Consider the following 55,741-nt stretch of genomic DNA (forward strand, 5'->3'; position numbering starts at 1 on the left):
TGTGGAGGCGACGTAAGACCACCCTTCGGGGTGGCGGACGCCGGTGAAGCAGGAAGCCGCAGAGGTGCCGCACGATGCGGCACGGGCTGAATCCCCGGCATTCATGCCGGGGAGCGCGTCAACAAGCTCCGGTCGCCGCAGGGTGGCGGCAGGGGGCGCCCGGGGGTCATCTAAGTCCGCACTGCTCAAGCCACTGATCCGCCGGTGTCCGGGTGCCCGTTACGGCCAGGTCCTCGATGGGAGGTGGTTCAGGAAACCCCAGCCGGACGGCAAGATGCTGCAGCCGGGCGTAGGCGTCTGCCGCTCGCGGGTCTCCCAGCCGGTGACCCCAACCGGCGATCGGGATGAGCCCTTTTAGCTCGTCCACCAGGTGCGGACGCTCTATCGATGGAGAGGTGGGAAGGCAGGCCCGGGCGGCCCTCCGTTCGCTCACTGGACCGACCTCAACGGGACGACCGGCGCGGGGGTCTCACCCGGCTCAGGCAGACGCCACCCGCATGCCGCCATGCCCGCTGGGGTCAGTCCCAACCGGTCGGCCAAGTGCCGGGCCTCCTGCGCCTGCCACGCGGCAGCTTTGCCGGCCAGCACGGCGGACACGTGGGCCACGTACATCGCCACGGCCACCGCGAAGGAGTCATCCCACATCGTCGCTTGTGGGCTTTTCCACAACTCCGCCCACAACTCTCGTTGTGCGGCTGTCCACCTCCGCCCCTTCGGCATGGGCGGTGGAGGCAGGGGGCAGCCTTCGGCGGGCAGGACGACCACTTGCGCCCCTGGTCGCCGGTACCGACTGTGAGGCCGGGACGGGTCAGGGATCGGAGCAGCCATCGTTTACCACCTCCAAATACCGGCCCTGACCTGTGAAAACACCCCCTGTTCGGGGGGTGGATTGACTTCTGCTGCTCAAGCAGACTCCCCGGCGCTATCACCCTCCGGTCGTCCTGGGGCGCCGCTCGGGGGGTGCCCCCCACCCGGGGCTTGCGGGCGGCCCGGCCGTAGCCTTTGGGCCGCCCGCTCCGGCCCGTGATCCGACCAGGGGCAGGAGCGCCCGAGCGTCCCCTAGTCGTCCGGCCCGCTCTGGATGTTCAAGGTGGTGGAGCCGTGAAGGCCATCGCGGCTGCCGGTGATGAAGTCGCGAAGCGGGTCGCCGCGACGCTCGCCGGGGCGGGCGGCGCCGGGGGTGAGCGTGGCCGGGTCGACCGGCTCCGGATCGGTCGGCGGCGGGTCGGGGAACCGGTAGGCGGGCGGTCGCCGGCGGGCGGCCCATGCTCGGATCGGGTCGCCGCTCATGCTGACGCGCCCGTCTCGGCTTCGGCGGCGAACTTCGCCAGGTCGTAGGAGCTGAGGCCGGCCAGCTCCGGCGGGGTGGGCACGCCGGTCTCGATGCGCTCTGCCATGCGGGCCGCGGGAGTGGTGGCGGCCTGCATCTCGGCCAGTTCTTCCACGTCGCCTGCAAGGTCTGAGCGGACGTGGGTGACGTAGTCGCGGACGACCTGTCCCCATCCTGACCCGGCCAGCCCGCTACCGGCTTCGTCCCAAGCGCGCATGAATGTGGCCCGGGCAAGTTCCTGGTCGCCGGTCCGGATCGCGCGGCGCATCAGAAGCTGGGCTTCGTGCGCGGTCTTCACCCCGCTCACCCGGTCCATCGCATCCCGCAGGCTCAGCGCCGCTGTGAGATGGTCCGGCTCGCTGCCTATGCTGAACAGACGACGCTCCAGCGCCGCTTTGCGGGTTTGCCATGTGGCGGTGGCCTCGTCACGAATCCGGTCGATCTCCTGCACCGTCCGGTGACGCGCAACCGCCATCGCCTTGCGCTTGCCCAGGTCGGATAGGTCTGGGTTCTGGCGAATCCGGGTGATCTCGTCTGCGAACCGCTGCTGCAGTCGGCGGATCTTGGCCAGCGAGTCCTTATCCAGCGGCACCCGATCCTCCTCACATCCTGGCGGCCCGCCGCTGCATGAACTCGGCGACCGCCGTCGCGGGGACGAAGTAGCGGCCGGCGCGGCGGGATGCGGTCAGCCGACCGGACCGGATCGCCTCCCGCACCCCGCTAGGGGTGATGCCAATGACGGCCGCTGCCTCGTTCGTCGTCAGATCTGACTGTGCGGCTGGATCGGTGGTGATGGCGACGTCGCTGGCGTCGGCGCCAGTGATCCGCCATGCCAGCGCGAGCCGATGGGCGGCCAGCAACTCTTGGTAGAGCTCTGGGAAGGCCCGGTAGCGCAGACGCAACCGCCGACCGGCCGCTTCGTCCAGCAACGCCAGGGCACGGGCGGACACGGTCGGACGGTCAGCCTGAGGTGTTGCCGGTCCCTGAGTGGGGTCACTCACGTTCCTGCCTGAAGTCGTCTTCCAGCGCCTGCTGGCGGGCGATCTCGGCGCGGACCTCGTCCACCGTCACGTCGGCCAGCTCCGCGATACGCGCAATGGCGGTTTCCTCGCGGGCTTTAGCTTCCTCTGCGCGCCGCTCAGCAGCCCGTAGGCGGGCGAGCGCCCGTTCCATGCGCGACGTCCTACGGGCAGGGTTCAGCTTCAGTTTGCGTCCCACGGGGGGCCTCCTAGAGATCGATCACGGTCGCTCATCACTCCCCCACCACCCTCAGCAGCGGGCGGCCCGGCGGAGGTGAGCCCGTGGCCATCGCGTAGGCGTAGGCGTCGATCTGCTCAGGTGTCGGCTCGACCCCGAGCCCTTCGAGGTGGTGGCGGGCGGCGGCCCGGTAGGGTCTGCCGCCCATCGGCAGACCATCCAAATACCGCTTGTGGTCTCGCTCGTCTGCCTCGCGCGCGTGCGCGACACCTGTAGGTAGGTCACCTACATCAGCCACTACATGGGAGACATCCTGGGATACATGGGATGTACGGGGGTCTGCCCCCCGTAGTGCTCGGGGGTCTGCCCCCCGTTTCCGGTCGGGGGTCTGCCCCCCGTTTCCCTCCTCGCCGTCCCCCTCAGACTTCGGGGGGCAGACCCCCGAAATTTGAAAGCTGACTTTGGGGGTCTGCCCCCCGTTTTCCGCGCGCTCCCACGGGGGTGGCGTCCGCCGGGCGGGCCGCTTCCGCTCCGTGGCCCTCAGGGAGTCGGCCGCCGCCTGCCAGTCCGGTCGGGAGGGGACGAGTAGGCGGTAGGTCGGGCGCTTGCCCCGCCCCTGTTCGCCCTCGACGGCCAGCACCCCGGCCGCGACCAGCGCCCTCAGGTACCGCCGGGCATCTTTCTCGTCACAGCCCATCGCCCTGGCCAGGTCGCTCATGCGGATCGGCCGCCGGTCGCTGGCGAAGCGCAGGTGGCCGGCGCTGTCGGCAGCGCTGCCGAGCGCATACAGCGGGGTGAGCAGCACCCTACGGAGAGCGCGGGGCATCTCCCGCGACCAGCGCCAAAAAGTCGCGTTTCTAAAGGCGTTTGGGATGCTGCCGGTCTCCGGCCCGTGCTGGAGGTCCATCATGCGATTACCTCCGCCGGGTCGCTGTGACCGCCGTAGATCGCGTGGAGCAGGTACTGGTGTCCGCCGCAGGACCGCCGCCGCGGCGGCCCGGCCGGGGTGCCGTAGTGGACATGGGCGCGTCCGCAGCGCGGGCAGACCTCGACCAGCGCGATCCACCGCCTACGGCGACCGCTCGGGCCGTAGGCGACCGCCACGGCGATGTCGGGGGCCCGCGATACCCTGGCACGGGTGGCAGCGCTAGGCGTCTGCTGGATGTGACCCCCCGGGGCGATGGGCCGGGGGGTCGCCGCTCCTTCCGCCGCCATCAGACGTCACCGTCCTGGGCGACGTCGGACGGCGCCGACTCGGCGGCCCGTCTCTCCGCGGCCTTCCTGCGCCGCGCCTCGACCGACTTCATCGCGATCTGTGCAAGGAACTGGCGGCGGGCGTTCTCGGCCAGACGGGCGCGAATCTTCGGATTTAGGACCCCCTCAGGATCAACCTCCCGCTCAAAGCGAGCGATTATTCCGGCGCGGGCGGCGGCGGTGGCGGCGGTGCGATCGACGGTCTTGGCCCACCGGGCATGAGCGGCGAGCCGGGCGCGCAGTCGGCGCTGTCCAGGCGTGAGAGCCACGAGAGCCCCTCCTCATCTGGGGCCCAGCTCACAGCGCGGTCGTGTCGCTGGACGGCAAGCGCTTTCCACAGGTGGAAATCTGGCTTGCGCGCGCGTAAGCTCATAGGCAGGTCGCCCCTTGGCAGGGGAGACCTGCCGGCCAGCGCTGTGAGCTGGGCGGCCGTTTGGTTGTAGCCCCGGCGGATGGTCTTTGGCGAGGTCAATCCGCCGGGGTTTTTCCTAGTCCTTCCTTGTCTAGCAGCTCACTCGCATTAGCACAACGCTAAGTCTCTGTTCGACAGAAACTGCCAATATGTTCGAATCTAGAAGTCGCCAAGGTTGAGGCGGTGGGCTTCTTCGGCGGCCCGTTTCTCTGAGGTCGCGCGGGTGTACCGGTCGATCATGTCCCGCGTCCGCCATCCGGCGATGGCCATGAGCCCGTTCTCACTGCCGCCGGCCGCAAGCCACCGGCCGGCCCCGGTATGCCTTAGGACGTGGGGATACACCCCGTCGAGCCCGGCGGCCCTGGCACGCCGCTTCAACGCCGCATACAGCCCGTCATAGCTGAACCCCCTGCCGCGGTCACCAAGCCACAACGCCGGGGTGTTGGCGAGCGGGTGGGACCGCCGGGCGCGCAGGTAGCGGTCGATGGCCCGGCTGGTCTGCGGCCCGAACGCCACGCGGCGGCCCTTGCCGCCCTTGCCGCGGCGGATGACCGCCGTCCCGGCCTTCACGTCGACGTCGTCGACCTCCATGGCGATGACCTCACCCGCCCGTGCCATGGTTTCCAGCGCGAAGCGGATGATCGCTTCGTCCCGCCGGTCCCTCAGCGTCTTGCCGGAACACGTCTTGATGAGCGCCTGCACCTGGTCAAGAGTCAGTTCGGGAACGACCTTCTGATCAAGCTTGGGGGGCTTGAGCCCAGCCAACCGGTCAGTGTCGGTCTCGCCTTCCTCGACCAGCCACGCGGAGAAACGCCGCAGGGCGCGATAACGGCCGTGTGCGGTGGCCGCTTCGGCGCCAGCGTCGAGTAGATCCGCCAGGAACGCTTGGACGGTGGGCCGGTCGACTTCGGGAGGGGTGCCGGTGCTCTCCGCCCAGCGCAGGAACGCGCGAAGACCGCCGCAGTACGCCTTGATCGTATTGGGGCTCTTGTGTTCGGCCTTGAGGTGGACTTCCCAGGAGTCCAGCAGCGATCGGAGTTCTTGGGGGGTCACAGTCGTTATCTTGACTTCCAAGCATCGTGCTTGGCAAGCTTAGGCCCGCAACCCTGGATTTGCCCAGGTTGCGGGCCTGTTCTGCTGGTCTGGTTAGTCAAGATACTCGCGCAGCATCTGCGCGCGGGAGGGGTGGCGGAGCTTGGCCAGCGTCTTGGACTCGATCTGGCGGATGCGCTCGCGGGTCACCCCGAACTCGCGTCCGACCTCCTCCAGGGTGCGGGGGTGGCCGTCGGTCAGGCCGAAGCGCAACTGGATGATGCGCTGCTCCCGCTCCGACAGCGTGCACAAGATGTCCTCCAGCTGGTCCTGCAGCAGGATGAACGCGGCGGCCTCCAGCGGGACCACGGCGTCGGCGTCCTCGATGAAGTCGCCGAGGTCGGAGTCCTCCTCGCCGATGGGGGACTGCAGGGACACCGGTTCCTGCGCGATGCGCTGGATCTCCACGACCCGCTCGGCCGGCAGCCCCATCTCGGCGCCGATCTCCGCGGGCGTCGGCTCCCTGCCCAGGTCCTGGTGCAGCTGCCGCTGCACCCGCACCAGCTTGTTGATGGTCTCCACCATGTGCACCGGGATCCGGATGGTCCGGGCCTGGTCGGCGATCGCCCGGGTGATCGCCTGGCGGATCCACCAGGTGGCGTAGGTGGAGAACTTGAAGCCTTTGGTGTAGTCGAATTTCTCGACCGCGCGGATGAGGCCGAGATTCCCCTCCTGGATGAGGTCGAGGAACAGCATTCCCCGCCCCACGTAGCGTTTGGCGATCGAGACCACCAGGCGCAGGTTGGCCTCGATGAGGCGTTGTTTCGCGCGCGCCCCCTCACGCGCGATGAGTTCGAGGTCGAGCCGTTCCCTGGGGGAGATGAAGGCCGCCCGGGCCAGCTTCTCCTCGGCGAACAGGCCCGCCTCTATCGTTTTGGCGAGTTCGACTTCCTCTTCCGCCGTCAGCAGCGGCACGCGCCCGATCTCCCGCAGGTAGATGCGGACCAGGTCGCTGGTCGGCACCCGTTTGCCGAGGTCGTCCTCGTCGGCTCGGGAAAGCTCCCCGGTCTCGCCGGGAGACTCCAGGACCTCCACTCCTTGTTCGGCGAGCGCCAGGACGACCCGCTCCAGCGAGTCCGCCGGCAGCTCGGAACGGTCGATCGCGGCGGCGACGTCGTCGACGGTCACGCCGCCGTGCTCTCTCCCACGCACGACAAGGTCCGCCACCTGGTCAACCGATGGCGCTTGGCTTGGCAGCACCGAAGGGCCCACAGTGACAGTGTGCGTCAATCGAGTGCTAGATCACAGCACCCATTTTTCGGGAAAATGTGCTATAGGGACCCGATGGCTCGTTCCCGCATCACGCGTCTCTGCTGCTCAAGCGCCACCAGATCGCCGAACAGGCGGTTGTAGTCGTCCGGATGCTCGACCGGATTCAGCCGTTCGAGTTTGGCCTTCAGCGCGGCGATCTCCCCGGTGAGCTGGCGTTCCCAGATCCGGGCGAGCAGTTCATTGGCGTATCGGTCGTCCGTTTCCCCGGCAAGGCGCAGCGGCTCCACCGCCAGCCGGGTGATCAACGCGGCCACCCGCTCATTGGGGGCCGCCTCGCGCAGCCGCACCGCCCAGTCCGGCCCGCTCGCCGCCGCCACCCCGCCGGCCTGGGCGATCACCGCGCGCACGGCGGCGTGCGGCGGGGCGGTGAAGGCCGACTCGGGCAACTGGTCGAAGGCCGGGCCGACGACCGCCGGGCGCTGCACCGCCAGCTTCAGCAGCTCCCATTCGCGCTGCACGTCCGGGTCGCCGAGGTCGTGCCCGGGCTCTGCGGCCGCCGGGCGCGCCCGCTCCGGCCGGCCGCCGGCGACGCCCGTCCGGGCGGCGCCGCCCGCACGCGCCCGGCCGGCCTGCTCGCGGATGCGGCGCAGCACGAACCGCTCGTCCATGATGCCCAGCCAGCGGTCCAGGCTGGTGGCGTACATCTTGCGCAGCCCGGCGTCCTTGATGCCGGCCACCACCGGGGCGGCGGCGTCCAGCGCGGCCAGCCGGCCCTCGTTGGTGGTCAGGTCGTAGCGTTCGATGGTGGCGCGGATGACGAATTCGAAAAGCTGGGTGCGGGAGGCGATCAGGTCGCGCACCGCCGCGTCCCCGTGCTTGAGCCGCAGGTCGCAGGGGTCCAGCCCGTCCGGCTGCACCGCCACGAAGGTCTGCGCGCCCAGCCGCTGGTCCTGCTCGTAGGCGCGCAGCGCGGCCCGCTGCCCGGCGGCGTCCCCGTCGAAGGTGAAGATGATCTCGGCGCGGGCGTCCGGCTGGTCCATCAGCAGCCGGCGCAGCAGCTTGGCGTGCTCTTCGCCGAAGGCGGTGCCGCAGGTGGCCACGGCGGTGGTCACCCCCGCCAGATGGCAGGCCATCACATCGGTGTAGCCCTCGACGATCACCGCCTGGCGGCGCCGGGCCATCTCCTTTTTGGCCAGGTCCGCCCCGTACAGCACGGTGCTCTTTTTGAACAGCGGGGTCTCAGGGGTGTTGAGGTACTTGGGCCCGTCGTCGTCCTCATACAGCTTGCGGGCGCCGAACCCGATCACATCGCCGGTCATGTCGCGGATCGGCCACACGAGCCGTCCCCGGAACCGGTCGACCGGGCCGCGCCGGCCCTCGCGGGCCAGCCCGCCGGCGATGAGCTCCCGGTCGGTGAAACCGCGGCCCCGCAGATGCCTGACCAGCGTCTCCCAGCCGCGGGGGGCGTACCCCACCCCGAAGTGCTCGGCGTGCGAGGCGTCGAAGCCGCGCTCGGCCAGGAAACGCCGGCCGATCGCCGCCTCCTCACCGGCCAGCTGCTCGGCGTAGAACTGGGCGGCGGCCTTGTGCGCCTCGATCAGGCGGGCGCGCTGCCCGTCCTGGCGGCGGGGGGCGTAGCCGCCCTCCTCGTACCGCAGCTCGACGCCGGCCCGGGCCGCCAGGCGCTCGACCGCCTCGACGAAGGTCAGGTGCTCCATCTTCTGCACGAAGGTGATGACGTCGCCGCCTTCGCCGCAGCCGAAGCACCAGTACAGCCCTCGGGAGGGGGTCACGTTGAACGAGGGGGTCTTCTCATCGTGGAAGGGGCACAGCCCCTTCAGGTCGCCGCCGCCCGCGCTGCGCAGCTGGAGGTACTCCCCCACGACGTCGGCGATCGGCGACCGCTCACGGACGAGCGCGATGTCCTCGTTGCGAATCCGGCCTGCCACGCCGCGAGTCTAATCCCGCTCCACCGCCCCGGCCCCGTCCCGCCCGGGGGCCGGACCGCCCCGGCACAATGCGATCATGAGCCTGCCCGCGGGGTTGCGCATCGACGCGGCGCTCGCGACCGCCTTGGCCCCCGCCGCCTGCACCTCGGACTTCTCCGTGCCGGACCTCTCTGTGTCGGACGTCCCCCACTGGACGCCGAGGCAGGAGGGGCCGCCACCGCGATGGTCGGCGCAGATGCCCACCGGTTCCAACACGACGGTGCTCATGGGCCGGGTCGCGGTGGTCCTGAACGATGAGGCGGTGGTGGGGCTGGACGCCGCCACCGGACGGCAACTGTGGAGCTCGCCCTCCAGCGACCAGTACACGCGGCGCGTCACCGACGAGGTGATCGTGGACTGGCGGAAAGAGGACCTGGTGGACAAGGGCCCGTTCACGGTCATCGACCCGGCGACCGGCCGGACCCTGTGGCGCGGGGGGCCGGCGCTGCTGGACATGGCGACCGGGCGCACCCGGTGGACCGCCCCCGACCCGGGGGTGACGTCCTTGTCGCCGCCCTGGGGGACCAGGGTCACCGGCGGCCTGGTCGCCGTCGGGACCGTCGAGGACAAGATCTCCTACGTGCTGGTGTACCGCGCCGCGGACGGCGAGCGCGTGGGCCGGCCGGCTGCAGGGCCTCGGTGAGGACTGGGTGGCGATCGACCACGCCCGCGACGCGCCGGTGGGCCGCCGCACCCTGGAGTTCATCCGCTTCTGACCACCGGGCCGGGCATGGAAGCGGCGTCCCACCGGCGGGGAGTCACCGGTGGGACGCCTGGTCTCCTCCTTTCAGTCGGCGCAGGGCGCAGACGGTTCTCCGCTCACTTCTCGGGGTAGGCGGCGACCACCTCCACTTCGACCAGCCACCCCTGAACGGGCAGGTTCTCCACCTCCAGCGCGACCCGGGAGGGACGGGCCGGGTTGACGTACATGGGCTTGGCGGGGGCCGCCGAGCCCAGCGGCACCTCCATGGGCTTGCCGGTGGTCAGATCGGTGTTGGCGTAGAACTGCCGGTAGGCGCGGTTCCAGCCGTTGAAGTCGGCGCTGTCGGAGCCGGGCGGGTTGGCCAGGTACACCCGCATGGAGATCACATCCCGCGGGGTGAGGCCGACGGCCTCCAGGTTGGCGCTGACCTGTTTGAGGGCGTTGATGCCCTGGGCCTCGGTGATGGTGACGCCGGGGGGCAGCTTGCCGCCGGGGAAGTCGATGTAGCGCTCGGGCGTGCCGGCGGGGGCGGCGGTGTTGGCGGCCGCCGGCCCGGTGCCGCTGGCGGTGTAGGTGGCCACGTGCGCGCCCACCGAGACCCCGTTGGCGATGTTCGGGGTGGCCGATCCCTCCGGCAGCGCCACGATCACCTCATGGGGCTTGGGCGCCTTGGGCTTTTTGCTCTTGGGGGCCGCCGAGGCCGCCCCGCCGACGCCGACCAGCAGGGTCGTGGCGACGGCACCAGCGATGATCTTGCGACGCAATGGGGTCTCCTCAGGACTTCAGCACCCGCTGGTGCAGTTCGGTGACGACCTTGCGGGCCGATTCGAACGAGCCGTGCATCCAGGCGATCTCGTAGCTGAGCCAGTCGCCGCAGAAGTAGACGCGGCCCTGCGGCTGGTTGAGCAGCCTGTACTCGGCGCCGCGACTGGGCCAGTTGACCCAGGCGCCCTCGATGAAGGGCTGGCGGCGCCAGGCGATCGACAGGGAGGCGGCGATGTCCTTCTTGAACTTGGCCCCGTGGATCTTGGCGCCCGCGTTCAGCGCCCGCTCCAGCCGCTGGGCGTGGGTCAGGGGGTCGTAGGTCTGGGCGTTGCGGCCGGAGTTGTAGTAGGCCAGCAGCACGCCGCGCTTGCCGTGGTAGCCGTAGGACGGGTACCACATCACCGAGATGTCCAGGTCGGTGTTGGTGATGCCGCCGTAGATGTTGTCCTCCAGCTCCCACCAGCGGCGGGTGTACTCGATGCCGAGCTTGCCGGCGGAGCTGACGGTCGGGTACTCCAGCGCGGCCTGGACGCTCGCCCCCAGGTTGTGGGGGATCTTGGCCATGACGTGCGGCGGCAGCGTGGCGATCGCGTAGTCGGCCTTGGCGACCTTGGTCTTGCCGTTGAGGACGTACTGGACCTCCACGCCGTTGGGGAGGTTGGTGATCTTGGTGACCTTGGCCCCGGTCTTGATCCGGCCGTTGCCGACGGCCTTGGCCAGCGCCCGGGGGATGGCGTCCATGCCGCCGACCGGCTGGAACATCATCATGGCCTGGCTGTAGCCCAGCTCGAAGGAGAAGGAGCGGCCGACCCCGCTGGCCAGCACCTGCGACAGCGACGGCGGCGGCCCCAGCACGGTGCCCGCCTGGTCCCCGGCGCCCGGGTCGACGGTGTAGCCGCGCCGGCCGGTGCCGGTGTAGGCGTAACCGCTGCTCTTGGGGCCGATCGCGCCGAAGTCCGACAGGAACGACAGCAGCCGCTCCTTGTCGGTGGCGCTGAGCTGCTGGTCCAGTGCGCCCTGGTCGGTGGCCTTGGCCAGCAGCTCGGAGATGTAGCCGTACACGTCCGCCTTGGCGGTGCGCCACTTGACCGGCGCGGTCATCCCGGCCGATTCGTTGTAGATCAGCGCCTCGGCGTTGGCGTTGGCGAAGACCTCCAGCGGGACGCCCAGCTCGCGGCAGTAGTCCATGGTGGTCATCCACTGCGCGATGCGGGCCGGTCCCATGTTCATGTACTGGCCGTCGCTGAACTTGGCGCGCTGGGTGGCGCCGTCGATCTCCTCCAGTTTGTCGCCGCCCCGCATGGTGAGGTTGCGTCCGCCCACCCGGTCGCGGGCCTCCAGCACGGTGCAGTCGTAGCCGGCCTTGCCCAGCTCGTAGGCGGCGGCGAGCCCGGCCACGCCGCCGCCCAGGATCAGCACCTTGGCGGCGCCGCGGCCGCGCAGCCGGAAGTCCGACGGCTGCGGCGGCTGAAAGGGAACCTTGGTCGCCGACTCGGCGGAGGGCGCCAATCCCAGCGCGCCCATGGTGGCGAACATAGCCCCTGCGCCGCCGGTCACTCCCACCCTGGCCAGGAAGGAGCGCCGGCTCAACCCCTGCGACTGTTCCGTCGTCGGCAAGGAACACCTCCCAAGATCTCGACGCAGGGGAGCTTCAGATCTTGACATTTCAGACATAATGCACGCCCGTAATGGGCGTGTTACTAAATGATCACTTACCTTTGGAACGATCCATCCAAATGGGGAGATCTCATCTCCCGACAAGGCCGCCAACCTGGCCGTTTAAGCCCCACCCACTGTTAAATCGGGATTAAATCCATATTCAAAACGTTGTGGCGACGCCGCGGGCCGCTAGCGTCGATCAAGTGCTGATCACCCCACACGAACAGGAACGACTGCTGATCCATGTGGCCGCGCAGGTGGCTCGGGAGCGGCGGGCGCGCGGGCTGCGGCTCAACCATCCCGAGGCGACCGCGATCATCGCGGCCTACGTGCTGGAGGGCGCCCGGGACGGACGCACGGTGGCCGAGCTGATGCAGGCCGGGCGCACCGTGCTCACCCGCGACGACGTGATGGAAGGGGTGCCGGAGATGCTGGAGTCGGTCCAGGTCGAGGCGACCTTCCCCGACGGGACCAAGCTCGTGACCGTGCACAGGCCGATCCCATGATCCCGGGCGAGATCGTGCCGGGCGAGCGGCCCGTACAGCTCAACCCCGGACGCGAGCGGGTAACGGTGACGGTGGTCAACACCGGAGACCGGCCGATCCAGGTCGGCTCGCACTACCACTTCGCCGCGGCCAACCCCGCGCTGGAGTTCGACCGCAAGGCCGCCTGGGGACGCCGGCTGGACGTCCCGGCGGGCACCGCAGTGCGGTTCGAGCCCGGCATCACCCGCGAGGTGTCCCTGGTCCCCCTGGCCGGCAACCGCGTGGTCCCCGGCCTGCGAAGCGAGAGCGCCGGAGCACTCGATGACTGAACTGTCGCGCGCCCGCTATGCGGCGCTGTTCGGCCCGACCACGGGCGACCGCATCCGCCTGGCCGACACCAACCTGTTCATCGAGGTCACCGAGGACCGTTCCATGGGAGCGGCCGGGGCCGGCGATGAGGCGGTGTTCGGCGGCGGCAAGGTGATCCGCGAATCGATGGGCCAGGCCCGCACCACCCGCGCCGAGGGCGCCGTGGACCTGGTGATCACCGGCGCGGTGGTGCTGGACTACTGGGGGATCGTCAAGGCGGACGTGGGCGTCCGCGACGGACGGATCGTGGCGCTGGGCAAGGCCGGCAACCCCGACACCATGGACGGGGTGCACCCAGACCTGGTGATCGGGCCGTCCACCGAGGTGCTGGCCGGCAACGGCAAGATCCTCACCGCCGGGGCGATCGACTCCCACGTGCACCTGATCTGCCCGCAGCTGGTGGAAGAGGCGCTGGGCGCCGGGGTGACCACGCTGCTGGGCGGCGGCACCGGCCCGGCCGAGGGCACCAAGGCCACCACGGTGACCGGCGCCTGGTACCTGCACCGGATGCTGGAGGCGCTGGATGTCTGGCCGGTCAACGTGGCGCTGCTGGGCAAGGGCAACACCGTCTCGTCCGAGGCGCTGTGGGAGCAGCTGCGCGCCGGGGCCTGCGGGTTCAAGCTGCACGAGGACTGGGGGTCCACCCCGGCGGCGATCGACGCCTGCCTGAAGGTCGCCGACGCCTCCGGCGTGCAGGTGGCCCTGCACAGCGACACCCTGAATGAGGCCGGGTACGTGGAGTCCACCCTGGAGGCGATCGCCGGCCGGTCGATCCACGCCTACCACACCGAAGGCGCCGGCGGCGGGCACGCCCCCGACATCATCACCGTCGCCGCGCACCCCAACGTGCTGCCGTCCTCGACCAACCCGACCCGCCCGCACACCGTCAACACCCTGGACGAGCACCTGGACATGCTGATGGTGTGCCACCACCTCAACCCGGCGGTGCCCGAGGACCTGGCGTTCGCCGAGTCCCGGATCCGCCCCACCACCATGGCGGCCGAGGACATCCTGCACGACCTGGGCGCCATCTCGATGATCGGCTCGGACTCCCAGGCGATGGGCCGGATCGGGGAGACCGTCATCCGCACCTGGCAGACCGCGCACGTGATGAAGGAGCGCCGCGGCTCCCTGCCGGGCGACGGCGCCGAGCCCGCCGACAACCTGCGGGCCCGCCGCTATGTGGCCAAGTACACCATCAACCCGGCCATCGCCCACGGCCTGGACGACCTGGTCGGGTCGGTGGAGCCGGGCAAGCTGGCCGACCTGGTGCTGTGGGAGCCGGCGTTCTTCGGGGTGCGCCCGTCGGTGGTGCTCAAGGGCGGGGTGATCGCCTGGGCGGCGATGGGCGACGCCAACGCCTCCATCCCCACCCCGCAGCCGGTGCTGCCCCGTCCGATGTTCGGCGCCGCGCCCGCGGCGGCCGCCGCCACCTCGGTGCACTTCGTCGCCCCGGCGGCGATCGAGGACGGCCTGGCCGGCAAGATCGCGGTGAACCGCCCGCTGGTGCCGGTCAAGAACACCCGCCGCCTGGGCAAGGCCGACCTGCCGCTCAACGACGCGCTGCCGGCCATCGAGGTGGACCCGGACACCTTCACCGTCACCATCGACGGCGAGGAGGTCGAGCCCGCCCCGGCCGTCGAGCTGCCGATGGCCCAGCGCTACTTCCTGTTCTGATGGGCGGCTTGTGATGGACGCCGCGCTGCTGCTGCTGGCCGACTCGCGGCTGCCGGCGGGCGGGCACGCCCACTCCGGGGGGCTGGAGCCGGCGGCCGCCGCCGGGGCGGTCACCGACCCGGCCGCCCTGGCGGGCTTTCTGCGCGGGAGGCTGGCCACCGCCGGGCTGGTCGCCGCCGCGCTGGCGGCCGCCGCCTGCGCCGGTGGCCGCGACGACTGGGCGCGGCTGGACGCGGAGGCCGATGCGCGCACCCCCTCCCCCGCCCAGCGGCGGGCCTCCCGCGCCCAGGGCCGTTCACTGCTGCGGGCGGTGCGCGCCACCTGGCCGGTGGCGGAGCTGGACGCGCTGGGCGAGCTGCACGAGGCGGGCCCGCACCATCCGGTGGTGCTGGGCGCGGCGACCGCCGTGGCCGGGGGCGGCCCGCGGCAGGCCGCGGCGATCGCCGCCTACGGGGCGGTGAGCGGGCCGGCGTCGGCGGCGGTGCGGCTGCTGGGGCTGGACCCGCTGGCCGTGCACCGGACGCTGGCGGAGCTGGCCGGCGACATCGATGCCGTCGCCGCGCGGGCCGCAGGCTGCGCCGCGGCCGATCCGGCCGAGCTGCCGACCGTCTCCGCCCCGCTGCTGGACCTGTACGCCGAGCTTCATCTGCAGGCCGACCTGCGTCTTTTCGAATCCTGAAGCGTTGGAGGAACTGCCTTGGGTGCCTTTCACGGCGACGACCCCCACCACGCCCCCGACACCGCGGGCCGGGCGCTGCGGCTGGGCATCGGCGGCCCGGTCGGCAGCGGCAAGACCGCGCTGACCGCCGCGCTGTGCCGGGCGCTTCGGGAGGAACTGTCGCTGGCGGTGGTGACCAACGACATCTACACCACCGAGGATGCCGACTTCCTGCGCCGGGCCGCGGTGCTGCCGGACGACCGGATCAGCGCGGTGCGCACCGGCTGCTGCCCGCACACCGCCATCCGCGACGACATCTCCGCCAACCTGGAGGCGATCGAGGACCTGGAGCGCCGCCACGGCCCGCTGGACCTGGTCATCGTGGAAAGCGGCGGCGACAACCTGACCGCCACCTTCAGCCGGGGCCTGGTGGACCGGCAGATCTTCGTGCTGGACGTCTCCGGCGGCGACAAGGTGCCGCGCAAGGGCGGCCCCGGCGTCACCGCCTCGGACCTGCTGGTGATCAACAAGACGGATCTGGCCCCGCTGGTCGGCGCGGACCTGGCGGTGATGGCCGCCGACGCGGCCGCGGTGCGCGCCGGCCGCCCGGTGCTGTTCACCTCGCTGCGGCAGGAGCCGGACGCGCCGGAGGTGGCCGGCTGGGTGCGCGGGCTGATCGGCCACCGCCACCCGGTGGGATGAGCCGCCGCTATGCGGCCCGGGCCGCGGTGGTGGCCGAGGCGGGCCCCCATGGGCGGACGCGCCTGAGCGAGCTGCGCTCAGACGGCCCGCTGGCGCTGCGCCAGACTCCTGATGCGGTCTACCTGGTGGGCGCGGCGGCCGGCCCGCTGGGCGGGGACGAACTGACGCTGGAAGTGGTGGTGGGTCCCGGCGCGCGCCTGGCGATCCGGTCGGTGGCGAGCACGCTGGTGCTGCCGGGCGAGGGCGAGTCGCGCTTCACCGTGCGGGCCCGGGTCGGCGCCGGCGGCCACCTGGACTTCGCGCCCGAGCCGACCGTGGCGGCGGCCGGGTCCCGGCACCGCGCGACGGCCTCGATCGACCTGGCCGAGGGCGGTGCGCTGCGGTGGCGGGAAGAGCTGATCTTGGGACGGCACGGGGAGCGGCCCGGACGGCACGCCGGCCGGCTGGATGTGACCTACGGCGGCAGGCCGCTGCTGCGCCACGAACTGGATCTGACCGATCCGGCCGTCCGCACCAGCGGCGCCGTGCTGGGGGGTGCCGGGGCGGTCGGTTCGGTGCTGCTGGCCGGTCCCGGCCTGACCGCCTCCGGCCGGGATTCTGCGGCGCATGCCGCCGAGGGCCTGGCGGTGCTGCCGCTGGCCGGTCCCGGAGTCCTGGTCACCGCGCTCGGCGCCGGATCGGCGCAGCTGCGCCGCCGCCTGGAGGAGGGCGAGGCCCTGGCGCTCGGCCGAGCGCGGCCGGGCACCGGTGCGGCCCGCATCGCCTGATCCGATGGCCGCCGTCCCGGATGCGCCGTTCAGGCGGCCGGGCCGGTCTCACTCCTCCAGGCCGCGCAGCAGGTCGCGCATCCGGACGATCTCCGCCCGCTGGCCGGTGAGCACCTCCTTGGCCATCTGTTGCACCAGCACATCGGTGCCCTCGGCCAGTACCCGGTCGGCCATCGTCAGGGCGCCCTCGTGATGTCCGATCACCAAGGTGAGGTAAAGCCGGTCGAACTGCGCGCCCCGGGTCGCAGAACGACGTCTCGGTGATGGGGAATCCGCTGTTCCCGTCCACCGGCTCTTCGCGCAGCGACGACTCCTGCCAGAGCACCGCCGAGCCGGTCACCGACCCGACCGCCTGGGAGGGCATCAAGATCTTCGGCATCAGCGACGTGCGCAACCCGCGCTATGCCAAGGCCGTGGAGACCGGCTGCGGTTCGCACACCCACACGCCGGTGCCGGGCAAGGGCAGGAACAAGGACTCGGTCTACGTCTCCTCCTACCTGCCGGGTCCGAGCTCGGTGGGGCCGGACTGCCACTACCCCTTCGACCAGATCCCGATCATCAAGGTGCCGCTGAAGAGGCCGGCGGAGGCCGCGGTGGTGGCCGAGCCGGTGCTGTTCCCCGACGGCGGCAACCCCGGTGAGGGCAGCACCACCTACCCGACCACCGGCTGCCACGACATCACCGCCCACCCCGGCAAGGACCTGGCGGCGGGCGCCTGCATGGGCGACGGCGCACTGTTCGGCATCTCCGCCCCGGAGAAGCCGAAGATCATCGGCGTCGTCCGCGACACCGCGGATTTCACCTTCTGACACTCGGCCACTTTCAACAACAAGGCGGACAAGGTGGTCCTCACCGACGAGCTCGGCGGCGGCGCCACCTGCAACAAGGCCGTCGGGCCCAACAAGGGCGCCAACGCGATCCACGACATCGTCGGCAAGGGAAAGAAGGTCAAGCTGGACCTGCTCAATGTGCAGACCCAGCCGGACTACTACCGCCGGTGACACCGCGCCCCCGGTGAACCGGCAAGGCCGTGCCCCGGCCACGTGCAGCCGGGGCACGGTGTTTCAGCGCACCGCAGGCCGCCTGCGCAGCGGCGCCCCCAGCCGGTTGAGCGCGTTGATCAAGGCCACCAGGACGACCAGCGCGCCCGCCTCCTCCTGGTCGAAGCAGGCGGTCACCGCCTGCCAGACCTCCTCGCTCACCCCGCGTTCGGACAGCCGGGTGGCCTCTTCGGTGTAGGCCAGGGCCGCCCGTTCGGCCTCGCTGAACACCGGGGCCTCGCGCCAGGCCGCCACCAGCGCCAGGCGCTGCTCGCTCTCACCGCGCCGGCGCGCCTCGTGGACGTGCAGGTCCAGGCAGAACGCGCAGCCGTTGAGCTGCGAGGCGCGGATCTTCACCAGTTCCTGGACGACCGGATCCAGCGGCCCTTCCGCCAGCGTCCGATAGGCCGCCAGGACCGCCTGATACGGCTTCGGCGCGGTCTTGGCGAGGTCCATGCGTGCTTCCATGCATGCTCCCTGGGTCGGTTTCACCAGGGAGACGACGCCGCCCATGCCCGTGTGACGGGTTTTTCTCCGCGGTCAGGCCCCGCGGGGGCGGATCCCGCGCAGTTTGCGGGGATTGAGCACCCTGCGGTACGCCACGATCCGTCCCGCGGCGATCTCGGCGGTGTCCACGGCGACCAGCCGTCCGTCCCGGTAGACCAGCAGGCCGGGCTCGCCGTTGACCTCGGCGGGGACGAACGCGGCGGGCACCGGGCGGCGGGCCACCCGCAGCAGCGTCTCGGCGATCCGCACATTCCCGACGATGGGTTTGCGCGCGGCGAAGACCTCGCCGCCGCCGTCGGTGATGTACACCGCCTCCGGGTCGAGCAGCGACGCCAGCGCGGCCGTGTCGCCCTTTTCATGGGCCGCCCGGAAGGCCGCCATCACGCGTTCCCGCTCGGCGCGGGAGGCGCGCGGCCCGTTCCCTCGCATGCGGGCGGCGATGCGGCGGCGCGCCCGTGAGACCAGCTGCCGGCAGGCGGCCGGCGACCTGTCGAGCACCCGGCCGATCCGGTCATAGGGCACATCGAACGCCTGGCGCAGCACGAACGCGATCCGCTCGGGCGGCGACAGCTCCCGCAGCACCAGCAGCATCGCGGTGCCGACCAGGTCGTCCACCAGCACCGGCTCGGCGGCGTCCGGACCGGTCAGCAGCGGTTCGGGCAGCCAGGGGCCGATGTAGTCCTCATGCCGGGCCCGGGCCGAGGTCAGCAGGTCATAGGAGCGGCGCGCGGCCACCGTGACCAGCCAGGCGCGCAGGTCCCGGACCTCTTCCAGGCGGGCGCCCGCGGCGCGCAGCCACACGTCCTGGGTCACGTCCTCGGCGTCGGCGACGCTGCCGAGGATCCGGTAGGCGACGCCGAAGACGGCCGGGCGATGCCGCCGCCACTCCTCGGCCAGGCGGTCAGACACGGACGGCGGGGGTGAAGATCCACCTGCGGTAGGACCAGTAGCGCCATGCGGAGGCCAAAGCCAGCCCCACCACGAGCGCCACGTTGTACGACAGCGCGTCGTGCAGATGCAGGGTGTAGAAGGTGAAGGCGGTGCAGCTGGCCTGGATCGCCATGCCCACGCCGTTGAGGCCGAAGAACAGCGCCATCTCGCGGCCGGAGCCGTCGCTGTCGCGGTGCCGGAAGGTCCAGTGCCGGTTGGCCAGGTAGGAGAACAGCGTGGAGATCATCGTGGGGATGAGCACGGTGGTGACCGGGCTCTCCCACAGCCGTTCGCGCAGCAGGTTGGCGCCGCCGATCGTGATCACGGTGCCGATGGTCCCGACGGTGCCGAAACGCAGCAGCTCGCACAGGAAATGCAGGCGCGAGGGCGCGTCCGAAGCCCCCCGGGACCGCTGCATGGTGCTCATCCCGCCCGACCTTACCGGAACAGACGATCTTTCCCGATCCCGACCCGCACGCCGGATGCCAAAAGGTTATTTTTCTGACGAAAAGTTCAGCTTTGGGCGGTTGCGGTCACCCCGGCCAGCAACGCGATCACCAAGGCCAGCCCCACCGGGACGGCCAGCGCCCAGGCCAGGCCGACCCCTTGGGCCACCAGGCCGATGAGGGGAGGCCCGGCCACGAAACCGGTGTAGCCGATGGAGGTCACCCAGGAGATCCCGGTCGCCGCCGGCACGCCCGGCAGGTTGCCCGCCGCGCTGAAGGTGACCGGCGCCACCACCGCGACGCCCAGCCCGTACAGCGTGAACGCGGCCAGCGCGGCCGGCGGCGTGCCCGCCAGCAGCCCGCCGCCCAGCGCGCCGGCGGCCAGCAGCCCGCCGGCGCGCAGCACCCGGACCGGGCCGAAGGCCGCGACGACCCGGTCGCCGGCCAGCCGCGCCGCCGCCATCGCCACCGCGCAGCCCGCATAGCCCAGCCCGGCGACGCCCGCACCGGCGCCGAGCGTCTCATTGAGGTAGACGGCGCTCCAGTCGGCCATGGCCCCCTCGCCCAAGAACGAGCACAGGCCGACCACACCGAGCATCAGCAGGACGCCCCGGACCGGACGAGGCGATGCGCCCTCCCCGCTCTTTCGCGCACCGGGCGGCGCTTCGGCGGACGCCCCCAGCAGCCCGCGGGTTCCCACCGCCGCCACCGCCGTCAGCAGGGCGGCGGCCACGGCCAGGTGGAGCCGCACCGGAACCTGCAGATGGGCGGCACCGGCCCCCAGGAGCGCACCGGCGAGCGAGCCGATGCTCCAGGCTCCGTGCAGCCCCGACATCAGCGGACGCCGCCACCGCCGTTCCACCGCCACGCCCTGGGCGTTCATCGCCACGTCCAGCACGCCCAGCGCCGCGCCCAGCACCGCCAGCGCGGCCATCAGCGTCCCCGGGCCTGCGGCCAGTCCCACCGGCGCCAGCGCCAGCGCCGCCGCCACCCCGGCCACCCGGACCACCGGCCGGCTCCCCCACCGGGCGACGATCCGCCCGGTGCAGCGGACCCCGAGCACCACCCCGACCGGGGTGCCCAGCAGCGCCACGCCCAAGGACGCCTCATCCAGCCCGAGCGCCTGCTTGATCTGCGGTATCCGGGCCAGCCAGACCGCGCTGATCAGGCCGTGCACCAAGAAGGCCGCGGTGACCGCGGCACGGGCGTTCCAGCGCCGCGCGACCGTCTTGCTCGCCACCCGACGAACCTACGCCAACCCCTGCGGGGCCGGGCGGGCGGTTCAGGCGGGAATCGTGGCGCCGGTGCGGGGGTCGATGTGGTAGATGCGGCGGTGCCCGCCGACCAGCAGCCTGCCCCGGCACACCGCCACCGGCGGCGGCCCGGACCCCTCCGGCCGCAGCACGTCCTTGACCACCCACACCCGGCGCCCGGTGGCGGCGTCGAAGGCGTCGATGAGCTGCCCGGCGGTGCCGGCGCAGACCAGCCCGCCGATCATCGCCGGCGGTGAGCAGCGGGTGGGCTCGGTGAAGCGGTACTGGCGGGCCCGGCCCTCAGCGGCCGACAGGTAGGTCAGCGTCCCCGGCTCGCCCACGCACACCCCGCCGGGCACCACGGCGGCCGGGGGGTCGCCCTCGTCGGGGCGTCCGCCGCCGGGGTCGTAGCCGGCCACGGTCTGCCACAGCTCCCGGCCGGTGCGCACGTCCACCCCGGCCACGAAACCCAGCGGCGGCGGGTCGAAGGGCAGCCCGGCCACATACAGCACCCCGTCGGACAGTCCCAGCAGCTCGATCGGGCCGCCGTGCTCGGGCCACTCGGGATGCCACTGGTAGGGGTCGATCCGCCAGCGCTCCCGGCCGTTGCGGGCGCGCAGCGCCAGCAGCGCCCCGTCGGCGCAGCCCACGAAGACCAGGTCGCCGTCGGTCAGCGGGGCCGACAGCTTCGGGTCGGCCTCCATCCGCCACTTCTCGGCGCCGTTGCGGGCGCTGAGCACATGCAGGGTGCGGCCCCAGCGGGGGGCGTCGCCGATGACCAGCACCCGGCCGCCCGCCACCGCCGGGCGCACCGGGATGGCCCCGCGGAACCGCCAGCGCTCGACCCCCGTGTAGGCGTCCACGGCCCGCACATGGCCGCCGCCGGTGGCGTAGACGGTGCCGTCGGCCACCCGGAACGGCCCCGGCGTGCCGGTGTCGATGCGCCACATCTCCCCGCCGGTCGCCGCGTCGAACGCATAGATCTGCGGCCCGCATCCGGCGTACACCACATCGTCGGCCACCGTCAGCCGGATGACGGTGCCGTCGACCTCAGCCCGCCACGCCACCGGATCCGCCACCAGAGCCCCTCGCACTCCTCACCACAACCGAACCTTTTTCAACCAGGCCCAGCGAGCCCGCGGCAGGGAGCGCCCGACCGGCCTCGCCGTCCGAAAGCACGACACTGCGGCAACGGCGATGGCGAAAAGGTCGGAAATGCACTCCCCCAAGGTGGGCCACAGATTAGAGCCACCGGGACACTTTGGGTAGATCTAACAGATCTTCGGCGCCGCCGTTGTGCGATCAGGCACCGGCGGGCCGGCGGGCGGCGCGCAGGCGGGCGTGGAACGCCACGGCGGAGGTGTCGGTCAGCGAGGCGATCTGGTCGACCACCACCCGCAGCCGGGCGGCGTCGTCGGGCGCCCGGTGCCAGGCGACCCGGAATTGCGGTTCCAGGGTGCCGGGGGCGCCGGCCAGCATCCAATCGGCCAGCTCCAGGATCAGTTCGCGCTGCCGGGCGCGGTTGGCCTCGTGGCTGATCCACACATAGTGCGCGGTCACCCCCTTCAGCAGCGCGCATTCCAGGCGCTGCCGGCGGGGGACGACCAGGTCGGCGTCGTAGCGGGTCAGCGGGCCGGGGCCATAACGCCGCCGGGTGGCGTCCTCGGCCGCCAGGCAGAAGCGGCCGATCAGCGTGCTGGTGAGGTTCTTGAGGGCGGCCAGGGTGCGCAGCGTGCCGTCGAAGTGGTCCGGCCAGTACGGCTCGGCCAGCAGCTCGGCGAAGACCTCCTCCAGCTCGGTCAGGTCGGTGCCGGGGCAGTAGAGCTTGGCGGCCGTCTCGGCCACCGCGCGGCGCTCGGTGGGGTCGGCCAGGCGGGCGAAGTCCACATGGCCGACGACCAGGGCGTCCTCCAGGTCGTGCACGGAGTAGGCCACATCGTCGGCCCAGTCCATGACCTGGGCCTCCAGGCACAGCCGGTCCTTGGGCGCCCCTTGGCGGACCCAGGCCGCCACCTCGATGTCGTCGTCGTAGATCCCATACGGTGCGCCCGAGCCGCCCGACGGCGCCCCGGTGGGCGCGTCCTGCCGGCGCCAGGGGTATTTCATCACCGCGTCCAGCGAGGCCCTGGTCAGGTTGAGGCCGACGCTGCGGCCGTCGGGGGCGAACGACTTGGGCTCCAGCCGGGTCAGGATGCGCAGGCTCTGGGCGTTGCCCTCGAATCCGCCGCAGCGTTCGGCCACCGTGTTCAGGGCGGACTCGCCGTTGTGGCCGAAGGGCGGGTGGCCGATGTCGTGCGCCAGGCAGGCGGTCTCCACCAGGTCGGGGTCGCAGCCCAGCGACTTGCCCAGCTCCCGGCCCACCTGGGCGCACTCCAGCGAGTGCGTCAGCCGGGTGCGCAAAAAGTCGTCGGAGCCGGGGTCGGCCACCTGGGTCTTGGCGGCCAGCCGGCGCAGCGCCGCGCTGTGCAGCACCCGCGCCCGGTCCCGTTCGAAGGCGGTGCGGTCACGGCGCTTGGGCTGCTCGGGCACCCACCGCGCCCGGTCTGCTTCGGAATAGCTCCCCATCTGTCCTTTCTGTTCGCCGGGTCCTTCTCCCCATGGCATCCCCACGGGACGGGCGCCTTACGAGCGGGAACGAGGTTCTGCGGCATCGCCCGCGAAGGCTCCCGTCCCGGTACCTGATGGCACGTGCCGAAAAGGCTCAATTATTCCACTCTGATCGCGGGCTCCCAGGGTACGCCGCGCCGAGGGCGGTCCGGTGAATGCGCGCCGCCGAGGCGTCAGCGCGGCGAGAAGGAGGGCCGCAGCTCAGAGGGGGAGCGGACGCTGCGGCCGAACAGCACATACGACAGGTAGCCGCCGGTCTCCCGGACGATGTAGTGGAACTGGGTGTCGCGGGTCTGCACGCTGGGGCCGCTGCGGGTCGGCGAGGCGGCGGCCTTGATGCCCTGGTCCTGGGCCATCTTCTTGGAGCGCAGCCCGTGCCAGGGGTCGGTGACCAGCACCGCCGAGTGCCACTTGAGCTCCCGGAACTTGGCGCCGACCGCCTGCATGCTCTCCAGGGTGTCGCTGCCGACCGGCACCGCCACCACCTTGTCGGCCGGCACCTGCCGCTCCTTGATCAGCCAGTTGCGCCCGGCGTCGGCCTCGGTGTAGTTGTCGCCGGGCTGCTTGCCGCCGACGGTCACGATCGCCGGGGCCACGCCCCGGCGGTACAGCTTGACGGCGTGCTCCAGCCGCCAGCGCAGCGTGGGCGAGGGGACGCCGTTGTACTGGGCGGCGCCCAGCACCACGATCGCGTCCGACTTGGGGGTCTCGTCCTGGCGGGCCTGGTACCACACCCGCCAGCCCACGGTCAGCGGGGTCAGCACCACGACCGCCAGGATTCCCAGCAGCACCGCCACGGTCCACAGCAGCCACTGCCGCCGCGCACCGCCCCGGGGCGCAGGGTCGCGGCTCTCCCCCTGCGACGGCTCGGCCTCGCCGGTCCCGGGCAGTTCAGCTTCCAACGTCATCGTGCCAACCACGCTAGGTTAGACGGCCTGCCGAACGCCGCGAGTTCGAGCCGTTTTCCCGCGTTTTGCGGGGTATTTCCGTGCATGGCGCGGGAGGGCGCGCCGCCGGCGCGCCCTCCCGCCGGCCGTCATCGGCTGTCGGAGCCCTCCGCCGCGACGGCGGCCCGGCCCGCCTCCAGCCGGGCCACCGGGATCCGGAACGGCGAGCAGGAGACGTAGTCCAGCCCGACCTCGTGGCAGAAGTGCACCGAGTCGGGGTCTCCGCCGTGCTCACCGCAGATGCCCAGCTTGATGCCGGGCCGGGTGCGGCGGCCCTCCTCGGCGGCGATGCGGATCAGCCGGCCGACGCCGTCGCGGTCCAGCGTCTCGAACGGCGAGACGCCGAAGATGCCCAGCTCCAGGTAGCGGCCGAAGAACGCCGACTCCACGTCGTCGCGGGAGAAGCCCCAGGTAGTCTGGGTCAGGTCGTTGGTGCCGAAGGAGAAGAACTCCGCGGCCTCGGCGATCTGCCCGGCGGTCAGCGCGGCCCTGGGCAGCTCGATCATGGTGCCGATCATGGCGGGCACGTCCACCCCGGTGGACTGCTTGACCTGCTCCAGGATGCCCAGGGCCTCCTCGCGGACGGCCTCCAGCTCCTGGACGGCGCCCACCAGTGGGATCATGATCTCCGGGCGCGGGTCGCCGCCCGCCTTGCGGCACTCGGCGGCGGCCTCGGCGATCGCTCGCACCTGCATGGCGAAAAGTCCGGGAATAACCAAACCCAGCCGCACGCCGCGCAGTCCGAGCATAGGGTTCTGCTCGTGCAACCGCCGGACGGCCTCCAGCAGCCGGCGGTCCTTGGGCGTGGCGTCGTCCCCGGCGACCGCGACCCGCACTGAAAGCTCCGTCAGATCAGGAAGGAACTCGTGCAGCGGGGGGTCGATCAGCCGGATGGTGACCGGGAGGCCGTCCATCGCCTCGAAAAGGCCGATGAAGTCCTGTCGCTGCAGGGGCTCCAGCGCATCCAGCGCCTCCTGCCGCTCCTGGTCGGTCTCGGCCAGCACCAGGTTCTCCACCAGCTGGCGGCGCTCGCCCAGGAACATGTGCTCGGTGCGGCACAGCCCGATGCCCTGGGCGCCGAAGCGGCGGGCGCGGGCGGCGTCCTCGGGGGTGTCGGCGTTGGCCCGCACCTGCAGCCGGCGCTTGGCGTCGGCCCAGGTCATGATCCGGTCCACGGCCTGGACCAGCTCATCGCCCTCGGCGGCCGAGAGCTTGCCTTCGAAGTAGTCCACCACCGGGGAGTTCACCACCGGCACCCGGCCCAGGTAGACCGCGCCGGTGGAGCCGTCGATGGAGATGAGGTCCCCTTCGCTGACCACCACGCCGCCGGGGGCGGTGAAGCGGCGGGCCCGCACGTCCACGTCCAGTTCCTCGGCGCCGCACACGCAGGTCTTGCCCATGCCGCGGGCGACCACGGCGGCGTGGGAGGTCTTGCCGCCGCGGGAGGTGAGGATGCCCTCGGCGGCGACCATGCCCGCCAGGTCGTCGGGGTTGGTCTCGCGGCGCACCAAGATGACCGGCTCGCCCTTGCCGGCCAGCTCCACGGCCTTCTCGCTGGAGAAGACCGCCTTGCCGACGGCGGCGCCGGGCGAGGCGTTCATGCCCTTGGCGATCTGCTGCCGGTCGGCCTTCTCATCGAAGCGCGGGAACATCAGCTGGGCCAGCTGGGCGCCGGTGACGCGGGCGACCGCCTCGTCCTGGGTGATCAGCCCCTGGTCGACCAGCTGGGTGGCGATGCGGAAGGCCGCGGCGGCGGTGCGCTTGCCCACGCGGGTCTGCAGCATCCACAGCTTGCCGCGCTCGATGGTGAACTCGATGTCGCACAGGTCCCGGTAGTGGTTCTCGAGCTTGGCCATGATGGCCAGAAGCTCGTCGTAGGACCGCTTGTCGATCTTCTCCAGCTCCGAGAGCGGGACGGTGTTGCGGATGCCGGCGACCACGTCCTCGCCCTGGGCGTTCTGCAGGTAGTCGCCGTAGACGCCCTGGTGGCCGGTGGCCGGGTCGCGGGTGAAGGCCACGCCGGTGCCCGAGTCCATGCCCAGGTTGCCGAAGACCATGGTGCACACGTTCACGGCGGTGCCGAGGTCGGCGGGGATGCGCTCCTGACGGCGGTACAGGACGGCCCGGTCGGCGTTCCAGGAATCGAAGACGGCCTTGATGGCCAGGTCCATCTGCTCGCGTGGATCGGTGGGGAACTCCCGGCCTGCGTGCTCGCGCACGATCTGCTTGAAGGTGCCGACCAGCGCCTTGAAATCTTCGGCGTCCAGGGCCAGGTCGCTGTCGCTGCCCTTGGCCCGCTTGCGCTCTTCCAGGGCCTCTTCGAACAGCTCGCCGTCGATGCCCAATACCGTCTTGCCGAACATCTGCACCAGCCGGCGGTAGGAGTCCCAGGCGAAGCGCTCGGCGGCGGCGTCCCCGCCGGCGACCGCGGCCAGCCCCTTCACCGACTCGTCGTTGAGGCCGATGTTCAGGACGGTCTCCATCATGCCGGGCATGCTGAACTTGGCCCCCGACCGCACGCTGACCAGCAGCGGGTTGTCGGGCTGCCCGAGCCGCCTGCCCATCTTCTGCTCCAGCGCGGCCAGGTGAGCGTCGACCTCTTCGCGCAGTCCCTCCGGCACGGTCCCGTGCCGCAGGTAGTGGCGGCAGGCCTCGGTGGTGATGGTGAACCCCGGGGGCACCGGAAGCCCGAGGTTGGTCATCTCCGCCAGATTTGCGCCTTTGCCCCCCAACAGGTCCTTGAGATCCTTGTTGCCCTCAGTGAAGTCGTATACGTACTTCGGCACGAGGAGCTCCTTCACGCTCCGATTCCACGCTTGTGCGGGGACTGTACCCACAACGTCGAACTCCGTTCGGCACCCCTGCGCTCACTCTGTGTTTGCGCAGGTCAAACCCCCTTTAGTGGTCTATTCCAATCGGACATTCCAGACACCTGTCACAGGCAGGCCGCCGGGCCCGGGTGTGTTCCGGGCCGTGCGGATGGACGGATACAGGAGGTAAGGCTGTGAGACCGACGGTCGCCGGCGGCAGAGCGGGAGAGCCGTTCGCCCCCATAGCCGACTACGGTTTCCTCTCGGACTGCGAGACGACCGCGCTGATCGCACCGAGCGGGAACGTCGAGTGGATGTGCCTGCCGAGGATGGACTCCCCCAGCGTCTTCGGGTCGATCCTGGACCGGGACGCCGGGTACTTCCGGGTCGGCCCGGCCGGGGTCGAGGTGCCCGCGGCCCAGCGCTACATCCCGGGCACCATGGTGATGGAGACCACCTGGTGGACCCACGGCGGGTGGCTGGTGGTGACCGACGCGCTGCTCATGGGCCCCTGGCACCACGAGACGGAGCGTTCCAAGACCCACCGCCGGGCGCCCACCGACTACGACGCCGACCACGTGCTGCTGCGCATGGTCCGCTGCGTCAACGGCCAGGTCCAGGTGCGCCTGGACTGCATGCCGGTGTTCGACTACGGGCGCGTCCCGGCCCGCTGGGAGCACACCGGCGACGGCTACCACGAGGCGGCCTGCCACGGCAACGGGCTGACCCTGCGGCTGACCACCGACATGAACGTCGGCTTCGAAGGGTCGCTGGCCACCGGGCGCACCCTGCTCAAGCAGGGCGACACCCGCTTCGTGGCGCTGTCGTGGAGCGAGCACGAGCCGCCGCACACCTACGCCGAGGCGCACGAGCGGCTGGTGTGGACGGTGCACCACTGGCAGCACTGGCTGGACCGCGGCAAGTTCCCCGACCACCCCTGGCGCAGCCACCTGCAGCGCAGCGCCCTCACCCTCAAGGGCCTGACGTTCGCCCCCACCGGCGCGGTGGCCGCGGCCGCCACCACCTCCCTGCCGGAGACCCCCAAGGGCGAGCGCAACTGGGACTACCGCTACACGTGGATCCGCGACTCCACGATGGCGCTGTGGGCCTTCTACACCCTCGGCTTCGACTGGGAGGCCAACGACTTCTTCTACTTCATCACCGACGTGGCCGAGGCCGCCGACGGCCGGCTGCAGATCATGTACGGGGTGGACGGCCGGGAGGAGCTGCCGGAGACCACCCTGGACCACCTGAGCGGCTACGACGGCGCCCGCCCGGTGCGCATCGGCAACGACGCCTACACCCAGGCCCAGCACGATGTGTGGGGCGCCATCATCGGCTCCATCTACCTGTTCGTGCGGCGCCGCGACCGGCTGGACGACCGGCTGTGGAAGATCATCGTCAAGCAGGTCGAGGAGGCGCTGGCCAACTGGCGCAAGCCCGACTGCGGCATGTGGGAGGTGCGCGGCAAGCCCCAGCACTTCACCTCCTCCAAGGTGTTCTGCTGGGTGGCCGCCGACCGCGGCGCCCGCCTGGCCCGCATCCGCGGCTGCCACGACCTGGCCGAGCGCTGGCAGAAGGCGGCCGATGAGATCCACGCCGACGTGCTGGCCAACGCCCTGGACGAGCGGGGGGTCTTCACCGCCCACTACGGCACCAAGGCGCTGGACGCCTCGGTGCTGCTGATCCCGCTGCTGGGCTTCCTGCCCCCCGACGACAAGCGGGTGCGCGAGACGGTGCTGGCCATCGCCAACGAGCTCACCGAGGACGACCTGGTGCTGCGGTACCGGCCCGAGGAGACCGACGACGGGTTCTCCTCCTCGGAGGGCACCTTCACCATCTGCTCGTTCTGGCTGGTCAGCTCCCTGGTGATGATCGGCGAGCTGGAACGCGCCAAGCGTTTGTGCGAGAAGCTGCTGTCGTACGCCAGCCCGCTGCAGCTGTACGCCGAGGAGATCGACCCGCACACCGGGCGGCACCTGGGCAACTTCCCGCAGGCCTTCACCCACCTGTCGCTGATCAACGCGGTGATGCACGTGATCCAGGCCGAGCGTCCCGAGGGCCCGCCCGGCGCGTTCGCCTAGCCGCCCGTGGGGGCGTGCCACTCGCGGGAACACCTGTGGGAAAACTCACGCCCCCACGGGCGAGCGGCGGCCGTCTGCCGTCCCGTCCGTCTGGAGCGTCCGGCACGCAGAGGGAAGAGCGGCACCCGACCCGTGCCGGACGAGACCGGTTTCGGCCATCTGAATTCGCATCCCCGGGGAGCCGAGATCATCCGCTCCGCGTCTGATACACGATTCCGAGACCTGATCCTCCCCGCCCGGCGGGTGAGCCCGCCGGGGATTGGAGCGTCGTTCAGATGAGAGCACTCCCCCGGATGAGCCGTGCGGGAAAGATCATGACGGCCATCGTGCTGCTGGTCCTGGGCCTGCCCTTCCTGGCCGGGCTGCTGGGCGGCTTCGAGCGGACCGACGGCGGGCAGGTGGCCGTGGTGCGCAACGGCGGCTTCTTCGACAACACCCGCATCCGGCAGGTCATCGACCCCGGCTCGGGCCGGGTGTGGACCGGCTGGTGGTCGAAGGTCCACAAGTACCCCGCCCAGCAGCGCTTCTACACCATCACCGCCAACCGCGGCGAGGGCGACCGCGGCGGCGGCGTGGACGTGGTGACCGTGCCCAGCAGCGACGGCGTCAACATGGGCATCGAGGGCACGCTGTACTTCACCCTCAACACCGACCACGAGGTGCTCAAGAAGTTCGACGACAAGTTCGGCACCCGCAAGTTCCGCGCCCCCGGCGGCAAGACCTACTTCGCCTGGGAGGGCGATGAGGGCTGGTCGGCGTTTTTGAACCAGATCGTCCGGCCGGTGATCGACAACAACCTGCGCAGCCAGATCAACAGCTTCCGCTGCGCCGAGCTGGTCTCCTCCTGCGCACTGGTGCAGAACACCGGTTCTACTTCCCGGCGGCAGCGCACCGGCCTGCAGGTGCAGAGCAACAACGCCAACATCGCCAAGGTCCAGGACGCCATCAACCGGCAGCTGGCCGCCGACCTGCGCACCACGCTGGGCGGCGACTTCCTGATCAACATCCACTTCAACCTGGTGAAGGTCTCCCTGCCGCAGCGGGTGCAGGCGGCGGTGGACCGGGCCCAGGCCGCCTTCGCCCAGGTCAGCGAGGCGCAGGCGAAGGTGGAGCAGGCCCGGCTGGAGGCGGCGGCCAACAAGGCCCGCCAGGACGGGTACAACAAGTGCCCGACCTGCGCCGAGATCGAGAAGCTGAAGGCGCTGCCGCAGGGCATCACGGTCTACGCTCCGGGTAACCCGGGCGGGGCGCTGCTGCCCCGCAACTGACCCCGGCCCGCGCAGGAGGACCGATGAGGCTGCTGATACTGCTGGTCGTGGTGGTCGTGATCGCGCTGGCCGTCACGCTCGTGATCAGCGCGTTCCGGGGCGAGGAGGCCGACCCCCGGGCGCTGGAGTCCGCCGCCCGCTGGGAGGTGCACACCTCCTCCGCCGACGGCGTGACCACGGTGGTCGTCCGGAAGGTGGCCCACGGCCGGCGGGGGCCGGTGGAGTTCGGCCGGCAGTCGATCGCCGCCATCGCCGACGACGACCCGCAGTGGGAGACCAAGTACCACGAGGCGATGGCCCAGGCCCGCTCCCGGGTGGCGGCCCTGGAGAGCGAGTCGGACTGACACCTGTGGATCGATGGTGCGGGGCCGTGCCCGGGCACGGCCCCGCACCGTCTTCCGTCCGGGAACCGGCCCGGTTCCCGGACGGGCGGGCTCACACGACCGCGCCGGAGTCGCCGGGCTGGCGCACCGGGCGCTTGGCGAGCTTGGGCTTGGGCGCCGGGGTCTTGCTGCGGGCCTGGAAGACGATCGCCAGCGGGGTGGCGGTGAACACGGTGGAGTAGGTGCCCACCACGATGCCCAGCAGCAGCGCGATGGCGAAGTCGGTCAGCGAGTCGCCGCCGAGCAGCGCCAGCGCGGCCAGGATGAAGATCGCGCCCATACCGGTGTTGACGGTGCGCGGCACCGTCTGCAGGGCGCCCCGGTTGGCGATCTTGGCGAAGCGCTCTTCGGGCGCGGCCCGCCACAGCTCGCGGATCCGGTCGAAGACCACCACCGAGTCGTTGACCGAGTAACCGATGATGGTCAGCAGCGCGGCCAGGAACACCCCGTCGATGGGCTTGCCCAGCCAGGCGAACACGCCGGTGACGACGATCACGTCGTGGAACATCGCCAGCACCGCGGCGGCGCCGAAGGTGAAGCGGAAGCGGACCGCCAGGTAGATCAGCTGGGTGGCCAGCGCCACGCCCAAGGCGATCAGCGCCTTCTTGCGCAGCTCGCTGCCCAGGCTGGGGCCGATCAGCTCGTCGCGCTCCTTGGTGACGGTGCCGCCGCCGGCCTTCTCCAGCGCCTGCTGCAGCTTGTCGACCTCGGCGTTGGTGAGTTTTTCGGTGCGGATGGAGATGTCCTCCCCGTCGGTGCCGGCGGTCTGCACCACCGCGCGGGGGAACCCGGCGTCGGCCACCGCGGCCCGGGCGTCGTTGATGTCCATCCGCTGGCTGGTGCTGTAGACGACCTGGCGGCCCCCGGTGAACTCCACGCCGAAGTTCAGGCCCTGGATGACGATCCCGGCGATCGAGCCGGCGACCAGCAGCCCGGAGACGGTCAGCCACAGGGTCTTGCGCCGCATCAGGTCGGGCTGCTTGCGGTCCAGCCAGTCGCGGACCCGCCCGGTCTTGCTCAGCCCGGTCAGGGCGGGCCGCTTGGCGATCGGCCGCCGGCTCACCGCCCACTCGGCCAGCACGCGCGTGACCAGCAGGGCGGAGACCAGCGAGGCCAGCACACCGATGGTCAGCGTGACGCCGAAGCCGCGCACCGGCCCGGCGGCCAGGAAGAACAGCAGGCCGGCCGCCAGCACGGTGGTGATGTTGGAGTCGGCGATGGCCGACCAGGCCTTCTGGAAGCCGATGACCAGCGCCGGGCGCATGCCCCGGCGCGGCACCGCCGCATACTCTTCGCGGGCCCGTTCGAACACCAGCACGTTGGCGTCCACCGCCATGCCGATGGCGAGCACGAAACCGGCCAGGCCGGGCAGGGTCAGCGTGGCGCCCATCGCCACCAGCGCGGCGTAAGAGATCACCCCGTAGGCGGCCAGCGCGAGCGTGGCCAGGAAGCCGACCAGGCGGTAGATCCAGATGATGAACAGGCCGGTGAGCACGATGCCGATGACGGCGGCCTGCCAGCTGGCCTGGATGGCCTCCTCGCCCAGGGTGGGGCCGACCACCCGCTGTTCGATGATCTCCACCGGGACCGGCAGCGAGCCGCCCTGGATCAGCGCGGCCAGCTCCTTGGCCTCCCGGGCGCTGAACTGTCCGGTGATCTGGGTGGAGCCGCCGCTGATGCCGACGTTGCAGGGCACGTCCTCCTGCACCACCGGCGAGGAGATCACCTTTCCGTCCAGGACGAAGGCGATCCGCCGGTCGTCGGGGTCGCTCTTGCAGGCGGCCTCGGCGGTGATCTTCTGCCAGATGCGGCCGCCGTCGCCGCGGAAGTCGACGGTGATGTACCAGCCCTGCATGTTCTGCTGGTCGAAGGAGGCGCTGGCGGAGCGGATCTGGGCGCCGCTCAGCGCGGCCTTCTTCAGCAGGATCGGCCGGCCGTCCTCATCGGGCAGGATCTGCTCGCCGTTCTTTTTGTCGGGCTTGCCGTCGTTGGCGCGCACCGGGTGCGCGGTGAGCTGGGCGGTGCGGCCGACCGCCTCGGCGGCCCGCTTGGGGTCCTGCACATCCGGCAGCTCGACGATGATGCGCCGCTCACCGGAGCGGGTGATGGAGGACTCGGCCACGCCGAGCGCGTCGACCCGCTTGCGCAGCACCTCCAGGGCCCGGTCGGTGGACTCCCGGTTGGCCTTGACGTTGGGGCCGTCTTTGGTCTCCAGCACGATCTGGGTGCCGCCGCGCAGGTCGAGGCCGAGTTTGGCGGGCTGGGTCAGCGCGACGAATATCGATCCGGCGATGATGGCGAGCGCCAGCAGCGCCCGCCACATCAAGGGGCGGGACAAGGGAAAACCTCCACGGGAAAGGGCGGCCCGGCGCAGCGGGCCGCGCGATGCCGGCGGCGGGCACGGGCGCTCACCGCCGGCCGGACAGGGACCTCAGTGACCCGTGGCGGCCGGGGGCGCGCGTCCCCGGAAGACCGGCGGCTCCGCCCCGGCGGGCGCCGGTTCGCGCGGCGTGGGCGGGAGGATCTGCCGGTGGCCGGGGGCGGGCGGCGAGGCGCCGCTTGCGGGGAGGGCCGGATCGGCCGTCGGTGAAGTCTCTTGGTGGGGGGCGGCGATGGCGTGCCGCGTCTCCGCCTGCGGCGAGGCGGGCTTGGTCGCCGCGGTGCCCGGCGCGCCGGCGGCGGCCCGTCCCCTGCCCACGGCCTGGTGGGCGGGCGGCGCCGGGGTCGCGCCGGTGCGCATCCCGATGCCGGGCCCGGCCGGCAGCGGCCAGGAGCCGGGGAAGACGACGAAGCCCAGCAGGCCCACGACGACCAGCGCGAAGCGGGCGATCCGCCCGGAGTCCCCTGCCGCCGGGACGTGCCCGTGACGACGGTCGCTCATGGTGCGTCCCCCCGTCCGTGGCCGGCAGTCACGGTCACGCTACCGGACTCCGGCGGCGGCGGGCGAACCTTTGAAGATCATTAAACATGAGAATGTGTCACATTCTGACCATCTGAAAAACTCCTGACTCACCGTTGACCGCCGGCAAAACAAGAATTAATTTCACATCGCCATCCACCCCTGGACGTAAGGAGTAGTCCATGGCACACGCAAGGCGCGTGATCACTGTGGGCGCGGCCGCCGCGGCCGCTCTCGCGATGATGGTCCCCCCCGCGTCGGCGTCCACCACCATCAGCGTCTACCCCTCCGGCACCCCCTACAGCGGAGGCGTCAAGGCCGAGCTGCTCGGCACCGCCACCGTCACCAGCTCGCTGGGGTCGGCCACCTGCAACGAGTCGGTGATGAACGGCACGATCAACTCCGACGGCTCCAACCTGACCATCACCTCCGCCTCGTTCAGCAACAGCGGCGGGAACTGCACCGGCATCATCAGCTCCGCCATCACCACCGAGAACCTGCCCTGGACCGGCGGCAACGCCACCTACAACCCCGTGGCCGGCGGCCGGGACGGCACCGTCACGATCGCCAACTTCCGGGCCAAGGCGACCCTGATCCTGGGCATCACCTGCACCTACGGCGGCAACCTGACCGCCAACGCCTACAACCCCAACAACCCCAACCGCCCGGTGCCCGGCGTCAACGAGGCCCAGGTCTCGGTGAGCGGCGCCACCATCAACAAGGTGTCCGGCGGCATCCTGTGCCCCTCGAGCGCCACGGTGAGCGCCACCTACAAGCTGACGACCTCCTCCGGCCAGTCGCTGCAGATGGGCAGCTGATCGGCTGACCGGTCACCAAGGTCGCACATAGCAGGCGGGCCGTCTCTCCCTGCCGGAATCAGGGAGAGGCGGCCCGCCTCCCGTTCTATCAGGTTCTCATCCCCGGCTCGGCGTCAGCAGCCCACCAGCTGGGCGGCCAGGAACGACTCCACCTGGCTGATGGCGATGCGCTCCTGCTTCATGGAGTCGCGCTCGCGGACGGTCACCGCGTCGTCTTCCAGGGTGTCGAAGTCGACGGTGATGCAGAACGGGGTGCCGATCTCGTCCTGGCGGCGGTAGCGGCGGCCGATCGCACCGGCGTCGTCGAACTCCACGTTCCAGTGCTTGCGCAGCCGGGCGGCCAGGTCACGGGCCTTGGGCGACAGGTCGGCGTTGCGCGACAGCGGCAGCACCGCGGCCTTGACCGGGGCCAGGCGCGGGTCGAGCCGCAGCACGGTGCGCTTTTCCAGCTTGCCCTTGGCGTTGGGCGCCTCGTCCTCGGCGTAGGCGTCCAGCAGGAACGTCAGCACGCAGCGGTCCACGCCCGCCGCCGGCTCGATGACGTACGGGATGTACCGCTCGCCCTTTTCCTGGTCGAAGTACGACAGGTCCTGGCCGCTGGCCTTGGCGTGGGTGGACAGGTCGAAGTCGGTGCGGTTGGCGATGCCCTCCAGCTCGCCCCACTCGGCGCCCACGAAGTCGAAGCGGTACTCGATGTCGACGGTGCGCTTGGAGTAGTGCGACAGCTTTTCGGCCGGGTGCTCATACAGCCGCAGGTTCTCCTTGCGGATGCCCAGGTCGACGTACCACTGCAGGCGCTGGTCGATCCAGTACTGGTGCCACTCCTCGTCGGTGCCGGGCTCGACGAAGAACTCCATCTCCATCTGCTCGAACTCGCGGGTGCGGAAGATGAAGTTCCCCGGGGTGATCTCGTTGCGGAACGACTTGCCGATCTGCCCGATGCCGAAGGGGATCTTGCGGCGGGACGACTGCTGGACGTTCATGAAGTTGATGAAGATGCCCTGCGCGGTCTCCGGCCGCAGGTAGGCCAGGCCGGAGGCGTCCTCCACCGGGCCCAGGAAGGTCTTGAGCAGCCCGTTGAACATCCGCGGCTCGGTGAAGGCGCCCTTGGTGCCGCAGTTGGGGCAGTTGACGTCGGCCAGGCCGCCGGCCGGCGGGCGGCCGTGCTTGGCCTGGTAGGCCTCCTCCAGGTGGTCGGCGCGGAAGCGCTTGTGGCAGGAGGTGCACTCGGTCAGCGGGTCCACGAACGCCTGCACATGGCCGCTGGCCTCCCAGACCTCGCGGGCCAGGATCACGCACGAGTCCAGGCCGACGACGTCCTCGCGGGACTGCACCATGGACTTCCACCACTGGCGCTTGACGTTGTTCTTCAGCTCGACGCCCAGCGGGCCGTAGTCCCAGGACGCGCGCAGGCCTCCGTAGATCTCACTCGACGGGTAGACCAGGCCCCGCCGCTTGGCGAGGCTGACGATGGTGTCCATCACGTCGGATCTGCGGGCCATGGGTCAAGTCTCCATCCGGCTGGCGGTCGGCGGGATTGTCTGGTAACGCCCGGCATCAGGCCAAAGCGGTCTCATCCCCGGTAACAACGGCGAAGCGGCGGGCCTTCCGCCCCAGGCGGTCACCCGGCCCGCGAGCCCCGTCAAGGTCTCCCAGCTTAGGGCACTCGGGCCGGCCGTATGACCGCGGCCGCGCCGCGTCCGGTCAGCGGGCGGCGATGATCTCGTAAGCCCCCGGTTCGTCGACGGCCAGCGCCGACAGCGGGATGAGCCGCATGCGCACCTGGGGAAGGCCGATGCCGCGCCGGTAGTGACCCGCGCCGTCCCACTCGGTGATCAGCGCCCACAGCGTGGGGTCGTCGACGGTGCGGCCGATCCGGCCGCTGCGGTATCCCGGCGCGCCGGCCAGCGCGTCCAGGATCGCGCCGAGCTCGGCGGCGAACGTCTCGGCCTGGGACTCGGGCACGCGGTACCGGGTTATCGCGATCACCCGGACATCTTCTCAGGACGCGCCCGCGACCGGCGCCGCCGCGCGGCGGGCCGAAGCGCTTGGCTCCCGTCACCGGGCGTGTTCGACTGTATGCGGCACCGTGTCGCATCCCCTCTCCGCGGCACAGCGGAGGTCCCCACATCCGGGAGGTCCGAATGAGCACCCGACGCGAGCCCCGTGCATCCGGGCTGCGCGAGACGATCGAGCGGCGCAGCGCCGTGCCCGTGGTGTTCCTGCACCGGCTGCCGGTCTGGATGCCGCTGCTGGCCGTCCTGGCCCTGCTGGCGGTGGGCATGGTGGGCACCGGGTGGCTCGCGGCGGCGGCGCTGGGGGCGCTGGCGGCGCTGCTGGCCTGGTTCGCCTACCTGAACTGGCCCGTACTCGGCCTCGGGGGGCGGATGCTGCGGGTCGCGGCGCTGGCCGTGCTGGTGGCGGCCGCGGTGCGCCGGATCATTGGGTGGTTTTGACAACCATTTTCATCTTCATCCACAATTGAGGGGTGTTCACCTTCCGTCCCCTGCGACGCGTCCTGTCGTCGGCCGCCTTGGCGGCCGTCCCGCTGCTGGCCGCCACCGCGTGCGGCGGCGGCTCCGCCTCCGGCGGCACCGAAGTGGTCGCAGGTCACTACCCCATGGCCTGGCTGAGCGAACAGGTCGGCGGCGAGGGGGTGACGGTCCGCACCCTGGCCAGGCCGGGCGCCGAGCCGCACGATGTGGAGCTGACCCCCCGGCAGATCGCCGACATCGGCCGGGCCGACCTGGTGGTCTACATCAAGGGCCTGCAGCCGGCCGTGGACAAGGCCGTCGGGGAACGCGCCGCAGACCGCGCCCTGGACGCCGCGTCCGCCGTGCGGACCCTGCCGCTCCCCGATACGGACGGGCACGAGCACGACCGAGACCACGATCACGAGCGGGGGGCCTCCTACGACCCCCACCTGTGGCTGGACCCCAGCCGGATGGCGGCCCTCGCCACCGCGCTGGGCGAACGGCTCGCCAAGGCCGATCCCGCGGGCGCCGCCGGCTACCGGGCCAACGCCGAGGCGACCGCCGAACGGCTCACCGCGCTGGATGAGGAGTTCCAGGCCGGCCTGCGCGGCTGCAAGCAGCGGACCATGGTCACCGCCCACGCCGCGTTCGGCTACCTGGCCGACCGCTACGGCCTCAGGCAGATCCCCATCGCCGGCATCGACCCCGCCGGCGAGCCCTCGCCCGGACGGCTGGCCGAGCTGACCGGCCAGGTCCGCCGCACCGGCGTGACCACCGTGTTCACCGAGACCCTGGTGAGCCCCAAGGTCGCCCAGACGCTGGCCCGCGAGGCCGGGGTGCGCACGGCCACGCTGGACCCGGTGGAGGGTTTGGCCGAGGGATCCGGCGATGACTACCTTTCGCTCATGCGCAAAAACCTGCAGACCCTGCGCACCGCACTGGAATGCCCATGACCGCCGTGAAACCGGACATCGCCGTCCCGCCCTTTGAGATGACCGGCGGACGGGTGCGCCTGGACGGGCGAGAGGTGCTGCGCGGCATCGATCTGCAGGTGGCGCCCGGCGAGGTGCTGGCCGTGATGGGCGCCAACGGCTCGGGCAAGTCCACGCTGGTGCGGGCCCTGCTGGGGCTGGTGCCGCTGGCGGCCGGCCGGACGCTGATCTACGGCTCGCCGCCGGGACGCTTCCGGGACTGGCACCGCATCGGGTATGTGCCGCAGCGGCTGCAGGTGGGCGGCGGGGTGCCCGCCACCGTCCGGGAGGTGGTGGCCTCCGGGCGGATCGCCCGGAGGCCCAGGCTGCGGCTGCTGCCCTCGGCGGCCGACCGGGCCGCGGTGCAGCGGGCGCTGGAGAAGGTCGGCCTGGCCGGCGTGGCCGACCGCCCGGCCCAGCACCTGTCGGGCGGCCAGCAGCAGCGGGTGCTGATCGCCCGCGCCCTGGCCGGGGAGCCCGACACCTTCGTCATGGACGAGCCCACCGCCGGGGTGGACGCCGCCAGCCAGGCCGCCCTCGCCGACACCCTGCGCGACCTGGTCCGCCAGGGCCGCACGGTGGTGCTGGTGATGCACGAGCTCGGCCCGCTGGAACCGCTGATCAGCCGGGCCGTGGTACTGGAGGGCGGGCGCATCGTCCACGACGGCGCGCCGCCGCAGCCCGAGGGCGAGTGCGCCCGGCCCGGCCACCGGCACCTGCACCCGCACGCCCACCGCGACCGGCCGACCATCTGGGACACCGCTTGATCAACCCACTGCAGTACGACTTCATGCGCATCGCCCTGGCGCTGGCGGTGCTCATCGGGCTGACCGCCCCGGCGATCGGCACGTTCATCGTCCAGCGGCGGCTGGCGCTGCTGGGGGACGGGATCGGGCACATCGCGCTGACCGGCATCGGGCTGGGCCTGCTCACCGGATCCTCCCCCGTGCTGGGCGCGCTGGCGATCTCGGTGCTGGGCGCGGCCGCCATCGAGGTGCTGCGCGCCCGCAGCCGCACCGGCGGGGACGTGGCGCTGGCCCTGCTGTTCTACGGCGGGCTGGCCGGCGGGGTGCTGCTGACCAGCCGGGCCGGCGGCGGGGCGGGCCTGCAGTCGTATCTGTTCGGCTCGATCACCAGCGTCACCGAGCGCGACCTGTACCTGGTGGCCGTGCTGGCGGCGGGCGTGCTGGCGGTGGTGGTGCTCTTCGGGCGGGAGCTGTTCCTGCTGTGCCAGGACGAGGAGCTGGCCCGCGCCAGCGGGCTGCCGGCCCGCGCGCTGAGCCTGCTGATCGCGGTGACCGCCGCGGTCACCGTGGTGATCGCCATGCGGGCCATCGGGCTGCTGCTGGTCAGCGCGCTGATGGTGGTCCCGGTGGCGGCCGCCCAGCAGCTCACCCGCGGGTTCCGCGACACCATGCTGGCGGCCATGGGCATCGGCGTGCTGTCGGCGGTCTCGGGGCTGCTCGGCGCCTTCCAGTACGACCTCCCGCCCGGCCCGTCGATCGTGCTGCTGGCGCTGGCGGTGTACCTGACGCTGGTGCTGTGGCGGGTGATCGGGGAACCGGCGCTGCGCCGTCGTACACTGCCTTCCGGCCCTGATGAGGCGACCGCCGACGCGGAGGTGCGAGGATGACGGCCCGCCGGGACGGGACGCGAAGCAGGTCGAGTGCCCGCCGGGACGCGGTGCGCGCCATGCTGGCCCGCAGCGAGGGCTTCCGCAGCGCCCAGGACATCTACGCCGACCTGCGCGCCGGCGGCTCCAAGATCGGGCTGACCACGGTCTACCGGGCGCTGCAGGCCATGAGCGAGGCCGGCCAGGTCGATGTGCTGCGCACCGCCGACGGCGAGGCGGTCTACCGGGCCTGCCGCACCGACGAGCACCACCACCACCTGGTGTGCCGCCGGTGCGGCCACACGGTGGAGGTCGCCGGTCCCGCCGTGGAGCGCTGGGCCGAGGCCATCGGCGCCCAGTACGGCTTCACCGACATCACCCACACCGTCGAGGTCTTCGGCACCTGCGGCGACTGCGCGGGCACGGCCGACAAGAAGGACGAGGAGAGGACCGACGAGAAGGCCGACTGACCCGCCCGCGCAAGGCCGGGGCACCGCGGCCCGGCTCAGGAGGTCTTCACCGGTACCGGGTTGGGCTCGGCGCCGCCGTAGCGGCGGTCACGGGTGGCGTAGATCTCGCAGGCCTGCCACAGGTGCCGGCGGTCGAAGTCGGGCCACAGCACGTCCTGGAAGACGAACTCCGCATAGGCCGACTGCCACAGCAGGAAGTTGGACAGGCGCTGCTCCCCCGAGGGCCGCAGGAACAGGTCCACCTCCGGCACCTCGGGACGGTACAGGTAGCGGGCGAACACCTTCTCGTTGATCTTGTCGGGGTTGAGCTTGCCGGCGGCCACGTCGCGGGCGATGGCGGCGGCGGCGTCGGTGATCTCGGCCCGCCCGCCGTAGTTGACGCAGAACTGCAGCGTCAGCACGTCGTTGTCGGCGGTCAGCCGCTCGGCCTCCTCCAGCTCCTTGATCACGCTGCGCCACAGCCGGGGCCTGCGGCCCGCCCAGCGCACCCGCACCCCCATCGAATGCAGCTGGTCGCGGCGGCGGCGGATCACATCCCGGTTGAAGCCCATCAGGAAGCGCACCTCCTCCGGGGAGCGCTTCCAGTTCTCGGTGGAGAACGCATAGGCCGACAGGTAGGGGATGCCCAGCTCGATCGCGCCCATGATCACGTCGAAGAGGGAGTGCTCCCCCATCTTGTGCCCCTCGGTGCGCGGCAGCCCGCGCTGCTTGGCCCAGCGTCCGTTGCCGTCCATCACGATGGCCACGTGCCGGGGCACGAGCTCTTTGGGGATGGCCGGCGGCCGGGCCCCGCTGGGGTGGGGATATGGCGGCTGGACGGCCCTGTTCAAACCGTTGTCTCCTCGTTCATGACGGCCGGGTCGGGATCGACCCCTGCGGTGTCTCCTTCGAGCCCTCGTTCGACATGGCGCAGCGAGCGGATCCCGTGCTCCAGGTGCCACTGCAGGTAGGCGGCCACCAGTCCGCTGCACTCCACGCGGTGGCGCATCTGGCTGGCGTCGGCGCGCTCCCAGTCGCCCCGCAGCAGCGCCACCATCAGCTCCAGCGTCTGCGGCGCCGGGGTGGCGGCCCCGGGCTGGCGGCAGGCGCCGCACAGCGCCCCGCCGGCGGCGATGGCGAACACCCGCAGCCGCCCCCGGGAGCCGCAGCGGGCGCACTCGTCCAGGGCCGGCGCCCAGCCCGCCACCGACAGCGACCGCAGCAGATAGGCGTCCAGCACCAGCCGGGGGTCGTGGGAGCGGTCCACCAGGGTGCGCAGCCCGCCCAGCAGCAGCAGGAACTGCCGCAGCGCGGGCTCTTTCTCCTCGGCGGTCAGCTTCTCGGCGGTCTCCAGCATCGCCACCCCGGCCGTATAGCGGGGATAGTCGGTGACCAGAGGTTCCCCGTAGGGGCGCAGCGTCTCGGCCTGGGTGATCAGATCCAGCGAGCGCCGCTCATAAAACTGCAGGTCCACATGGGTGAACGGCTCCAGCCGGGCGCCGAACTTCGACCTGGTGCGGCGCACTCCCTTGGCGGCGGCGCGGATCCGTCCACTGCGCCGGGTCAGCACCGTGACGATGCGGTCGGCCTCGCCCAGCTTCTGGGTGCGCAGCACGATTCCTTCGTCACGGTAGAGGGTCACCCTGGCATTGTCCCGCATGTGGCGGGGCGGTACGAAAAGGACCGGCCGGCCGGTCCCCCGGTGAGGGGAGGTGACGGTGAGTGACCGGATCCGGCCTGCCGGACCTGGCCGACTCCGTGGTCTGAATCACATTCGGCTGGCAGCGTGGCTGCATGAGATGCACCATCGTCCCACCGCACATCCTGGACCGCCTGGCCCGCGACGCCCGTGACCCCGCGCTGCGCGACATGGCGCGCCGCACCCTCGTCCTGTCGGCCACCCACCGGGTGGAGCGGCGGACCCTCACGGTCGCCCCGCCCCAGCCGCAGGAGGACTTCGTCCCCAACCGGACGATCCACGACGCCGCCACCCGCGAGGAGCTGCCCGGCAAGGTCGTGCGCTCCGAAGGCGACGGCCCCACCGGAGATGAGGCCGTGGACCAAAGCTACGAGTGGCTGGGGGTGACCTTCGACTTCTTCGAGGCCGTCTACCGGCGCAACTCCATCGACGGCGCCGGGCTGCCCCTGGTCAGCACCGTCCACTACGGCCTGGACTACGCCAACGCCTTCTGGAACGGCGAGCAGATGGTCTACGGGGACGGCGACGGGGAGATCTTCACCGGCTTCACCGGACCGCTGGAGGTCACCGGGCATGAGCTGGTGCACGGCATCACCCAGTACACCGCGGACCTGGAGTACTTCGGCCAGTCCGGGGCGCTGAACGAGTCGATGTCGGATGTGTTCGGGGTGCTGGTCAAGCAGTGGCACCTGGGGCAGACCGTCGAGGAGGCCGACTGGATCATCGGCGCGGGCCTGCTGGCCGAGGGGGTCAACGGGGTGGGGCTGCGTTCGATGAAGGAGCCCGGCACCGCCTACGACGACCCGCGCATCGGCAAGGACCCGCAGCCGGGGCACATGGACGACTACGTGCACACCTACCGGGACAACGGCGGCGTCCACATCAACTCCGGCATCCCCAACCGGGCCTTCTACCTGGCGGCGGCCGAGCTGGGCGGCCATGCGTGGGAGAAGGCCGGCCGGATCTGGTACGAGACGCTCACCGGACCGGCGATGAGCCCGACCATCGAATTCTCCGGGTTCGCCACGGCTACGATCGAAACGGCCGAACGCCTCTATGGCGCCGCGAGCGCCGAGGCCGAGGCCGTCAGGCAGGCATGGGACGGGGTAGGCGTGCGAATTTGAAAGTGACCGTGGTCCGCAGCGGCGGCTTTGCCGGAATCCAACGGCGCGGCCAGTCCGACACCGCTTCCGATCCGGTGTTGCGCGAGCTGGTCGCACGGGTCGACCTGGGGCGGCTGCCGCCCCCGGGGCGCATTCCCGATCAGTTCGTCTATGAGATCGACATCGACGGGCAGGTCACCACGGTCGGCGAGGCCCAGCTGACCGGGCCGCTGCGCGAGCTGGTCCACCACGTCCTCGGCCACCCGGCCTAGCGGGGGATTTCGGCGAGGCCGGCGTTCACGGCGAAGGCTCCGGCCCTGAGGTCGTCACGGCCGGAGCCTTCGCTTCCGCCAGGCGTGGTGTCACCACCGCCTGGCAGGGCCTGTGTCCCGGCGGCACCGGCCGCCGGGGGAATCGCCGTGGGTCGTCAGGCGGTGCGGGCGGCGCGGTTGACCGCCGACAGCACGCCCTTCAGGGACGCGGTCACCGTGTTGGCGTCGATGCCGACCCCCCACAGTACCCGTCCGCCGATCTCGCACTCGATGTAGGCGGCGGCCTTGGCGTCGCTGCCGGAGCTGAGGGCGTGCTCGGCGTAGTCCAGCACCCGCACGTCGATGCCGACGGTGCCCAGGGCGTCCACGAACGCCGAGATCGGGCCGTTGCCGACGCCTTCGATCTCGCGGATCTCCCCATCCAGCCGCACGTCGCAGGTCAGGTGGTCCTTTTCGTCCACCCGGGAGGAGGTGCGGTGGGCCAGCAGCCCGATGCGCGGCCCGCTGGACAGGTACTCGCGCTCGAAGATCTGCCACATCTGCTCGGGGGTGACCTCGCCGCCCTCGGTGTCGGTGTGCTGCTGCACCACCCGGGAGAACTCGATCTGCAGCTTGCGGGGCAGATCCAGGGCGTGCTCGGTCTTCATGATGTAGGCCACGCCGCCCTTGCCGGACTGGCTGTTGACCCGGATCACCGCCTCGTAGGTGCGGCCCACGTCCTTGGGGTCGATGGGCAGGTAGGGCATCTGCCAGCGGTACTGGTCCACCGGCACCCCGGCCTCGGCGGCGTCCCGCTCCAGCGCCGCGAAGCCCTTGTTGATGGCGTCCTGGTGGGAGCCGGAGAAGGAGGTGTAGACCAGGTCGCCGGCGTACGGGTGCCGCTCGTGCACCGGCAGCTGGTTGCAGTACTCGACGGTGCGGCGGATCTCGTCGATGTCGGAGAAGTCGATCTGCGGGTCGATGCCCTGGGAGTACAGGTTCATGCCCAGGGTGACCAGGCAGACGTTGCCGGTCCGCTCGCCGTTGCCGAACAGGCAGCCCTCCACCCGGTCGGCGCCGGCCATCACCGCCAGCTCGGCGGAGGCCACCGCGGTGCCCCGGTCGTTGTGCGGGTGCACCGACAGGCAGACATGCTCGCGCCGCGACAGGTTGCGGCTCATCCACTCGACCTGGTCGGCGTAGACGTTGGGGGTGGAGCGCTCGATGGTGGACGGCAGGTTCAGGATGATCTCCCGGTCGGGGCCGGGCTGCCAGACGTCCATCACCGCTTCGCACACTTCCAGCGCGAAGTCCAGCTCGGTGTCGATGAAGATCTCCGGCGAGTACTCGTAGCCGAAGTCGCAGTCGCCCAGGTACTGCTCGGCGAACTTCATCACATGCCGGGTGCCCTCGACCGCCAGCGCCTTGCACTCGTCGCGGCCGATGCCGAACACCACCCGGCGGAACAGCGGAGCGGTGGCGTTGTACAGGTGCACGGTCGCCCGGGGCGCCCCCACCAGCGACTGCACGGTGCGCTCGATCAGCTCCTCACGGGCCTGAGTCAGCACCGAGATCTGCACATCGTCGGGGATGTGGTCCTCTTCGATCAGCAGCCGCACGAAGTCGAAGTCGGTCTGGCTGGCCGCCGGGAAGCCGACCTCGATCTCCTTGTAGCCCATCCGCACCAGCAGCTGGAACATCTTCAGCTTGCGGGCGGGGTCCATCGGGTCGATCAGCGCCTGGTTGCCGTCCCGCAGGTCGGTGGACAGCCAGCGCGGCGCCTGCGTGATCGTCTTGTTGGGCCAGGTGCGGTCCGGCAGATCGACCGGGGGGAAGGGACGGTAGCGGTGGAAGGGCATCCCACTGGGCTGCTGCTTGGGCTTCATGAAGGTGCTTCCCTCTGCTCGGACTTCCTTGGCGGTCGACACACGTCAAAATCCCGCAGCGAGGGAGCCGACCTTTTCTTCCGTCACAGGCCCCCGCTGCGGCCGCTAAGGAGGAGCAGCCCACGGGACATGCACCTCAAGGTACCCGATGACGCGTGTGTTACGGGCATCGGTCCCGCGATGTGAGACAACTCATGGGGCTGATGGTTCCCGGGCCGCGCATGCGGGCCGGCCGGCGCGAACCCCGTTCACGCCGGCCGGCCGTCCTGCGGGCGGATCTTTAGCGGGCCTTCAGACCGCCAGCAGGCGTTTGACCTCCTCATCGCGCAGGTCATCGGCGGTGCCCGTGCGCTGCACCATGCCGCCGTCCAGGATCACGAAGCCGTCGGCCAGCCGCAGCGCCAGCTCCAGGTACTGCTCCACCAGCAGCACCGCCAGGCCCTTTTCCTTGTGCAACCGTTCGATGGCCTCCTCGATCTCCTGCACGATGGAGGGCTGGATGCCCTCGGTGGGCTCGTCCAGGATCAGCATCCGCGGCCGGGTGACCAGCGCCCGGGCGATGGCCAGCTGCTGCTGCTGGCCGCCGGACAGAAAGCCCGCCCGCCGCTTGAGCATCTCCTTCAGCCGGGGGAAGACCTCCAGGGCCTCGTCCACGGCCGTCTTGTCCTTGTGCTTGGTGGCCTCCAGCGTGACCTGGAGGTTCTCGGCCACGGTGAGCTGGGGGAAGGTCTCGTGCCCCTGGGGGACGTAGCCCATGCCCAGCCGCACCCGCTCGTAGGTGGGCAGCCTGGTGACGTCCCTGCCGTCGAAGACGACCTTGCCGGCGGTGGGGGTGAGCACGCCCATGATGGAGTTCAGCAGCGTGGTCTTGCCGACCCCGTTGCGTCCCATCACGCACATCAGCTGCCCCGGTTCGACCGCCAGGTCGATGCCGAACAGCACCCGCGCCCGCCCGTAGGCCGCCTCCAGTCCGGTGACCTGCAGCATCACATCCGCCCCCGATCGCCTCCAGCGCGCCCGCTCACGCGGCCGCCTCCTTGCCGGACCGGCCCAGGTAGACCTCCTGGACCCGGGGGTCGGCGCTCACCTGGGCGACGTCCCCCTCGACCAGCACCTTTCCCTCGTGCAGGACGGTGACCTGCGAAGCGTAACGGCGCAGAAACTCCATGTCGTGTTCCACCACGATCACGGTGTGGTCCTTGGCGATCTCGGTGAGCAGCCGGCCGGTGCGCTCGCGTTCGTCCCGGCTCATGCCGGCCACCGGTTCGTCCAGCAGCAGCAGCTTGGGACGCTGGGCGAGCAGCATGCCGATCTCCAGCCACTGCCGCTGGCCGTGGGAGAGCACCCCGGCGGGCCGGTCGGCCAGCTCGGTCAGCCCGATGGTCTCCAGGGCCTGGGCGACGACCTCGTCGACGCCGCGCCGCTGCCGCAGCAGCGAGCGCAGCGGGCGGCGGAAGGAGGCGGCCAGGTCCAGGTTCTCCACCACCGTCAGCTCCTCGAACACCACCGAGGTCTGGAAGGTGCGGCCGATGCCCAGCCGGACGATCTTGTGCTCCTTGCGGCCCACCAGCTCGACGCCGCCGAACTTCACCGAGCCGGCGGCCGGGCGGGTCAGCCCGGTGATCACGTCGATCAGGGTGGTCTTGCCCGCCCCGTTGGGGCCGATCAGAAAGCGCAGCTCGCCCTTGCCGACGGTCAGGTCGACCCCGTCCAGGGCCCGGAAGCCGTCGAAGACGACCTGCAGTCCCCGGATCCGCAGCAGCTCCTCGGCGGGCCCGGGCGCCTTGCCCTGCTCGCTCATGCCGGCACCTCCTCCTTGAGCGAGGCCGGGGACTTCTCCTGGTGCGGGGCCGGGACGCTGCGGCGGCGGGCGACGGCGTCCTTGATCTGCTGGTAGACGCCGATGGCGCCCTTGGGGGCCAGCGTCATGACCCCGATGAACAGCGCGCCCTGCAGGTAGAGCCAGCCGCCGGCCCACTCCTCGCTGAAGGCGGTCTTGCCGTAGTTCATGACGATGGCGCCCAGGATCGCCCCGGCCAGCGCGTACCGGCCGCCGATCGCCACCGCCACCACCAGCTCCAGGGACGGGACGACGCCCAGCAGCGAGGGGGAGATGATCCCGGCCACCGGCACGAACAGCGCGCCGGCCAGCCCCGCCATGCCCGCCGAGATCGCGAAGGTGATGGTCTTGACCGTGGCCGGGTTGTAGCCCAAAAAGCGCACCCGGTCCTCCCCGTCGCGCACCGCGATCAGCAGCCGGCCGAAACGGCTCTTGACCAGTTGCCGGGCCAGCAGGTACAGCACGCCCAGCACCACGGCGGTGACGAAGTACAGGCCGCGCTGGGTGCTCTCGGCCTCCAGCTCGAAGCCGAAGAAGTCATAGAAGTTGGTCAGCCCGTTGGTGCCGCCGGTCAGGCCCTGCTGGCCGACCAGCAGGATCACGAACGCGGCGGCCAGCGCCTGAGAGAGGATGGCGAAGTAGGCGCCGCGCACCCGCTGGCGGAACACCAGCGCCCCCAGCAGCGCGGCCACCGTCACCGGCAGCACCACCACCGCGGCCAGCGCGATCACCGGGTTGCGGAACGGCGCCCACAGCGCCGGCAGCTCCTCCACCCCGCTCCAGACCATGAAGTCCGGCAACTCGCCGCCGGCGTCGTGGAGCTTGAGGTACATGCCCATCGCATAGCCGCCGAGCCCGAAGAACACCCCCTGGCCCAGCGTCAGCATGCCGCCCTGGCCCCAGGCCAGGCCGATGCCGAGCGCGGCGATGGCAAAGCACAGGTACTTGGCCAGCTCGTCCAGGCGGAAGCCCGGCAGCGCCAGCGGCGCCACCACCAGCAGCAACGCCGAGACGGCGGCGAACATCGCATATCCGCGCAGTTTGTCGTTCATGATCCGGCTCATGTCAGGGCCCTGCTGCGAAGGACGAACATGCCTTGTGGGCGCAGTTGCAGGAAGGCGACGATCGCGGCGAACACGATGACCTTGGCCAGGCTGGCGTTGGTCCAGAACTCGGCGAAGGAGTTGAGCATGCCCAGCGCCAGCGCGGCCAGCACCGCGCCGCGCAGCTGCCCGAGCCCGCCGACCACCACGACCAGGAACGCGTCGACGATGTAGTAGGTGCCCAGGGACGGTCCGACCGGGCCGATCAGGGTGAGCGCCACCCCGGCGACCCCGGCCAGCCCCGAGCCGATGAAGAAGGTGAGCTGGTCCACCCGGCCGGTGGCGACCCCGCTGCAGGCGGCCAGCCGGCGGTTCTGCATGACCGCGCGCATCCGGCGGCCCTGGGCCGAGCGGTTCATGTAGAGCCAGATGCCGACCACGCACACGGCCGCCAGCGCCATGATGAACAGCCGGTTGTAGGGGATGACGGTGCCGCCGATGTGCACTCCGCCGCTCAGCCAGGTGGGGGCGACGACCTGCACGTTGGGGGCGCCGAAGATGTCGCGGGCGGCCTGCTGGAGCACCAGGCTCACCCCCCAGGTCAGCAGCAGAGTGTCCAGCGGCCGGCCGTAAAAGTGCCGGATCGCGGCGCGTTCGAGCACCCAGCCCATCGCGCCGGCCAGCGCGAACGCCACCGGCAGCGCGACGGCCGCGGCCTGGGTGCCGGCCCAGTCCTGCAGCATGTAGGCCGTGTAGGCCCCGACCATGATGAACTCGCCGTGGGCCATGTTGATCACGCCCATCTGGCCGAACGTGAACGTCAGTCCCAGCGCGATCAGCAGCAGCACCGCCCCGATGCTCAGCCCGATCGGCAACTGGTTGAGCAGGTTTTCCAACAGCCGCCTCCTCGTGTGCCCGCCTTCCCCGAGAAGGCGGCGTCCGCCCCGTTGCGCACGCCGCCCGTTGCTCGGCCGTCCGGCGTTATGACAGGCCCTTGGCCCAGGGGTAGTTCTTCAGGTAGGGGTCCGGCTTGATCGGCTCTCCGGAGTTCCAGACCTCCTTGATCAGGCCGTCGGGCTGGATGACGCCGATGCGCGCGGTCTTGTACATGTGCTGGTTGTCGCCGTCGATGGTGACCTTGCCCTCGGGCAGCTCCAGCGAGATCCCGGCGGCGGCCTTCTTGACCGCCTCGACCTCGGTGGTGCCGGCCTTCTCGACCGCGGCGGCCCACAGGTGGACGGCGTTGTAGCCGGCCTGCATCGGGTCGGAGGTCACCGCGCCCTTGTGACGGGCCTGGAAGTTCTTGACGAACTCGGCGTTCTTCTCGCCCTCGGTGGTCTGGTAGTAGTTCCAGGCCACCAGGTGGCCGACGATGTTGTCGACACCGATGCCCTTGACCTCTTCTTCGGCGATGCTCACCGACATGACCGGGATGTCCTTGGCGGTGATGCCGGCGCTCTTGAGCTGCTTGAAGAAGGCCACGTTGCTGTCGCCGTTGAGGGTGTTGAACACCGCGTCCGGCTTGGCGGCCACGATCTTGTTGACCAGCGTGCTGTATTCGGTGTGCCCGAGCGGGGTGTACTCCTCGCCCAGAATTTCCATGTCATTGGCCGCCGCGTACGCCTTGATGATTTTGTTGGCGGTGCGCGGGAAGACGTAGTCGCTGCCGACCAGGAAGATGCGCTTCTTGCCCTTTTCCTTGAGGTAGTCCAGGCCCGGCACGATTTGCTGGTTGGTGGTGGCGCCGGTGTAGAAGATATAGGGCGAGCTCTCCAGGCCCTCGTATTGCACGGGGTACCACAACAGGGCCTTGTTGCGTTCGAAGACCGGGAGCATGGCCTTGCGGCTGGCCGAGGTCCAGCCGCCGAACACGGCCGCGACCTTGTCCTGCCTGATGAGCTTCTGGGCCTTCTGGGCGAAGGTCGGCCAGTCGGAGGCGCCGTCCTCCTGGACCACCTCCAATTTCTTGCCCAGCAGCCCGCCGGCGGCGTTGATCTCGTCGACGGCCATCTTCTCGGCATTGGCCACCGTCACCTCGCTGATGGCCATCGTGCCGCTCAGCGAGTGCAGAATGCCGACCTTGATCGTGTCGCCGTCCCCGGACCCTCCGCTGGAATTATCCGAATCGCCGCAGCCGACGAGCAGTGCGGCCGGCAAGACGGCGAGGGCAGCCCAATAACGCAGGGATCTTTTGCGCAACTATCCGCTCCTTGTGACCGAGGTCCCGGTTTTCCCTCTGCCAAGTCTGGAGCGCGATATTTCCGCGGACCACCCGCTACGTTAAGAATGCTTTACCAACTTCTCACCGCGCTTTCGGACGTTCGTGATGGGCTTGCCGCCCCGTCCGAAACGCGCTGACCTGGGCGTTGACCGAAGGTCACCCTACGGGGCGTCAGGGGATGAGCACTGAAAGACAGGTGACGCAGCCCTCCAGCGCCTCGAATTCGCTGATGTCCACCGCCGTGACGCGCAGTCCTTCGGCGCGCAGCCGCGCAGCGGTCCGCGGGGCGGAGGCGGAGATCAGCACATGGTCTTCCGCCAGCACCACCACGTGGGCCCCGGCCGGTTCGGGCGCCACCCGCAGCCCGGGCAGCACGGAGGTGTCCACATGCTCGGGCAGCCCGATCAAGGTCCCGTCCGGCAGCGCCGTCATCGCCGACTTCAGGTGCAGGCAGCCGGTCACCCGCACCGGGACGACCCGCCGCCCCCGCGCGCCCAGCAGCGCGGCCAGCCGGCAAACGGCGTCCTCGTTGGTGCGTCCCGACAGGCCCACATAGACCGTGTCGCCGACCTGCAGGACGTCTCCGCCGTCCAGCGTGGCGGGCGGCTCGATCCGCGCCACCTCCAGCCCGAGGGCGCGCACCGCCCGTTCGGTGCCCGCCACCTCCGGGCGGCGGCCGGGAGCCCCGGAATGGGCGAGCACCGCCAGCCCGTCGCAGACCACCACGGTGTCCTCCACGAACACCGCATCGGGCAGGTCCGGGGCCGGCTCGACCGGGTGGACCCGCCAGCCCGCCGCCCGCAGCGCCGCCGCGTACGCCGCGTGCTGGCGGGCGGCCAGCTCCACGTCCACCGGACGCCGGTCGATATGGGTGACGATCCCCTCCGCCAGGCGTGGTCCCGGCGCGCGCACCAGCGCCGTCTTGAGCGTGCTCCCGGACGTCACCACGCCGCCCTCCCGGCCGCTGCGGTCACCCGGCGATCGCCTGCCCGCCCACCGGGCATACGGAACCGGCAGGACGACTGGGAAGCAAACGACACAGACCCTCCCAAGAAAGTTGATCGCTGCACAAAGTATCCGTTCCTGTGGACGGTGGGGCCTCTCCCCGACGGGCGGCACCCCCTGCCTCGCACACCGCGCCGCCCGCCACGGGGCCGGCGGAAACACGCGGGAAGGGACCCGCGGCGGCGGCCCGGCCTTCTAGGCTGGGCGACATGATGGGTGACCAAGGTCAGCAGGAAGGGTGGACGCCGCCCGGCGAGGACCGGCCGGCCTCCTCCCCCCGGCCCGGTTTCCTGCCGCCCGCGCCGCCGCCGGATCCCGGCGCCGCGCCGGCCGAGCCGCCCGCCGCGGCCCGCTCCCCGTCGGCCGGCTGGGGGCTGGCCCGTCTGCTCACCGCCACGGCCCTGCTGGTGTCGGCCTTCCTGCCGTGGGCCAAGGCCGGCGTGCGCCTGGAGGGGTTCGGGCAGGTGCTGCACCGCGAGCTGGCCACCGAGGCCGGGGTGAACGTGGACGGCACCGGGCAGCTGGTCCCGGTGTTCGCGGTGGCGGCGATCGTCATGATCGGCTGGAGCCTGCTCAAGGGCGACCTGCGCATCGGCGCGCTGGCCGCCGTCCCCGGAGCGCTCGCCCTGATCAGCTGCCTGGTCTTCCTGCTGCGGCTGGACCGCTTCCGCGAGGAGATCGGGGTGGGCCGCATGTTCCTGGGCGGCCTGGAGGTGAGCGCCGGGTACGGCTGGTACCTGTCGGTGGCCTCCTCGCTCCTGCTGATCGGCCTGGCCCTGGCCCGCCGGGGCGGCTGAGCGCGCCACGGCCGTGCGCCCTGCGGCCGTGGCGGCCTGCGGTCGTTCAGTCGTCAAAGCCCAGCCGGCGCAGCTGCTTGGGGTCGCGCTGCCAGTCCTTGGCCACGCTGACCTGCAGGTCCAGGTAGACCCTGACCCCCAGCAGCGCCTCGATCTGCTTGCGGGCGCAGGTGCCGACCTCGCGCAGCCGCGAGCCCTTGGCGCCGATCACGATCGCCTTCTGGCTGGGCCGCTCCACGAACAGGTGGGCGTACACCTCGATCAGGTCGTCGCGGTCTTCGCGGGGCCGGATCTCGTCCACCACCACGGCGATGGAGTGGGGCAGCTCATCGCGCACGCCCTCCAGCGCGGCCTCCCGGATCAGCTCGGCGACCAGCACGTGCTCGGGCTCATCGGTCAGGTCGCCCTCCGGGTACAGCGGCATGCCCTCCGGCAGGTGGGAGATCAGCAGATCGCCCACCAGATCGACCTGAAAGCCCTCGGTGGCCGAGACCGGCACGATGTCGGCGAAGTCCCCCAGCCGGTCCACCTGCACCAGCTGTTCGGCGATCCGCCGCCGGTCGGCCAGGTCGGTCTTGGTGACGATGGCCACCACCGGGGTCTTGCCGGACAGGCCGGCCAGCTCCCGGGCGATGAACCGGTCACCGGGGCCGATCTTCTCATTGGCGGGGATGCAAAAGCCGATCACGTCCACCTCGGTGAGGGTGGAGCGGACCAGGCTGTCCAGCCGCTCCCCCAACAGCGTGCGCGGCTTGTGCAGCCCCGGGGTGTCGACGATGATCAGCTGGGCGTCACAGCGGTGCACGATGCCGCGGATCGCCCGGCGGGTGGTCTGCGGACGGCTGCTGGTGATCGCCACCTTGGTGCCGACCAGCGCGTTCATCAGGGTGGACTTGCCCACGTTGGGGCGTCCGATGAAGCAGGCGAACCCGCAACGAAAGCCCTCGGGGGCCTGGGCGGTCATGATCTGCGGCGCGGTCATCCCTCGATTGTCACCCACCGGCGCGGCGGACCGTCCGGCGCGCAGGGGCCTGCGGCCCGGGCCGATGGGGCTTTGCGGCCCGCCGGATCGCGACGCGCCCGCGGCCGGGGAGTTCGGCTTGCCGGACCCACCCGTCCCGCGGCGGGTCCTTCCGTGGCGTGAGGAGGCCATCAGGGCACCAGCGTGGCGCGCACCGAGCCGTCAGGGGCCGCCAGCAGGATCGGCGCCTTGCGGCCCAGATCCCGCACCGCGGCGACGTCGGCGTCACGCACCTGCTCGTCTGCGGTGACCAGCGCGGCGGCCTCCAGGTCCTCGGCGCCGCTGGAGACGGCCATCGCCACCGCCACCTGCAGCGCCGACAGCTTCAGCGAAGGCAGGTCCACGCTGGTGGCCGCATAGGTCCGTCCCGTCTCGTCCCGGACGGCCGCGCCCTCGGCGGCGCCGGTGCGGGCCCGCGACGCCCGGGCCAGCGTGATGATCTTGGCGTCCTCGGCACTGATCTCGCTCACGCCACCAGCCTAAAGGCCCCGCGGGCAGAGCCGGGACGCCGCTTCAGCCGCGCATCCGCTCGGCGCCGCCGGAGTGCCGCTCCTCCTCGGCCCGTCCCTCCCGCTCGGTGGGCAGGCGCCGCACCAGCACGGTGCCGATGCGGTTGCGGCGGCCGGCGAGGCTCTCGGCGGTCAGCTCCAGGCCCGCCACCGTGGCCCGGGAGCCCTCGATCGGCACCCGGCCCAGCGCGTGCGCCAGCAGCCCGCCGACCGTGTCGACCTCCTCCACGTCCAGCTCCACGCCGAACAGCTCGGCCAGTTCGGCGACCGGCAGCCGGGCGGTCACCCGGACCGCGCCGTCCGGCAGGTGCTCCACCCGGGGACGCTCCTCGTCGTACTCGTCGGTGATCTCCCCGACGATCTCCTCCAGGATGTCCTCGATGGTGATCAACCCGGCGGTGCCGCCGTGCTCGTCGATGACGATGGCCACGTGGGTCTGCTGGGCCTGCATCTCGCGCAGCAGCTCATCGACGGGCTTGCTGTCGGGCACGTAGGTGGCCGGGCGCATCACCGACTCCACCAGCTCCCGGGAGGCGCCCTCGGGGTGCTCGTGGACGCGCCGGACGACGTCCTTGAGGTAGGCCATGCCGACCACGTCGTCTTCGTTCTCGCCGACCACCGGGATGCGGGAGAACCCGCTGCGCAGCGCCAGCGACAGCGCCTGCCGCAGGGTCTTGTCCCGCTCGATGAACACGATGTCGGTGCGCGGCACCATGACCTCGCGGACCAGCGTGTCGCCCAGCTCGAACACCGAGTGGATCATCGCGCGCTCGTCCGGTTCGATCAGCCGGCGCTGCTCGGCCAGGTCCACCAGGTCGCGCAGCTCGGCCTCGGAGGCGAACGGGCCCTCCCGGAAGCCCTTGCCGGGGGTCAGCGCGTTGCCCAGCACGATCAGCAGCCTGGGCAGCGGCCCCAGCACCCGGGCCAGCGGGTGGATCACCCCGGCGCCGGCCAGCGCGATCCGGTCGGCGTGCTGGCGGCCCAGCGTGCGCGGCCCCACCCCGACCACCACGTAGATCACCACGATCATGATCACCGCGGCGACCACGTAGGCCGGCCAGCTCTCCTCCAGCCAGGAGATGCACAGGTCCGCGACGATCACGGTGGCGGCCAGCTCGCAGCTGATCCGCAGCAGCAGCACCAGGTTGAGGTAGCGGGCCGGGTCGGCGACCACCTCGGCCAGCAGCTGCGCTCCGCGCCGCCCCTGCCGGTCCAGCTCCCGCACCCGCACCCGGGAGACGGTCGTCAGCGCCGCCTCCACGCTGGCCAGCAGCCCGGCCACGACGACCAGGGCGGCCGCCATGCCGATCAGCCATCCCTGCGCCGTGCCCATCACCGCGTTCCGCTCACCGGCCGGGGCGACAGGCCGCCGGCGCCCTCACCTTCGCCGCACACGCTCCTCACCGACCCCGCGCCCGGGCACCTGCGCGTACCGCGTGCCCGCCCGCCCGTCGCCGCACGATGCCGCCCGCGGCGGTGCCGCACCCCTTCGGCTCCTCCATCGCCTCGCTCAGGAGCGTCCGTTCCGCCAGGAGTTCAGCAGCCGCTCCTGCAAGCCGAACATCTCCTTGTGCTCCTCGGGGTCGGCGTGGTCGTAGCCGAGCAGGTGCAAGATGCCGTGGGTGCACAGCAGCTCCAGCTCGGCCTGGGTGCCGTGGCCGGCCTCGGCGCCCTGGCGCTCGGCCACCGCCGGGCACAGCACCACATCGCCCAGCAGCGCCGGGTCGGGATCCTCCTCCTCGCCGCCGCCCGGCCGGTGTCCGGGGCGCAGCTCGTCCATCGGGAAGGCCAGCACGTCCGTGGGGCCCGGCTCGCCCATCCACTTGACGTGCAGCTCGCTCATCGCCTCCTCGTCCACCAGCAGCAGCGACAGCTCCGCCAGCGGGTGGACGCGCAGCTCGTCCAGCACGTGCCGGGCCAGGCGGACCAGCGCCTGCTCGTCGACCTCGACGCCGGACTCGTTGAGAACCTCGATGCTCATCGCGTTTACCGCCGCTTGCGAGGACCGCCGTTGGCCCGGCCGGAGCCTTCGGAGGCTTGGCTGTCGAACCGGTCGTAGGCCTCCACGATGCGGGTGACCAGCTTGTGGCGCACCACGTCGCGGCTGGTCAGCCTGCAGAAGTGGATGTCGTCGATGCCCTCGAGGATCTCCTGGACGACCTCCAGGCCGCTGCGCTGGCCGCTGGGCAGGTCCACCTGGGTGACGTCGCCGGTGACCACGACCTTGGAGCCGAAGCCCAGGCGGGTCAGGAACATCTTCATCTGCTCCGGCGAGGTGTTCTGGGCCTCGTCCAAGATGATGAACGAGTCGTTGAGGGTGCGCCCGCGCATGTAGGCCAGCGGCGCCACCTCGATGGTGCCGGCGTTCATCAGCCGGGGGATGGAGTCGGGATCGACCATGTCGTGCAGCGCGTCGTACAGCGGCCGCAGGTACGGGTCGATCTTCTCGTACAGGGTGCCGGGCAGGAAGCCCAGCCGCTCCCCGGCCTCCACCGCCGGACGGGTCAAGATGATCCGGTTGACCTTCTTGTCCTGCAGCGCCCTGACCGCCTTGGCCATGGCCAGGTACGTCTTGCCGGTGCCGGCCGGGCCGATGCC

At 71.2% G+C, this 55,741-nt stretch carries 60 protein-coding genes and 1 pseudogene (1 of these 61 cut by a window edge); 21 read left to right on the forward strand and 40 right to left on the reverse strand.

What is annotated here, in order from left to right; all coding sequences use genetic code 11:
• Positions 1–429: 429 nt before the first annotated feature.
• The 11 genes from BUE48_RS24615 to dnaG form a co-directional block, all read right to left on the reverse strand.
• Positions 430–828 (reverse strand): phage terminase small subunit, encoded by a 399-nt coding sequence (locus BUE48_RS24615; protein ID WP_502694617.1) that lies wholly within the window; start codon positions 826–828, stop codon positions 430–432.
• A 231-nt stretch (positions 829–1,059) separates the two neighbouring features.
• On the reverse strand, positions 1,060–1,290 hold the full coding sequence (locus BUE48_RS15850; RefSeq protein ID WP_286990349.1) for a hypothetical protein: 231 nt from the start codon (positions 1,288–1,290) through the stop codon (positions 1,060–1,062).
• Positions 1,287–1,922: a hypothetical protein gene (locus BUE48_RS15855; protein WP_286990351.1), complete on the reverse strand. Its 636-nt coding sequence runs from the start codon at positions 1,920–1,922 to the stop codon at positions 1,287–1,289. Before BUE48_RS15855 ends, BUE48_RS15850 begins: the two co-directional genes overlap by 4 nt.
• Positions 1,923–1,932: 10 nt before the next feature.
• Positions 1,933–2,280, reverse strand: a complete 348-nt coding sequence (locus tag BUE48_RS15860) for a helix-turn-helix domain-containing protein (protein WP_286990353.1) — start codon at positions 2,278–2,280, stop codon at positions 1,933–1,935.
• A 43-nt stretch (positions 2,281–2,323) separates the two neighbouring features.
• A complete protein-coding gene (locus BUE48_RS15865; RefSeq protein WP_286990355.1) occupies positions 2,324–2,548 on the reverse strand; it encodes a hypothetical protein in 225 nt (74 codons plus the stop codon).
• 34 nt (positions 2,549–2,582) lie between these two features.
• A complete protein-coding gene (locus tag BUE48_RS15870; RefSeq protein WP_286990356.1) occupies positions 2,583–2,735 on the reverse strand; it encodes a hypothetical protein in 153 nt (50 codons plus the stop codon).
• A gap of 698 nt (positions 2,736–3,433) precedes the next feature.
• Positions 3,434–3,631: a hypothetical protein gene (locus BUE48_RS15875; RefSeq protein WP_286990358.1), complete on the reverse strand. Its 198-nt coding sequence runs from the start codon at positions 3,629–3,631 to the stop codon at positions 3,434–3,436.
• Between the two features lie 110 nt (positions 3,632–3,741).
• On the reverse strand, positions 3,742–4,050 hold the full coding sequence (locus tag BUE48_RS15880; RefSeq protein ID WP_286990360.1) for a hypothetical protein: 309 nt from the start codon (positions 4,048–4,050) through the stop codon (positions 3,742–3,744).
• A gap of 302 nt (positions 4,051–4,352) precedes the next feature.
• Complete coding sequence (locus BUE48_RS15885) at positions 4,353–5,246, reverse strand: tyrosine-type recombinase/integrase (RefSeq protein ID WP_286990362.1); 894 nt, start codon at positions 5,244–5,246, stop codon at positions 4,353–4,355.
• A 93-nt stretch (positions 5,247–5,339) separates the two neighbouring features.
• Entirely contained in the window at positions 5,340–6,485 is a 1,146-nt protein-coding gene (gene rpoD / locus BUE48_RS15890) for an RNA polymerase sigma factor RpoD (protein ID WP_286990363.1), read from the reverse strand.
• Between the two features lie 71 nt (positions 6,486–6,556).
• Positions 6,557–8,446 carry a DNA primase gene (gene dnaG, locus BUE48_RS15895; protein ID WP_012853523.1) on the reverse strand — a complete coding sequence of 630 codons (1,890 nt, stop codon included), beginning with the start codon at positions 8,444–8,446 and terminating at the stop codon, positions 6,557–6,559.
• Positions 8,447–8,522: 76 nt separating this feature from the next.
• Here dnaG and BUE48_RS15900 point away from each other — a divergent pair, with 76 nt between their 5' ends.
• Complete coding sequence (locus BUE48_RS15900; protein WP_286990365.1) at positions 8,523–9,128, forward strand: outer membrane protein assembly factor BamB family protein; 606 nt, start codon at positions 8,523–8,525, stop codon at positions 9,126–9,128.
• Between the two features lie 176 nt (positions 9,129–9,304).
• Here the strand turns inward: BUE48_RS15900 and BUE48_RS15905 are convergent, their stop codons facing one another.
• Together BUE48_RS15905 and BUE48_RS15910 are read right to left on the reverse strand one after the other, a co-directional pair.
• Positions 9,305–9,952, reverse strand: a complete 648-nt coding sequence (locus BUE48_RS15905) for a Rid family hydrolase (protein WP_286990366.1) — start codon at positions 9,950–9,952, stop codon at positions 9,305–9,307.
• Positions 9,953–9,962: 10 nt separating this feature from the next.
• Positions 9,963–11,570: a flavin monoamine oxidase family protein gene (locus BUE48_RS15910; RefSeq protein ID WP_012853526.1), complete on the reverse strand. Its 1,608-nt coding sequence runs from the start codon at positions 11,568–11,570 to the stop codon at positions 9,963–9,965.
• A 245-nt stretch (positions 11,571–11,815) separates the two neighbouring features.
• On the opposite strand from BUE48_RS15910, the gene BUE48_RS15915 reads away from it, so the two are divergent.
• From BUE48_RS15915 to BUE48_RS15940, 6 genes are read left to right on the forward strand one after another with little or no spacing between them, the layout of a single operon-like run.
• Entirely contained in the window at positions 11,816–12,118 is a 303-nt protein-coding gene (locus tag BUE48_RS15915; protein WP_286990368.1) for an urease subunit gamma, read from the forward strand.
• Positions 12,115–12,426: an urease subunit beta gene (locus BUE48_RS15920; protein ID WP_012853528.1), complete on the forward strand. Its 312-nt coding sequence runs from the start codon at positions 12,115–12,117 to the stop codon at positions 12,424–12,426. The genes BUE48_RS15915 and BUE48_RS15920 overlap by 4 nt, the downstream gene beginning before the upstream one ends.
• Complete coding sequence (locus tag BUE48_RS15925) at positions 12,419–14,143, forward strand: urease subunit alpha (protein ID WP_286990370.1); 1,725 nt, start codon at positions 12,419–12,421, stop codon at positions 14,141–14,143. The genes BUE48_RS15920 and BUE48_RS15925 overlap by 8 nt, the downstream gene beginning before the upstream one ends.
• 13 nt (positions 14,144–14,156) lie before the next feature.
• On the forward strand, positions 14,157–14,822 hold the full coding sequence (locus tag BUE48_RS15930) for an urease accessory protein UreF (RefSeq protein WP_286990371.1): 666 nt from the start codon (positions 14,157–14,159) through the stop codon (positions 14,820–14,822).
• Between the two features lie 18 nt (positions 14,823–14,840).
• Entirely contained in the window at positions 14,841–15,503 is a 663-nt protein-coding gene (gene ureG / locus BUE48_RS15935; RefSeq protein ID WP_012853531.1) for an urease accessory protein UreG, read from the forward strand.
• Complete coding sequence (locus BUE48_RS15940; RefSeq protein WP_012853532.1) at positions 15,500–16,270, forward strand: urease accessory protein UreD; 771 nt, start codon at positions 15,500–15,502, stop codon at positions 16,268–16,270. The genes ureG and BUE48_RS15940 overlap by 4 nt, the downstream gene beginning before the upstream one ends.
• A 48-nt stretch (positions 16,271–16,318) precedes the next feature.
• Here the strand turns inward: BUE48_RS15940 and BUE48_RS15945 are convergent.
• A pseudogene (locus tag BUE48_RS15945) lies at positions 16,319–16,492 on the reverse strand (DUF305 domain-containing protein); the annotation flags it as partial.
• A 41-nt stretch (positions 16,493–16,533) separates the two neighbouring features.
• Here BUE48_RS15945 and BUE48_RS15950 point away from each other — a divergent pair.
• Both BUE48_RS15950 and BUE48_RS15955 read left to right on the forward strand, forming a co-directional pair.
• Positions 16,534–17,079 carry a hypothetical protein gene (locus BUE48_RS15950; protein WP_286990374.1) on the forward strand — a complete coding sequence of 182 codons (546 nt, stop codon included), beginning with the start codon at positions 16,534–16,536 and terminating at the stop codon, positions 17,077–17,079.
• A gap of 33 nt (positions 17,080–17,112) precedes the next feature.
• The gene (locus tag BUE48_RS15955; protein WP_286990375.1) at positions 17,113–17,271 is read left to right on the forward strand and encodes a hypothetical protein; all 159 of its coding nucleotides are present in this window, start codon (positions 17,113–17,115) and stop codon (positions 17,269–17,271) included.
• A gap of 63 nt (positions 17,272–17,334) precedes the next feature.
• Here BUE48_RS15955 and BUE48_RS15960 read toward each other — a convergent pair whose 3' ends face one another.
• From BUE48_RS15960 to ppdK, 8 genes are all read right to left on the reverse strand, one after another.
• Positions 17,335–17,778 carry a carboxymuconolactone decarboxylase family protein gene (locus BUE48_RS15960; protein WP_012853533.1) on the reverse strand — a complete coding sequence of 148 codons (444 nt, stop codon included), beginning with the start codon at positions 17,776–17,778 and terminating at the stop codon, positions 17,335–17,337.
• A 72-nt stretch (positions 17,779–17,850) separates the two neighbouring features.
• Complete coding sequence (gene sigJ / locus BUE48_RS15965; RefSeq protein WP_012853534.1) at positions 17,851–18,726, reverse strand: RNA polymerase sigma factor SigJ; 876 nt, start codon at positions 18,724–18,726, stop codon at positions 17,851–17,853.
• Positions 18,719–19,174 (reverse strand): GtrA family protein, encoded by a 456-nt coding sequence (locus tag BUE48_RS15970; RefSeq protein WP_012853535.1) that lies wholly within the window; start codon positions 19,172–19,174, stop codon positions 18,719–18,721. Before BUE48_RS15970 ends, sigJ begins: the two co-directional genes overlap by 8 nt.
• Positions 19,175–19,260: 86 nt before the next feature.
• Complete coding sequence (locus BUE48_RS15975) at positions 19,261–20,433, reverse strand: MFS transporter (protein ID WP_012853536.1); 1,173 nt, start codon at positions 20,431–20,433, stop codon at positions 19,261–19,263.
• A gap of 42 nt (positions 20,434–20,475) precedes the next feature.
• Positions 20,476–21,525, reverse strand: a complete 1,050-nt coding sequence (locus tag BUE48_RS15980) for a PQQ-binding-like beta-propeller repeat protein (protein ID WP_286990377.1) — start codon at positions 21,523–21,525, stop codon at positions 20,476–20,478.
• Positions 21,526–21,748: 223 nt separating this feature from the next.
• Complete coding sequence (locus BUE48_RS15985; protein WP_012853538.1) at positions 21,749–23,011, reverse strand: deoxyguanosinetriphosphate triphosphohydrolase; 1,263 nt, start codon at positions 23,009–23,011, stop codon at positions 21,749–21,751.
• A gap of 215 nt (positions 23,012–23,226) precedes the next feature.
• Entirely contained in the window at positions 23,227–23,961 is a 735-nt protein-coding gene (locus tag BUE48_RS15990; protein WP_012853539.1) for a YdcF family protein, read from the reverse strand.
• Positions 23,962–24,089: 128 nt separating this feature from the next.
• The gene (gene ppdK / locus BUE48_RS15995) at positions 24,090–26,786 is read right to left on the reverse strand and encodes a pyruvate, phosphate dikinase (RefSeq protein WP_012853540.1); all 2,697 of its coding nucleotides are present in this window, start codon (positions 26,784–26,786) and stop codon (positions 24,090–24,092) included.
• 218 nt (positions 26,787–27,004) lie between these two features.
• On the opposite strand from ppdK, the gene BUE48_RS16000 reads away from it, so the two are divergent.
• From BUE48_RS16000 to BUE48_RS16010, 3 genes are all read left to right on the forward strand, one after another.
• Positions 27,005–28,894 (forward strand): glycoside hydrolase family 15 protein, encoded by a 1,890-nt coding sequence (locus BUE48_RS16000; RefSeq protein ID WP_012853541.1) that lies wholly within the window; start codon positions 27,005–27,007, stop codon positions 28,892–28,894.
• Positions 28,895–29,208: 314 nt separating this feature from the next.
• Positions 29,209–30,162 carry an SPFH domain-containing protein gene (locus BUE48_RS16005; RefSeq protein ID WP_148233272.1) on the forward strand — a complete coding sequence of 318 codons (954 nt, stop codon included), beginning with the start codon at positions 29,209–29,211 and terminating at the stop codon, positions 30,160–30,162.
• Between the two features lie 23 nt (positions 30,163–30,185).
• Positions 30,186–30,506 (forward strand): hypothetical protein, encoded by a 321-nt coding sequence (locus tag BUE48_RS16010; protein WP_012853543.1) that lies wholly within the window; start codon positions 30,186–30,188, stop codon positions 30,504–30,506.
• A 91-nt stretch (positions 30,507–30,597) separates the two neighbouring features.
• On the opposite strand, the gene secD is transcribed toward BUE48_RS16010, so the two are convergent.
• Both secD and BUE48_RS16020 read right to left on the reverse strand, forming a co-directional pair.
• Positions 30,598–32,883 (reverse strand): protein translocase subunit SecD, encoded by a 2,286-nt coding sequence (secD, locus tag BUE48_RS16015; RefSeq protein ID WP_286990380.1) that lies wholly within the window; start codon positions 32,881–32,883, stop codon positions 30,598–30,600.
• Positions 32,884–32,976: 93 nt separating this feature from the next.
• Complete coding sequence (locus tag BUE48_RS16020; protein WP_012853545.1) at positions 32,977–33,426, reverse strand: hypothetical protein; 450 nt, start codon at positions 33,424–33,426, stop codon at positions 32,977–32,979.
• 200 nt (positions 33,427–33,626) lie between these two features.
• Between BUE48_RS16020 and BUE48_RS16025 the strand changes: the two genes are divergently transcribed.
• Positions 33,627–34,262: a PraA/PraB family alkane oxidation protein activator gene (locus BUE48_RS16025; protein ID WP_286990381.1), complete on the forward strand. Its 636-nt coding sequence runs from the start codon at positions 33,627–33,629 to the stop codon at positions 34,260–34,262.
• 113 nt (positions 34,263–34,375) lie between these two features.
• Here the strand turns inward: BUE48_RS16025 and BUE48_RS16030 are convergent, their stop codons facing one another.
• Together BUE48_RS16030 and BUE48_RS16035 are read right to left on the reverse strand one after the other, a co-directional pair.
• Positions 34,376–35,764, reverse strand: a complete 1,389-nt coding sequence (locus BUE48_RS16030) for a glycine--tRNA ligase (RefSeq protein ID WP_012853547.1) — start codon at positions 35,762–35,764, stop codon at positions 34,376–34,378.
• 202 nt (positions 35,765–35,966) lie between these two features.
• Positions 35,967–36,251 carry an antibiotic biosynthesis monooxygenase family protein gene (locus BUE48_RS16035; protein ID WP_012853548.1) on the reverse strand — a complete coding sequence of 95 codons (285 nt, stop codon included), beginning with the start codon at positions 36,249–36,251 and terminating at the stop codon, positions 35,967–35,969.
• 155 nt (positions 36,252–36,406) lie between these two features.
• Between BUE48_RS16035 and BUE48_RS16040 the strand changes: the two genes are divergently transcribed.
• From BUE48_RS16040 to BUE48_RS16060, 5 genes are read left to right on the forward strand one after another with little or no spacing between them, the layout of a single operon-like run.
• Positions 36,407–36,718, forward strand: a complete 312-nt coding sequence (locus tag BUE48_RS16040; RefSeq protein ID WP_286990382.1) for a DUF6703 family protein — start codon at positions 36,407–36,409, stop codon at positions 36,716–36,718.
• 32 nt (positions 36,719–36,750) lie between these two features.
• A complete protein-coding gene (locus tag BUE48_RS16045; RefSeq protein ID WP_012853550.1) occupies positions 36,751–37,689 on the forward strand; it encodes a metal ABC transporter substrate-binding protein in 939 nt (312 codons plus the stop codon).
• Positions 37,686–38,474: a metal ABC transporter ATP-binding protein gene (locus BUE48_RS16050; protein WP_012853551.1), complete on the forward strand. Its 789-nt coding sequence runs from the start codon at positions 37,686–37,688 to the stop codon at positions 38,472–38,474. Before BUE48_RS16045 ends, BUE48_RS16050 begins: the two co-directional genes overlap by 4 nt.
• Positions 38,471–39,340, forward strand: a complete 870-nt coding sequence (locus BUE48_RS16055) for a metal ABC transporter permease (protein WP_012853552.1) — start codon at positions 38,471–38,473, stop codon at positions 39,338–39,340. Before BUE48_RS16050 ends, BUE48_RS16055 begins: the two co-directional genes overlap by 4 nt.
• Entirely contained in the window at positions 39,337–39,789 is a 453-nt protein-coding gene (locus BUE48_RS16060) for a Fur family transcriptional regulator (protein WP_012853553.1), read from the forward strand. Before BUE48_RS16055 ends, BUE48_RS16060 begins: the two co-directional genes overlap by 4 nt.
• 35 nt (positions 39,790–39,824) lie before the next feature.
• Here the strand turns inward: BUE48_RS16060 and BUE48_RS16065 are convergent, their stop codons facing one another.
• Positions 39,825–40,619 (reverse strand): isoprenyl transferase, encoded by a 795-nt coding sequence (locus BUE48_RS16065; protein WP_012853554.1) that lies wholly within the window; start codon positions 40,617–40,619, stop codon positions 39,825–39,827.
• The gene (gene recO, locus BUE48_RS16070) at positions 40,616–41,410 is read right to left on the reverse strand and encodes a DNA repair protein RecO (RefSeq protein WP_052305528.1); all 795 of its coding nucleotides are present in this window, start codon (positions 41,408–41,410) and stop codon (positions 40,616–40,618) included. The genes BUE48_RS16065 and recO overlap by 4 nt, the downstream gene beginning before the upstream one ends.
• A 152-nt stretch (positions 41,411–41,562) precedes the next feature.
• On the opposite strand from recO, the gene BUE48_RS16075 reads away from it, so the two are divergent.
• Both BUE48_RS16075 and BUE48_RS24515 read left to right on the forward strand, forming a co-directional pair.
• Positions 41,563–42,591: a M4 family metallopeptidase gene (locus BUE48_RS16075; RefSeq protein ID WP_012853556.1), complete on the forward strand. Its 1,029-nt coding sequence runs from the start codon at positions 41,563–41,565 to the stop codon at positions 42,589–42,591.
• Positions 42,564–42,842, forward strand: coding sequence for a protealysin inhibitor emfourin (locus BUE48_RS24515; protein WP_012853557.1), 279 nt, complete (start codon positions 42,564–42,566; stop codon positions 42,840–42,842). Before BUE48_RS16075 ends, BUE48_RS24515 begins: the two co-directional genes overlap by 28 nt.
• 155 nt (positions 42,843–42,997) lie before the next feature.
• Here the strand turns inward: BUE48_RS24515 and leuA are convergent, their stop codons facing one another.
• The 7 genes from leuA to ddaH form a co-directional block, all read right to left on the reverse strand.
• Positions 42,998–44,707 carry a 2-isopropylmalate synthase gene (leuA, locus tag BUE48_RS16085; RefSeq protein WP_012853558.1) on the reverse strand — a complete coding sequence of 570 codons (1,710 nt, stop codon included), beginning with the start codon at positions 44,705–44,707 and terminating at the stop codon, positions 42,998–43,000.
• 291 nt (positions 44,708–44,998) lie between these two features.
• The gene (gene urtE, locus BUE48_RS16090) at positions 44,999–45,694 is read right to left on the reverse strand and encodes an urea ABC transporter ATP-binding subunit UrtE (protein ID WP_286990388.1); all 696 of its coding nucleotides are present in this window, start codon (positions 45,692–45,694) and stop codon (positions 44,999–45,001) included.
• A gap of 34 nt (positions 45,695–45,728) precedes the next feature.
• Positions 45,729–46,508 (reverse strand): urea ABC transporter ATP-binding protein UrtD, encoded by a 780-nt coding sequence (urtD, locus tag BUE48_RS16095; RefSeq protein WP_012853560.1) that lies wholly within the window; start codon positions 46,506–46,508, stop codon positions 45,729–45,731.
• Positions 46,505–47,599: an urea ABC transporter permease subunit UrtC gene (gene urtC / locus BUE48_RS16100; protein WP_041439867.1), complete on the reverse strand. Its 1,095-nt coding sequence runs from the start codon at positions 47,597–47,599 to the stop codon at positions 46,505–46,507. The genes urtD and urtC overlap by 4 nt, the downstream gene beginning before the upstream one ends.
• 8 nt (positions 47,600–47,607) lie before the next feature.
• On the reverse strand, positions 47,608–48,486 hold the full coding sequence (gene urtB, locus BUE48_RS16105; RefSeq protein ID WP_012853562.1) for an urea ABC transporter permease subunit UrtB: 879 nt from the start codon (positions 48,484–48,486) through the stop codon (positions 47,608–47,610).
• A gap of 85 nt (positions 48,487–48,571) precedes the next feature.
• Positions 48,572–49,789 carry an urea ABC transporter substrate-binding protein gene (urtA, locus tag BUE48_RS16110; RefSeq protein ID WP_012853563.1) on the reverse strand — a complete coding sequence of 406 codons (1,218 nt, stop codon included), beginning with the start codon at positions 49,787–49,789 and terminating at the stop codon, positions 48,572–48,574.
• Positions 49,790–49,982: 193 nt separating this feature from the next.
• Positions 49,983–50,759, reverse strand: coding sequence for a dimethylargininase (gene ddaH, locus BUE48_RS16115; protein ID WP_012853564.1), 777 nt, complete (start codon positions 50,757–50,759; stop codon positions 49,983–49,985).
• Between the two features lie 266 nt (positions 50,760–51,025).
• Between ddaH and BUE48_RS16120 the strand changes: the two genes are divergently transcribed.
• Positions 51,026–51,613, forward strand: coding sequence for a hypothetical protein (locus tag BUE48_RS16120; protein WP_012853565.1), 588 nt, complete (start codon positions 51,026–51,028; stop codon positions 51,611–51,613).
• 46 nt (positions 51,614–51,659) lie between these two features.
• Here BUE48_RS16120 and era read toward each other — a convergent pair whose 3' ends face one another.
• The 5 genes from era to BUE48_RS16145 all read right to left on the reverse strand — a co-directional run.
• Positions 51,660–52,595: a GTPase Era gene (gene era / locus BUE48_RS16125; protein WP_012853566.1), complete on the reverse strand. Its 936-nt coding sequence runs from the start codon at positions 52,593–52,595 to the stop codon at positions 51,660–51,662.
• Positions 52,596–52,765: 170 nt separating this feature from the next.
• A complete protein-coding gene (locus BUE48_RS16130; protein WP_012853567.1) occupies positions 52,766–53,104 on the reverse strand; it encodes a cytidine deaminase-like protein in 339 nt (112 codons plus the stop codon).
• Positions 53,105–53,147: 43 nt separating this feature from the next.
• Positions 53,148–54,476 carry a hemolysin family protein gene (locus BUE48_RS16135; RefSeq protein ID WP_012853568.1) on the reverse strand — a complete coding sequence of 443 codons (1,329 nt, stop codon included), beginning with the start codon at positions 54,474–54,476 and terminating at the stop codon, positions 53,148–53,150.
• A 177-nt stretch (positions 54,477–54,653) separates the two neighbouring features.
• Positions 54,654–55,124 carry an rRNA maturation RNase YbeY gene (gene ybeY / locus BUE48_RS16140; protein WP_012853569.1) on the reverse strand — a complete coding sequence of 157 codons (471 nt, stop codon included), beginning with the start codon at positions 55,122–55,124 and terminating at the stop codon, positions 54,654–54,656.
• Between the two features lie 5 nt (positions 55,125–55,129).
• Positions 55,130–55,741 carry the 3' portion of a PhoH family protein gene (locus tag BUE48_RS16145; RefSeq protein WP_012853570.1) on the reverse strand. 435 nt of this gene lie beyond the right edge of the window, so the window shows 612 of its 1,047 coding nt (coding positions 436–1,047); its start codon lies beyond the right edge, outside the window; it ends in the stop codon at positions 55,130–55,132.

The sequence above is a fragment of the Thermomonospora sp. CIF 1 genome, from assembly GCF_001896795.1.
GTDB classification, from domain to species: domain Bacteria; phylum Actinomycetota; class Actinomycetes; order Streptosporangiales; family Streptosporangiaceae; genus Thermomonospora; species Thermomonospora curvata.

Coding starts and splice junctions, on each gene's coding strand:
- BUE48_RS24615 (WP_502694617.1), bottom strand. CDS start 828: ATGGCTGCTCCGATCCCTGACCCGTCCCGGCCTCACAGTCGGTACCGG.
- BUE48_RS15850 (WP_286990349.1), bottom strand. CDS start 1,290: ATGAGCGGCGACCCGATCCGAGCATGGGCCGCCCGCCGGCGACCGCCC.
- BUE48_RS15870 (WP_286990356.1), bottom strand. CDS start 2,735: ATGGGCGGCAGACCCTACCGGGCCGCCGCCCGCCACCACCTCGAAGGG.
- BUE48_RS15900 (WP_286990365.1), top strand. CDS start 8,523: ATGAGCCTGCCCGCGGGGTTGCGCATCGACGCGGCGCTCGCGACCGCC.
- BUE48_RS15920 (WP_012853528.1), top strand. CDS start 12,115: ATGATCCCGGGCGAGATCGTGCCGGGCGAGCGGCCCGTACAGCTCAAC.
- BUE48_RS15925 (WP_286990370.1), top strand. CDS start 12,419: ATGACTGAACTGTCGCGCGCCCGCTATGCGGCGCTGTTCGGCCCGACC.
- BUE48_RS15930 (WP_286990371.1), top strand. CDS start 14,157: ATGGACGCCGCGCTGCTGCTGCTGGCCGACTCGCGGCTGCCGGCGGGC.
- BUE48_RS15940 (WP_012853532.1), top strand. CDS start 15,500: ATGAGCCGCCGCTATGCGGCCCGGGCCGCGGTGGTGGCCGAGGCGGGC.
- BUE48_RS15950 (WP_286990374.1), top strand. CDS start 16,534: ATGGGGAATCCGCTGTTCCCGTCCACCGGCTCTTCGCGCAGCGACGAC.
- BUE48_RS15960 (WP_012853533.1), bottom strand. CDS start 17,778: ATGGAAGCACGCATGGACCTCGCCAAGACCGCGCCGAAGCCGTATCAG.
- BUE48_RS15970 (WP_012853535.1), bottom strand. CDS start 19,174: ATGAGCACCATGCAGCGGTCCCGGGGGGCTTCGGACGCGCCCTCGCGC.
- BUE48_RS15985 (WP_012853538.1), bottom strand. CDS start 23,011: ATGGGGAGCTATTCCGAAGCAGACCGGGCGCGGTGGGTGCCCGAGCAG.
- BUE48_RS15990 (WP_012853539.1), bottom strand. CDS start 23,961: ATGACGTTGGAAGCTGAACTGCCCGGGACCGGCGAGGCCGAGCCGTCG.
- BUE48_RS16005 (WP_148233272.1), top strand. CDS start 29,209: ATGACGGCCATCGTGCTGCTGGTCCTGGGCCTGCCCTTCCTGGCCGGG.
- BUE48_RS16010 (WP_012853543.1), top strand. CDS start 30,186: ATGAGGCTGCTGATACTGCTGGTCGTGGTGGTCGTGATCGCGCTGGCC.
- BUE48_RS16020 (WP_012853545.1), bottom strand. CDS start 33,426: ATGAGCGACCGTCGTCACGGGCACGTCCCGGCGGCAGGGGACTCCGGG.
- BUE48_RS16025 (WP_286990381.1), top strand. CDS start 33,627: ATGGCACACGCAAGGCGCGTGATCACTGTGGGCGCGGCCGCCGCGGCC.
- BUE48_RS16030 (WP_012853547.1), bottom strand. CDS start 35,764: ATGGCCCGCAGATCCGACGTGATGGACACCATCGTCAGCCTCGCCAAG.
- BUE48_RS16040 (WP_286990382.1), top strand. CDS start 36,407: ATGAGCACCCGACGCGAGCCCCGTGCATCCGGGCTGCGCGAGACGATC.
- BUE48_RS16050 (WP_012853551.1), top strand. CDS start 37,686: ATGACCGCCGTGAAACCGGACATCGCCGTCCCGCCCTTTGAGATGACC.
- BUE48_RS16060 (WP_012853553.1), top strand. CDS start 39,337: ATGACGGCCCGCCGGGACGGGACGCGAAGCAGGTCGAGTGCCCGCCGG.
- BUE48_RS16075 (WP_012853556.1), top strand. CDS start 41,563: ATGAGATGCACCATCGTCCCACCGCACATCCTGGACCGCCTGGCCCGC.
- BUE48_RS24515 (WP_012853557.1), top strand. CDS start 42,564: ATGGGACGGGGTAGGCGTGCGAATTTGAAAGTGACCGTGGTCCGCAGC.
- leuA (WP_012853558.1), bottom strand. CDS start 44,707: ATGAAGCCCAAGCAGCAGCCCAGTGGGATGCCCTTCCACCGCTACCGT.
- urtE (WP_286990388.1), bottom strand. CDS start 45,694: ATGCTGCAGGTCACCGGACTGGAGGCGGCCTACGGGCGGGCGCGGGTG.
- urtD (WP_012853560.1), bottom strand. CDS start 46,508: ATGAGCGAGCAGGGCAAGGCGCCCGGGCCCGCCGAGGAGCTGCTGCGG.
- urtC (WP_041439867.1), bottom strand. CDS start 47,599: ATGAACGACAAACTGCGCGGATATGCGATGTTCGCCGCCGTCTCGGCG.
- BUE48_RS16120 (WP_012853565.1), top strand. CDS start 51,026: ATGATGGGTGACCAAGGTCAGCAGGAAGGGTGGACGCCGCCCGGCGAG.
- era (WP_012853566.1), bottom strand. CDS start 52,595: ATGACCGCGCCGCAGATCATGACCGCCCAGGCCCCCGAGGGCTTTCGT.
- BUE48_RS16135 (WP_012853568.1), bottom strand. CDS start 54,476: ATGGGCACGGCGCAGGGATGGCTGATCGGCATGGCGGCCGCCCTGGTC.
- ybeY (WP_012853569.1), bottom strand. CDS start 55,124: ATGAGCATCGAGGTTCTCAACGAGTCCGGCGTCGAGGTCGACGAGCAG.